This window comes from Enterococcus sp. AZ128 (assembly GCF_051714485.1).
In the GTDB taxonomy this organism is placed as follows: domain Bacteria; phylum Bacillota; class Bacilli; order Lactobacillales; family Enterococcaceae; genus Enterococcus_A.
Genome location: NZ_JBIORZ010000004.1, coordinates 210,515 through 268,185, shown reverse-complemented (window position 1 = coordinate 268,185; position 57,671 = coordinate 210,515). Strand labels below are relative to the sequence as shown.

60 protein-coding genes (2 of these 60 running past the window's edge) are annotated in these 57,671 nt (G+C 37.8%); 36 read left to right on the top strand and 24 right to left on the bottom strand.

Annotated elements, in window-relative coordinates; all coding sequences use genetic code 11:
• A protein-coding gene (locus tag IGI38_RS22535) for a hypothetical protein (RefSeq protein ID WP_438734389.1) crosses the window boundary here: on the bottom strand, positions 1-587 show its 5' portion. It extends 130 nt beyond the left edge of the window; 587 of the gene's 717 nt are visible here — the first part of the coding sequence; its start codon is at positions 585-587; its stop codon lies beyond the left edge, outside the window.
• A gap of 551 nt (positions 588-1,138) precedes the next feature.
• Between IGI38_RS22535 and IGI38_RS22530 the strand changes: the two genes are divergently transcribed.
• The 13 genes from IGI38_RS22530 (at position 1,139) to IGI38_RS22470 (ending at position 13,603) form a co-directional block, all read left to right on the top strand.
• On the top strand, positions 1,139-2,254 hold the full coding sequence (locus tag IGI38_RS22530; protein WP_438734155.1) for a tyrosine-type recombinase/integrase: 1,116 nt from the start codon (positions 1,139-1,141) through the stop codon (positions 2,252-2,254).
• Positions 2,255-2,619: 365 nt separating this feature from the next.
• Entirely contained in the window at positions 2,620-3,324 is a 705-nt protein-coding gene (locus IGI38_RS22525; protein WP_438734153.1) for a WxL domain-containing protein, read from the top strand.
• Between the two features lie 123 nt (positions 3,325-3,447).
• Positions 3,448-4,518, top strand: coding sequence for a DUF916 and DUF3324 domain-containing protein (locus tag IGI38_RS22520; RefSeq protein WP_438734151.1), 1,071 nt, complete (start codon positions 3,448-3,450; stop codon positions 4,516-4,518).
• Positions 4,515-4,946, top strand: a complete 432-nt coding sequence (locus IGI38_RS22515) for an LPXTG cell wall anchor domain-containing protein (RefSeq protein WP_438734150.1) — start codon at positions 4,515-4,517, stop codon at positions 4,944-4,946. The genes IGI38_RS22520 and IGI38_RS22515 overlap by 4 nt, the downstream gene beginning before the upstream one ends.
• The gene (locus IGI38_RS22510) at positions 4,943-7,165 is read left to right on the top strand and encodes a WxL domain-containing protein (protein WP_438734149.1); all 2,223 of its coding nucleotides are present in this window, start codon (positions 4,943-4,945) and stop codon (positions 7,163-7,165) included. The genes IGI38_RS22515 and IGI38_RS22510 overlap by 4 nt, the downstream gene beginning before the upstream one ends.
• A 77-nt stretch (positions 7,166-7,242) precedes the next feature.
• On the top strand, positions 7,243-7,458 hold the full coding sequence (locus IGI38_RS22505) for a hypothetical protein (RefSeq protein ID WP_438734148.1): 216 nt from the start codon (positions 7,243-7,245) through the stop codon (positions 7,456-7,458).
• A gap of 65 nt (positions 7,459-7,523) precedes the next feature.
• Positions 7,524-8,276: a winged helix-turn-helix domain-containing protein gene (locus IGI38_RS22500; protein WP_438734146.1), complete on the top strand. Its 753-nt coding sequence runs from the start codon at positions 7,524-7,526 to the stop codon at positions 8,274-8,276.
• 22 nt (positions 8,277-8,298) lie between these two features.
• Positions 8,299-9,018: a helix-turn-helix domain-containing protein gene (locus IGI38_RS22495; RefSeq protein ID WP_438734145.1), complete on the top strand. Its 720-nt coding sequence runs from the start codon at positions 8,299-8,301 to the stop codon at positions 9,016-9,018.
• Positions 9,019-9,386: 368 nt separating this feature from the next.
• Positions 9,387-10,352 (top strand): DUF6731 family protein, encoded by a 966-nt coding sequence (locus IGI38_RS22490; RefSeq protein ID WP_438734144.1) that lies wholly within the window; start codon positions 9,387-9,389, stop codon positions 10,350-10,352.
• A gap of 19 nt (positions 10,353-10,371) precedes the next feature.
• Positions 10,372-10,893: a hypothetical protein gene (locus IGI38_RS22485; RefSeq protein ID WP_438734143.1), complete on the top strand. Its 522-nt coding sequence runs from the start codon at positions 10,372-10,374 to the stop codon at positions 10,891-10,893.
• Positions 10,894-11,341: 448 nt separating this feature from the next.
• Positions 11,342-12,277 (top strand): PLP-dependent cysteine synthase family protein, encoded by a 936-nt coding sequence (locus IGI38_RS22480; RefSeq protein WP_438734141.1) that lies wholly within the window; start codon positions 11,342-11,344, stop codon positions 12,275-12,277.
• Positions 12,278-12,479: 202 nt separating this feature from the next.
• Entirely contained in the window at positions 12,480-13,136 is a 657-nt protein-coding gene (locus IGI38_RS22475; RefSeq protein WP_438734139.1) for a class I SAM-dependent methyltransferase, read from the top strand.
• 2 nt (positions 13,137-13,138) lie between these two features.
• The gene (locus tag IGI38_RS22470) at positions 13,139-13,603 is read left to right on the top strand and encodes an S-ribosylhomocysteine lyase (protein WP_438734137.1); all 465 of its coding nucleotides are present in this window, start codon (positions 13,139-13,141) and stop codon (positions 13,601-13,603) included.
• Between the two features lie 77 nt (positions 13,604-13,680).
• Here IGI38_RS22470 and IGI38_RS22465 read toward each other — a convergent pair whose 3' ends face one another.
• Both IGI38_RS22465 and IGI38_RS22460 read right to left on the bottom strand, forming a co-directional pair.
• Entirely contained in the window at positions 13,681-14,058 is a 378-nt protein-coding gene (locus IGI38_RS22465; protein WP_438734135.1) for a hypothetical protein, read from the bottom strand.
• Positions 14,042-14,494 (bottom strand): MarR family winged helix-turn-helix transcriptional regulator, encoded by a 453-nt coding sequence (locus tag IGI38_RS22460; RefSeq protein WP_438734133.1) that lies wholly within the window; start codon positions 14,492-14,494, stop codon positions 14,042-14,044. The genes IGI38_RS22465 and IGI38_RS22460 overlap by 17 nt, the downstream gene beginning before the upstream one ends.
• Before the next feature lie 246 nt (positions 14,495-14,740).
• Between IGI38_RS22460 and IGI38_RS22455 the strand changes: the two genes are divergently transcribed.
• Complete coding sequence (locus IGI38_RS22455) at positions 14,741-14,905, top strand: IS3 family transposase (protein WP_438734388.1); 165 nt, start codon at positions 14,741-14,743, stop codon at positions 14,903-14,905.
• A 121-nt stretch (positions 14,906-15,026) separates the two neighbouring features.
• Here IGI38_RS22455 and IGI38_RS22450 read toward each other — a convergent pair whose 3' ends face one another.
• From IGI38_RS22450 to IGI38_RS22440, 3 genes are all read right to left on the bottom strand, one after another.
• Positions 15,027-16,094 (bottom strand): pyridoxal-phosphate-dependent aminotransferase family protein, encoded by a 1,068-nt coding sequence (locus IGI38_RS22450; protein ID WP_438734132.1) that lies wholly within the window; start codon positions 16,092-16,094, stop codon positions 15,027-15,029.
• Between the two features lie 56 nt (positions 16,095-16,150).
• The gene (locus tag IGI38_RS22445; RefSeq protein WP_070621335.1) at positions 16,151-16,906 is read right to left on the bottom strand and encodes a GntR family transcriptional regulator; all 756 of its coding nucleotides are present in this window, start codon (positions 16,904-16,906) and stop codon (positions 16,151-16,153) included.
• Between the two features lie 344 nt (positions 16,907-17,250).
• A complete protein-coding gene (locus IGI38_RS22440) occupies positions 17,251-17,883 on the bottom strand; it encodes a bifunctional 4-hydroxy-2-oxoglutarate aldolase/2-dehydro-3-deoxy-phosphogluconate aldolase (RefSeq protein WP_438734130.1) in 633 nt (210 codons plus the stop codon).
• 521 nt (positions 17,884-18,404) lie between these two features.
• Here IGI38_RS22440 and IGI38_RS22435 point away from each other — a divergent pair.
• The 7 genes from IGI38_RS22435 (at position 18,405) to IGI38_RS22405 (ending at position 23,970) form a co-directional block, all read left to right on the top strand.
• Complete coding sequence (locus IGI38_RS22435; protein ID WP_438734128.1) at positions 18,405-19,184, top strand: PTS mannose/fructose/sorbose/N-acetylgalactosamine transporter subunit IIC; 780 nt, start codon at positions 18,405-18,407, stop codon at positions 19,182-19,184.
• A gap of 22 nt (positions 19,185-19,206) precedes the next feature.
• Positions 19,207-20,085 (top strand): PTS system mannose/fructose/sorbose family transporter subunit IID, encoded by an 879-nt coding sequence (locus IGI38_RS22430; protein ID WP_438734127.1) that lies wholly within the window; start codon positions 19,207-19,209, stop codon positions 20,083-20,085.
• Between the two features lie 33 nt (positions 20,086-20,118).
• Positions 20,119-20,616, top strand: a complete 498-nt coding sequence (locus IGI38_RS22425) for a PTS system mannose/fructose/N-acetylgalactosamine-transporter subunit IIB (protein WP_438734125.1) — start codon at positions 20,119-20,121, stop codon at positions 20,614-20,616.
• Between the two features lie 20 nt (positions 20,617-20,636).
• A complete protein-coding gene (locus tag IGI38_RS22420; RefSeq protein ID WP_438734123.1) occupies positions 20,637-21,041 on the top strand; it encodes a PTS sugar transporter subunit IIA in 405 nt (134 codons plus the stop codon).
• A 4-nt stretch (positions 21,042-21,045) separates the two neighbouring features.
• Complete coding sequence (locus IGI38_RS22415) at positions 21,046-21,921, top strand: hypothetical protein (protein ID WP_438734121.1); 876 nt, start codon at positions 21,046-21,048, stop codon at positions 21,919-21,921.
• 598 nt (positions 21,922-22,519) lie between these two features.
• Positions 22,520-23,086 carry a helix-turn-helix domain-containing protein gene (locus IGI38_RS22410; protein WP_438734120.1) on the top strand — a complete coding sequence of 189 codons (567 nt, stop codon included), beginning with the start codon at positions 22,520-22,522 and terminating at the stop codon, positions 23,084-23,086.
• 260 nt (positions 23,087-23,346) lie between these two features.
• Positions 23,347-23,970, top strand: a complete 624-nt coding sequence (locus tag IGI38_RS22405) for a DUF975 family protein (RefSeq protein WP_438734118.1) — start codon at positions 23,347-23,349, stop codon at positions 23,968-23,970.
• 261 nt (positions 23,971-24,231) lie between these two features.
• Here IGI38_RS22405 and IGI38_RS22400 read toward each other — a convergent pair whose 3' ends face one another.
• A complete protein-coding gene (locus IGI38_RS22400; protein WP_438734116.1) occupies positions 24,232-25,677 on the bottom strand; it encodes a helix-turn-helix domain-containing protein in 1,446 nt (481 codons plus the stop codon).
• Positions 25,678-26,075: 398 nt separating this feature from the next.
• Here IGI38_RS22400 and IGI38_RS22395 point away from each other — a divergent pair, with 398 nt between their 5' ends.
• Positions 26,076-26,783, top strand: a complete 708-nt coding sequence (locus IGI38_RS22395) for a WxL domain-containing protein (RefSeq protein WP_438734115.1) — start codon at positions 26,076-26,078, stop codon at positions 26,781-26,783.
• 30 nt (positions 26,784-26,813) lie between these two features.
• Here the strand turns inward: IGI38_RS22395 and IGI38_RS22390 are convergent, their stop codons facing one another.
• The gene (locus IGI38_RS22390; protein ID WP_438725454.1) at positions 26,814-27,761 is read right to left on the bottom strand and encodes an IS30 family transposase; all 948 of its coding nucleotides are present in this window, start codon (positions 27,759-27,761) and stop codon (positions 26,814-26,816) included.
• A gap of 92 nt (positions 27,762-27,853) precedes the next feature.
• On the opposite strand from IGI38_RS22390, the gene IGI38_RS22385 reads away from it, so the two are divergent.
• The 8 genes from IGI38_RS22385 to IGI38_RS22350 all read left to right on the top strand — a co-directional run bounded on the left by IGI38_RS22385 (position 27,854) and on the right by IGI38_RS22350 (position 38,384).
• Positions 27,854-28,543 carry a WxL domain-containing protein gene (locus IGI38_RS22385; RefSeq protein ID WP_438734113.1) on the top strand — a complete coding sequence of 230 codons (690 nt, stop codon included), beginning with the start codon at positions 27,854-27,856 and terminating at the stop codon, positions 28,541-28,543.
• A 50-nt stretch (positions 28,544-28,593) separates the two neighbouring features.
• Positions 28,594-29,670, top strand: coding sequence for a DUF916 and DUF3324 domain-containing protein (locus tag IGI38_RS22380; RefSeq protein ID WP_438734111.1), 1,077 nt, complete (start codon positions 28,594-28,596; stop codon positions 29,668-29,670).
• 15 nt (positions 29,671-29,685) lie between these two features.
• Positions 29,686-30,039, top strand: a complete 354-nt coding sequence (locus IGI38_RS22375; RefSeq protein WP_438734109.1) for an LPXTG cell wall anchor domain-containing protein — start codon at positions 29,686-29,688, stop codon at positions 30,037-30,039.
• Positions 30,029-33,631 carry a WxL domain-containing protein gene (locus tag IGI38_RS22370; protein ID WP_438734107.1) on the top strand — a complete coding sequence of 1,201 codons (3,603 nt, stop codon included), beginning with the start codon at positions 30,029-30,031 and terminating at the stop codon, positions 33,629-33,631. The genes IGI38_RS22375 and IGI38_RS22370 overlap by 11 nt, the downstream gene beginning before the upstream one ends.
• Positions 33,632-33,869: 238 nt before the next feature.
• The gene (locus IGI38_RS22365) at positions 33,870-34,577 is read left to right on the top strand and encodes a winged helix-turn-helix domain-containing protein (protein ID WP_438734105.1); all 708 of its coding nucleotides are present in this window, start codon (positions 33,870-33,872) and stop codon (positions 34,575-34,577) included.
• Positions 34,578-34,801: 224 nt separating this feature from the next.
• Positions 34,802-35,104: a hypothetical protein gene (locus IGI38_RS22360; RefSeq protein ID WP_438734103.1), complete on the top strand. Its 303-nt coding sequence runs from the start codon at positions 34,802-34,804 to the stop codon at positions 35,102-35,104.
• 468 nt (positions 35,105-35,572) lie between these two features.
• On the top strand, positions 35,573-36,337 hold the full coding sequence (locus IGI38_RS22355; protein WP_438734102.1) for a winged helix-turn-helix domain-containing protein: 765 nt from the start codon (positions 35,573-35,575) through the stop codon (positions 36,335-36,337).
• A 19-nt stretch (positions 36,338-36,356) separates the two neighbouring features.
• Positions 36,357-38,384 carry a MucBP domain-containing protein gene (locus IGI38_RS22350; RefSeq protein ID WP_438734101.1) on the top strand — a complete coding sequence of 676 codons (2,028 nt, stop codon included), beginning with the start codon at positions 36,357-36,359 and terminating at the stop codon, positions 38,382-38,384.
• Positions 38,385-38,477: 93 nt separating this feature from the next.
• Here the strand turns inward: IGI38_RS22350 and IGI38_RS22345 are convergent, their stop codons facing one another.
• Both IGI38_RS22345 and IGI38_RS22340 read right to left on the bottom strand, forming a co-directional pair.
• Entirely contained in the window at positions 38,478-39,101 is a 624-nt protein-coding gene (locus tag IGI38_RS22345; RefSeq protein WP_438734100.1) for a TetR/AcrR family transcriptional regulator, read from the bottom strand.
• 308 nt (positions 39,102-39,409) lie between these two features.
• Positions 39,410-40,297 carry a VOC family protein gene (locus IGI38_RS22340; protein ID WP_438734098.1) on the bottom strand — a complete coding sequence of 296 codons (888 nt, stop codon included), beginning with the start codon at positions 40,295-40,297 and terminating at the stop codon, positions 39,410-39,412.
• 230 nt (positions 40,298-40,527) lie between these two features.
• On the opposite strand from IGI38_RS22340, the gene IGI38_RS22335 reads away from it, so the two are divergent.
• The gene (locus IGI38_RS22335) at positions 40,528-41,388 is read left to right on the top strand and encodes a VOC family protein (protein ID WP_438734096.1); all 861 of its coding nucleotides are present in this window, start codon (positions 40,528-40,530) and stop codon (positions 41,386-41,388) included.
• A gap of 187 nt (positions 41,389-41,575) precedes the next feature.
• Here IGI38_RS22335 and IGI38_RS22330 read toward each other — a convergent pair whose 3' ends face one another.
• The 9 genes from IGI38_RS22330 to IGI38_RS22290 form a co-directional block, all read right to left on the bottom strand.
• Positions 41,576-41,728, bottom strand: a complete 153-nt coding sequence (locus IGI38_RS22330; protein WP_438734094.1) for a hypothetical protein — start codon at positions 41,726-41,728, stop codon at positions 41,576-41,578.
• A gap of 163 nt (positions 41,729-41,891) precedes the next feature.
• Positions 41,892-42,167, bottom strand: coding sequence for a CD3324 family protein (locus IGI38_RS22325; protein ID WP_438734093.1), 276 nt, complete (start codon positions 42,165-42,167; stop codon positions 41,892-41,894).
• A 444-nt stretch (positions 42,168-42,611) separates the two neighbouring features.
• On the bottom strand, positions 42,612-43,736 hold the full coding sequence (locus IGI38_RS22320) for a YecA family protein (protein ID WP_438734092.1): 1,125 nt from the start codon (positions 43,734-43,736) through the stop codon (positions 42,612-42,614).
• 63 nt (positions 43,737-43,799) lie between these two features.
• Entirely contained in the window at positions 43,800-44,363 is a 564-nt protein-coding gene (locus tag IGI38_RS22315; RefSeq protein WP_438734091.1) for a hypothetical protein, read from the bottom strand.
• Positions 44,364-44,586: 223 nt separating this feature from the next.
• The gene (locus tag IGI38_RS22310; protein ID WP_438734090.1) at positions 44,587-45,840 is read right to left on the bottom strand and encodes a tyrosine-type recombinase/integrase; all 1,254 of its coding nucleotides are present in this window, start codon (positions 45,838-45,840) and stop codon (positions 44,587-44,589) included.
• Positions 45,841-45,933: 93 nt separating this feature from the next.
• Positions 45,934-46,506 (bottom strand): hypothetical protein, encoded by a 573-nt coding sequence (locus IGI38_RS22305; RefSeq protein ID WP_438734089.1) that lies wholly within the window; start codon positions 46,504-46,506, stop codon positions 45,934-45,936.
• A gap of 112 nt (positions 46,507-46,618) precedes the next feature.
• Positions 46,619-47,518 (bottom strand): relaxase/mobilization nuclease domain-containing protein, encoded by a 900-nt coding sequence (locus IGI38_RS22300; RefSeq protein WP_438734088.1) that lies wholly within the window; start codon positions 47,516-47,518, stop codon positions 46,619-46,621.
• Complete coding sequence (locus IGI38_RS22295; RefSeq protein WP_438734087.1) at positions 47,466-47,924, bottom strand: hypothetical protein; 459 nt, start codon at positions 47,922-47,924, stop codon at positions 47,466-47,468. The genes IGI38_RS22300 and IGI38_RS22295 overlap by 53 nt, the downstream gene beginning before the upstream one ends.
• Positions 47,925-48,041: 117 nt before the next feature.
• Complete coding sequence (locus IGI38_RS22290; protein WP_438734086.1) at positions 48,042-48,227, bottom strand: DUF3173 family protein; 186 nt, start codon at positions 48,225-48,227, stop codon at positions 48,042-48,044.
• 301 nt (positions 48,228-48,528) lie between these two features.
• Here IGI38_RS22290 and IGI38_RS22285 point away from each other — a divergent pair, with 301 nt between their 5' ends.
• Positions 48,529-48,696 carry a hypothetical protein gene (locus IGI38_RS22285; RefSeq protein ID WP_438734085.1) on the top strand — a complete coding sequence of 56 codons (168 nt, stop codon included), beginning with the start codon at positions 48,529-48,531 and terminating at the stop codon, positions 48,694-48,696.
• A 109-nt stretch (positions 48,697-48,805) separates the two neighbouring features.
• On the opposite strand, the gene IGI38_RS22280 is transcribed toward IGI38_RS22285, so the two are convergent.
• The gene (locus tag IGI38_RS22280) at positions 48,806-49,117 is read right to left on the bottom strand and encodes a helix-turn-helix domain-containing protein (RefSeq protein ID WP_438734084.1); all 312 of its coding nucleotides are present in this window, start codon (positions 49,115-49,117) and stop codon (positions 48,806-48,808) included.
• 195 nt (positions 49,118-49,312) lie between these two features.
• Here IGI38_RS22280 and IGI38_RS22275 point away from each other — a divergent pair, with 195 nt between their 5' ends.
• The 3 genes from IGI38_RS22275 to IGI38_RS22265 are packed head-to-tail and all read left to right on the top strand — an operon-like array spanning position 49,313 to position 51,204.
• Positions 49,313-50,047 carry a hypothetical protein gene (locus IGI38_RS22275; protein ID WP_438734083.1) on the top strand — a complete coding sequence of 245 codons (735 nt, stop codon included), beginning with the start codon at positions 49,313-49,315 and terminating at the stop codon, positions 50,045-50,047.
• A 9-nt stretch (positions 50,048-50,056) separates the two neighbouring features.
• On the top strand, positions 50,057-50,410 hold the full coding sequence (locus tag IGI38_RS22270) for a hypothetical protein (protein WP_438734082.1): 354 nt from the start codon (positions 50,057-50,059) through the stop codon (positions 50,408-50,410).
• Positions 50,410-51,204, top strand: coding sequence for a hypothetical protein (locus tag IGI38_RS22265; protein WP_438734081.1), 795 nt, complete (start codon positions 50,410-50,412; stop codon positions 51,202-51,204). Before IGI38_RS22270 ends, IGI38_RS22265 begins: the two co-directional genes overlap by 1 nt.
• A gap of 262 nt (positions 51,205-51,466) precedes the next feature.
• Here IGI38_RS22265 and IGI38_RS22260 read toward each other — a convergent pair whose 3' ends face one another.
• The 4 genes from IGI38_RS22260 to coaA form a co-directional block, all read right to left on the bottom strand.
• Positions 51,467-52,384 (bottom strand): BsuBI/PstI family type II restriction endonuclease, encoded by a 918-nt coding sequence (locus IGI38_RS22260; RefSeq protein WP_282800492.1) that lies wholly within the window; start codon positions 52,382-52,384, stop codon positions 51,467-51,469.
• Positions 52,381-53,865, bottom strand: a complete 1,485-nt coding sequence (locus tag IGI38_RS22255; RefSeq protein WP_438734080.1) for an Eco57I restriction-modification methylase domain-containing protein — start codon at positions 53,863-53,865, stop codon at positions 52,381-52,383. Before IGI38_RS22255 ends, IGI38_RS22260 begins: the two co-directional genes overlap by 4 nt.
• Positions 53,866-54,268: 403 nt before the next feature.
• Positions 54,269-55,837, bottom strand: a complete 1,569-nt coding sequence (guaA, locus tag IGI38_RS22250; protein WP_438734079.1) for a glutamine-hydrolyzing GMP synthase — start codon at positions 55,835-55,837, stop codon at positions 54,269-54,271.
• A 55-nt stretch (positions 55,838-55,892) separates the two neighbouring features.
• Complete coding sequence (gene coaA, locus IGI38_RS22245; protein WP_438734078.1) at positions 55,893-56,816, bottom strand: type I pantothenate kinase; 924 nt, start codon at positions 56,814-56,816, stop codon at positions 55,893-55,895.
• Positions 56,817-57,258: 442 nt separating this feature from the next.
• Between coaA and IGI38_RS22240 the strand changes: the two genes are divergently transcribed.
• Positions 57,259-57,671, top strand: the 5' portion of a protein-coding gene (locus tag IGI38_RS22240; RefSeq protein WP_438734077.1) for a GrpB family protein. Its footprint extends 166 nt past the window's final position; only the first 413 of its 579 coding nucleotides appear in the window; the start codon lies at positions 57,259-57,261; its stop codon lies off the right edge, out of view.

The window sequence follows — 57,671 nt, the reverse complement described above, 5'->3', positions numbered from 1 at the left end:
CGCTTGGATAAGCTGCGGGCAAAAGGGGTCCTTGGCAGAACGAGGTAATCGGATGGCCGATCGCCATACATCGCAAAGAGTGAGGTATCTTGGCGAATCGCGGCTAGAATACCACAGGCGATCTCTGCTCGCAGCAGCGCATAATAGCGCTGAACAGGGATCACCAGCTGCATTCCATTTAGCAGTTGGGCATAATGAAGCCCATCCTGTGTATAGATAGTATCGATTTCGAGCGGATTGATCCAGATACTATTCTTTCCGCCTTCCATAGGACATAAGGTGAAAAGAGGGCAGGCCCACGGGAATTTATACTTGCCAAAACGACCGATATCCTTGAGAACAGACGTAAGAATCGTGTAATCAGGAAAACAGTGGGCGAAGGAATAAGTCTGCAAGGTGCCTAAGGCCGTCTGAGGATGGGTGAAAACCTTGCTGCCGGCGAGGATCACTACTCCTTTCTTATCTGGTCTAGGAACGATGCACGTAATCTCACGAATCTCCAGTGGTTTAAACTCTTCGGCTGTCGAACAAATCTCCTCCCAAGTATCTGTCCAACATTCGCCATCTAAAATAACTTCATAATCCATCTTTTCCACAAAAAATCTCCCCTTTAAGTAAAGCGCTTTATTTTTGTTTCCATTAGCATTGTAAATTAAAATACAAAAAAATAGTTTCTTTCCTTTTTTGTCTGAGGTAACAAAGACGATAAAAAGCCCAATCTAAGAATAATTAGAAAAAAAGAAAAACTCAATTTTTGTATTATTTTTATAAAAAATGAGCACTATTTTATCCGCAAATAAAGGCATCTTCTCTAGGGTTATGAGAAGATGCCTTTATTTATTTAGTGAATTTTTAGTTGATATAGATGTTATTTACGACTAGATTATTACATGGTTTGGTTAAAACTAAGAATAGAATTATTTCGAAAAAACAATTATCTTATAAAAAAGTGAATTGATTTGATTTAATTATAGAATACCCCACAAGAATAATCAATATATAATTTTTAATTATTAAAAAAAGATATTTGTAATATTCTATTAATATTGAATCGCATAATAAAAGAAGGGGATATCAAGAGTTTCATCAAAAAGTAACCTACTATTTACCGTCAATTAAGCCGTCAGGAGGAAGATCTATGCGCAAGGGAGAAAACATCTACAAACGAAAAGATGGCCGTTGGGAAGGAAGATACAAAAAAGGCTATAAATCCAACGGACAAATCAAATATGGCTATATCTATGGAAGAGCCTTTCAAGAGGTTCGCATAAAACTCTATTCATTAAAAGCACACTATTTCACTCATCAGGAAATTTATGGGGATGCTTGTATTCCTTTAGAGGAATGGGGAAAGATTTGGTTATCAGAAATTCAACATGAGGTAAAGCCTTCTACTTATAGCTCTTATCACTATAAGCTGACAAACTATGTGTTCCCCTTTATCGGTCAATTCTATTTAAATGAACTAACCATCGATGTTGGGAAACAGTTGCTTTCAGAGTGGCTGGCAAAGGGATTAAACCCCTCAACCATGCAGGTGATACTCAGAATTATCAACAAATGTCTGAACTATGCCAAGGAGAAAGAGAAGTTAAAGGAGAATGCTTTCTTAGCATTAAAACTACCGAAAACAAAACCGCAAAAAATCCGCTCTCTCACAAAAAAAGAACAGAAAGCGTTGGAAAAAGCTTCATTAAAAGAAAAAAATGATACAGGTTTGCCAACGTATCTGGCGTTGTATACAGGCTTGCGGATTGGGGAGATTTCCGCTTTGCGTTGGAGTGATATTGATTTTGAGCGGAACCTGATTCAAGTTAACCATACCTACCAACGAATCTCACTCAATCTGAAAGAACAAAAAACGCAGCTGATGATTGGGTCAACAAAGACGGACTCTGGTATTCGCACGATCCCAATAGGAAGAACACTACGAAAGGAACTGTTAAAACATCGACGAAAATCAACAGGCAGTTTTGTTTTCTCTACGAATAACCATCCGATGGAACCACGATTATTAACCTATCATTTCCATCGTATTCGAAAAAAATGCGGATTAGAAGAGATTCACTTCCATCAATTACGCCATACCTTTGCGACTCGTTGTCTGGAAGCCCAAAGTGACATCTTATCCGTCAGCGCATTATTAGGACATGCGTCAACTAAACTAACCTTGGACACTTATGCAGACTCGATGATCGAGCAGCGAATCGAAGTCATTTATCGGATGGAAGCCGCCAATAAAAAAGTCGCCTGACGATCAACCGTTTTCAAAAAAAGAAAGATTAAAATTTAAGGGAATCCCTTTTGTCATAACTAAGTAAGCGCTTACTTTTATTGGAGGTAATTTCCAATTCATTTTCTTAATAAAAAAAGTGCAAAAAAGAATTTTCGGAGAATTCACAAACTTTTCTGTCCGCCGTCAGTTTCCGTCAAAAACTCTCAAAATCATTGTCATATCAACGTTTTTAGGAGAAATCTTAGTTTTAACCAAACTTAGAAAGAGAATCCTCGAATTATCCTTAAAAAAAGGGATTTGATACCCACTTATCTTAATATCAACTGTACCATGTGTACTTTTTTGATATACAAAAAATTAAATTATTTTAAGGAGAGAAAGAGATGAATAAGAAAAAGTTAGTAACAGGCTTGTTAAGTGCAGCATTCATCGGTGGTGTATTAGCTACCACAGCTTTGCCGGCAGAAGCGGCAACAGATTATTTTGGATATTCGAATGGGTCAATTAAATTTAAATCGGGGGGACTAGAACTTCCACCCATTGATCCACCAATCATTGATCCGCCTATTCCGGTAACAGGTGATATCGGCCTATTGTATGTGCCAAAAGAGTTTAACTTCGCAGAAACGGCGGTACCTACATCTGTGGTTACCACAACAACTGTGGTTCCAATCGATACAAACTGGGAAGGTAACCCGGCTTTAGATACAGGTGGATCAGCTGGGAGCAATACGGCAACTAAACATTTTGCGGTGGGAGATGTTCGAGGATTGCGTGCATCTGGTTGGAAGCTGGAAGCTAAATTAACAGATGATTTAGCAGTTAGTGCAACTAAGAAATTAGATGGTGCAACAATTACAATGAGTCAAGGAATCAATGCGTTAACGCCAACACTATCACCAAATCCATGGATTTCAACGCCCACAGTTCAAAGCGCAACCGTGCATACTCCTGATAATGTAACCGCTGCGGTTACGTTGAGTACGACAAGCTCATTGATTATGAGTGCGGCTGCGGAAACGAATGCTGGAGATGCGGATGGTCGTGGTGAAGGCTACTGCACCGATGAACGCTGTAGTCGCAGATGAACAATACAAAGGTACCATCGACTGGACATTGACAGACGCAGTTTAAAAATAGAGTAGACAGATAGGAAATAGGTTGAAGATGACTCAATTATTTTCAACCTATTTTTATTAAGAGGAGTCCTGATGAAACAGACAAAAGTAATCTTAAGTCTCTTGATAGGCGTGCTTGGTTTAATCGGAGGCACCGTTTTTGCCGATGAAACTGAGAGTACCCAAGGAATGACTGAAAATGAAAAACGTGCAGGGTTTACGGTACAGGCCGTATTACCTGAGAACCAACTCAATGATCGGATCAGCTTCTATCATTTATTGGTCCAACCGGGTGACACGCAAACGGTTGAAGTGAAGATTTTCAATAGTTCTGAGGAGAAACAAACCTATCGAGTAGAAGTCATTCGAGCAGCCACCAATAAAAATGGATTGATCACCTACGATGAGCGGGACAAGCCAGCGGATAAAAGCATGGCGATGCCGATCACGAACATCGCCAAGCCTAAGAATAAGGAAGTCAGTGTCGAAGGCTATTCAGAAGGAAAAGCCGAGATCGATATAGCTGTTCCCGCCGAAGCCTTTTCTGGCATTAGCTTAGGCGGCATCCGTATTTCATTGAAATCTGATGATGAGGATGAATCTGAACAAGGCATGTCGGTGAAAAACACTTATGGGTATGCGATCGGTATGGTGTTGACAGAAAAGGCCGATCAGCCGATTTACGGTGAGACGGAATTGAAATTAGCATCGCTGAATCCTGAGATCGACTATGGAAGTAAGGTGCTTGAAGCTTCGATCCAAAATCCTTATCCAGAAGCGATGGAGAAGTTAGCAGCGGAAGGGAAAATTACGAAAAAGGGCAGCGATAAGGTGATTGCGAAGCATTCCCTTAAGGATGTCAAGATCGCACCGAATTCAGTCTTTCCATTTCAAATTGATTGGGGAATGTTGGAAGTCGCAGCTGGAGAGTATACCTTCACAGGGAAAGTCAAAGGGAAAACGAAAAGTTGGGATTTCAAAGAGGACTTTACCATTACACGAGAGATGGCGAAGAAGATGAACAAGCAAACCGCCTTTCGTGTGTTCATTCCTGAATGGTGGACTACGGCATTCTACGGCATGATTCTAGCGACTGTGATTCTGGCACTGTTCTTAATTCTACGTCTCATGAAGCGAAAGAAAGCGAAGGAGGGAGACGAGTGAAGAAAAAAATCGGGTTGTATCTAGTCACGGGGCTATTTTGTTTAAGTGTCAGCTGTGCCTCTGTCTATGCTGCAACGTATGAAGGGCAAACACCTGCGGGTATCGGATTTTATGATCCTAATAGTACCAGCAGTTCGACAGATCCAACAGATTCTACCACCACATCATCGACGGTTTCCAGTAGTTCAAGCAGTTCTACAGAACCGAGTTCCACGGTTGATTCTAGCAGTAAGGGTCAAATCTTACCGATCACAAATGATCGAGGGAGCAGCAGCGGAAGAAGCTATTGGGATACGGTAACGAATGCCGCCAGCAAAGTCTTACCGCAAACAGGAGAATTTATCAGTAAGAATCTTGCTTGGCTTGGTATGGGAATGGTTGGTATTGTTTTCTTCTATTTGAGAAGGAATAGGAGGAAGAAGGTATGAAGAAGATAAGGATAAGAGTTTTATCAGGATTAGTTGCCTTCGGAATATTGTTAGGTGCGATCTGCTCTCCTGAAAAAGCTTTAGCAAAGAAGAATGCTAGTTTCAGAGCAGAAATCAATCTCAATGTTTTAAGGGATGATGGAAGTGTTATACCTTTGGGGCAAGAACCTACGGTATTAGTAGATTATGCGTTAAGACAATACACTTATCATGATTCTCCTCCTGTTGTTACAGTAGATGATTATATCAATCAAAAACCAAATATCATACTAACAAATAATGGAGCTGGAAATTATTCTCATGCAGAAACAGAGCCCACAATGATGTTTGGAATGGAGTTAATAGGCCCTCAACATGGTCGTTCACATAGCAAATATCTTACGTATTCGAATTTGAGAATTACGAATGTCCCTGAACATATTCGATCAGTGTCTAGTATCTCATCAAAATTAGGGAATTACTCTTTTTATACTCAGAAGACGAGTTTTTATCAAGGAAGTGATAGTAATGATAATACAATATTTAAAGGAACTACAACTGATGGAATGGCTGTTATTCCGAATACAAGTCTGACTAAAACTGGGCCGGGAACATATAAATACACTGGAGGTAAAGTAGTTAGCGGTGCGGAAGACCCAGATTCTGTACAATTTTCAATAACTGGGGGGTCAGGAGTAGGATGGTCTGATTATCAATATAATTTTTCAAGTTTAGCTAGTAATGGAAAAAGAATCACTTTCTTTATGAAAGCATTCGAGATGAGAGAGCTTTTCGAAGATCAGGATGGCGCATCTTTGAATCCTCCAGTGGGTTTTACTCAAAATAAAAAATCAGATGTTGATAAAGATGTGTATACACATACAATGGATAAATTACCAACATCATATATTGCGAGTAATGGATATAATTACGAATTACAAGGATGGTATCAAGGTACTACAAGGCCTGCAACTTTAGAAACCTCAAACCCGCCATCAGTTACTGTGGATTATACTCAGCCAAAGTCTATTTCTGACTTTGATGCTGAAGGTCAAATTCATGTAGTTTATGCCAAAACCTTTCTAATCAATGAGAAATATACAGATGCAAGTAACAACTCTATTAATAGTGGCGCATGGGATAAATCTGTTCCGGTGGCTCCAAATGGAACATTTAATGGAGCACCTGCAGCTATTAAAACAGATAGTTCTAATACAGATTGGGAATATGTCGGATGGAAAGTAGGGGCAAGCGGGACTGTGAGTAATTCATCTGTAGTAAAAACTAATATTAATGGGAACTATTATATTTATTACATTTATCAAAGAGCTAGCACAACAGCAACACTGGACTTGACACCTACTCCTCAAATTGTTAAAAACTTAGATCCAGTTTCGTGGAGTTCTCGACTCACTAACACTGGGGCGACTGCATTGAAGAATCTAGTCTTGAAGAAGACTAGTAACTGGTCTACAGGTTTGGAAGATCCTGATAAAGTCACCATAACGCCAGCGGGCGGTTCGCCTCAGGATTTCAATTTGAATCCAGGAGATTTGGCTACGGGTGTCAATTTAACGGGGATCACGATTCCAAATGCAGGACCGAACAACTATGCGGACATTACCTTTACAACAAAAGCTTCTGGTGCAGTGAATCAAGTATTGCCAGCGGAGATTGAAGTGTCTGGGAATATTCCTACTCCTGTCACGGCAGAGAATTTTGTTCGAATCGATGATCTTGATGAACCGAACTTGGAGCCTGTAGGGAATGCGGGATTAATCAATATTCCTGATTTTCGTTTTGGAGAAGTCGAGGTTAAGCCATTCGCACACACGAAAGGACTAGACACATCACTGTATCAATCTGGCTACCATCCGTACATTCGTTTCATGGATATGGAAAGTACGGGCGGCTGGAGCTTAACGGCGAAGCTTGGTCAGTTTACTAGCGGTTCGAAGACGTTACCGACGACCACGACAATCAAATTAAAAAATGGAATGTTAATGGAAGTACAAAATTACAATAAGCATAATGAAACTTTAGCCAATCTTACTTTAGCAGGAACGGTAAGCATTCCATCTGATAGTAACGCTGTCGCATTTACGAATGGGACGAATCAAGGCGTTTATCACCTAGAATATGATATCAATGGAGTTGAGCTGGAATTAATGGCCCATTCCGGTATCGCGGGCTTGTCTTATACAGCCGATATGGATTGGACATTGACCACAGCACCTTAATTGGAGCTGTCCAATGTAAGAATCAAACGGATTTTTGAAAAAACGTCCTTATTACGAACAAGGAGCGAGAGAGTTCTATGTACAATTACGTTTGGCTGTCTGCGGGAATGGGTGTGTTGGCATTAGTGCTGGCGATCTTCTTCCTAGTCAAAGACTTAAGCTATTGCGAGCAGACAAATCAAAGAAAAATCACGTATCTTATTGCCAACTGGGGGATGTTTCTTCCGGCGATTATCTGGATCGGACTCAGTATCAGCTTGTACGTATTGATCCAGAATCAGCTGACGAGTTAGGCAAATGACCCGCTCGAATGATTGAGCGGGTCCATACATAAAAGCAGTAAAGAATGAGGTGGAAAATGAATCGGGTGTTGATCTTAACCAAGAATATTTCTGTAGATACCTATCTACAGGAGCAGCTTCAAAAACTGAATTACGAGGTCTTGATTTCAGTTTCTATCTGGGAAAATTGGGAGAATTCTGGCAGAATAGATCCGTTTATAAACTCCTTTCAGTGGGTTTTCTTAAGTGAAACGATTTCTGATGAAGAGGCTAGGCATTTTGGCGAGCAGTTTAGCGCAAATTGTTTGATCCGAATCGTCGGGGAGGAACCATCTGAAGCTGTTGTGTTGGAATGGAACAGCTGGCACATTCCAGATTGGGTGCTGGCGACGGCTTCTTTAGAAAGGCTGCGTGAAAAAATCATTCACAAAACCTTACTGCATCAGATAGAGAGCAGGGATTCAATGACAAGCCCATTCTATAGCAACCAGTCAGTAGCGAGTCATAAGAAAAAGGCGTTTCCGCTCTATTTTTCAGATATTCATTTTACAAAACTTGAAAAGGAAATTATTAATCGATTAATGGCAGCGAAGGATTTGTCTTTAACCAGAGATAATCTTTGCGAAGGCTGGCGATCGAAAAATCAAAACTCCAAGCTGAGCCAATTATCCACCGCGATCACGAAGATTAGAAGAAAAGTGATGGAAGCCTATGGGATAGAAGATGCGGTTCTCACGATGTGGGGTGAAGGCTACCAGTTGAACACCTATTTTTATCAATGCCTTATGAAAGGTGAATACCAAAACTATCAGCAAAGTGTCCGCACGTAAATCCGAAGTGCAGAAAGAAGGAATGGCAGTGAGTCAAATATTACTATTAACCAAAAATACATTAAATGAACAGTCGTTTGAGAAAAGATTGCGTCAGTTAGGGCATGAAGTCTTCACCTCAACTATGATGATCGATGCCTGTCTCTTAAAAACACCGAGCAGTGAGATGATCAAAGCATTCCAGTATGTCGTTCTAAGCGAAACAATCGCAAATGCAGAAGTAAAAGAACTCATAAAAAGAATGAAGGAACACACACTCTCCATCCTAAGAAAATCAGATGAACGCTTAGAGGATGCCCAACTAGACGAATGGAAAACACAAGGCGTAACCGACTGGATCGAAAGCGAACCAGAACTCGAAGCGCTGCGGGAAAAACTAAGCGGCGATCAACTCATAGCCAATCAGAAAATCGTCCGCTTACCCAAATCATCAGAGAAACGCCCATTATCAAGCCTATCTCTAAGCGGAGGAGAATTAAAACTGTTTCAAATTCTCTATGAACAACAAACACAAACCGTGTCACGAGAAGAAATCTGTCTACGCATGTGGAATAGGCCGAAGAGCAATTCCAGCATGTCGCAACTCTCCGTGATGGTGAAGCATCTGAAGAACAAGTTGGCAAGCCAACACGTCGAAGGTCCGATCATCGAGACCTGTTGGGGGCAAGGGTATAAGCTACATGGGACGGTTTATGAGCAGGTGTATGTTGAAGGGGAAGATGAAGTTTTGTTTGGGCAGTAGGAGAGAGGTCTTTTAGGCCTCTTTTTGTGTTATTAAAACGCCTAATTAGAGCAAGTTAAATGATTTTCTAATTATTAATATTATTTTAAGTAAACCAATCAAGGTTGAAAATCTACCGTATACGGTATTTTAGTTGTTTTAAATAATTCATTGTGATAATTTATTATTTTAATAAATGATTTTTTGGAATTAAGATATTATTGTATTTGATTTTGTTGCAACTGAAGGTACAGTAAAAAAAACTACACACATGTAAAGTTAAGGTCTAGACGCGCCTCTAATTTTTCGAAAAAGACATTAAGATTCGGATTAATAAAGTTATATTTGAAAAATATTACTAATGGATATTAACAAAAGGAGTTAATGAAATGGCAAAACAAAAAATTAGATTCAATTATTTTCAACCGCAACTAGTAATTGAGGGAAATGAATTAGTTTCATGGGATATGAAAAAATTTTTAGATACAATATTAAACAACAAAAGAGCATTTGATGCTTCAATTTTTTTAGGCGATGAGGTCTCTGATTTGGAGTGGAATAGTTGTGATTATGACTATGCAAATAATTTGTATTATATTCAGTTATCGAAACTTAGATCAAAAAATATACCTTCACGAAAAAGAATAAACCAAGATAAAGAAGATATAAATTTGGCCGATGATGAATACTTAGGAGAGTTTAACTTACTGATATATGACCCTCGAACAAAAGTATTGATAACTCAAGGAAATTTTTATGGCCTAAATATTAAGCAAATTGCATCAACATTGAGCGGCTTAAGGATGAAGGTAAATGATTTGAATGAAGAGCCTGATGGGGATCTGCCGTATATTGTAAATTTAGCACCAGTAATTGACAGTAATGCTATAGACAAGGTGATGAACAATGAGATATATCGAAAAATTACAATTAAAGGAGCAGATTTTAATGAAATAGCTGATGAAGATTTAAATTCAGATGTTTTAAGTAGATCAGTTGAAGCACTATCGAAAGTTCATGGAATGAATTTTGAAATTACTCTTTCAATGGCAAAAGCGGGAAAAAATGAATCCTTGGATTCTGAAGAAATACGTCGAATGATTAAAGATGTTCTAACATTAACTAATGATAAGGATTTAGATGTAGGCATGCATGTAGCATCTAGAAGAGATATGGAAAGTTCTATGGATTATATTGATTTATTGACACCAAAGTTAAGTTCGGAGATAGTATTAGAAGTACAAAATCGATCTACTATTGGTGCTGATTATATTTTCAATGGGTTTAAGGAGCAAAATTACTTTGCTGAAGGAAATGCTATGCAAAATAAATTAATTCGTCTGTTACCAAAGTAGAGTAAAACAAGGTGATAATATGAAATTGGAAAAGGCAAAAAAAATTCTAAAAAAGGGTGACTTGATTGATAAGATAGATTATTTCAGATATTTTATCACAATCATTATTTGTCTTAGTCTGGTTTGTATCTATAAAAAAGGATACATGTTGAGTATTCGTGGGGCAATAAGTGACACGATAGCTTTTTCATCAATAATTCTGGGTATTCTCGGATTGTTAATTGGGTTGCTAATGAGTCTGAGAGAAGATTCTATTTTTTTTAAGAAGGCTAGGAAATATGACTTAGATTTGGAAATTTACGATAAGTTACTTAAAAGAATAAGAGATGCTTTTCTATATAATATTGTTTTAGTTTTACTTTCTATTTTTTATTGTTTTGTTATTCCTAATATGCCGCCATTTATTAAAGGTATGGGCTTATTTCTCTGGTTCTTTCTGTTTATTGTTGTTTCATGGGATGTATTTTATCTTATTTGGATAATTGTAAAAATCTGTACCTTTAAGGATAATGATACTACGGGTAGAAGAAGCGTGAGTTAATATATGTTTTGCCTTATAATCAATAAAAAATATTGGGGTTTTGATTATATACTATTTTAAATTATTTTATATCTTATAATATTGATTTACAATCTGTTTTTTTATTAAATAGAATATTTTCATCTGAGTCTTTCCTTTGACACCAACTCCAATCTATGATAATTTTTTTAAAACATTGTAAATGGTCTAAAATTTATTTGGAGGTATAGTCATGACATTCAGCAAACAGTTTTCAACTGAATCTTGCTGTTGTTGTATGGTGCTAAAAAGCAGCATACCGTTTTGTCATGCCTATTAACTGCCCAATTTTCGATTTGTATAGCTGCTGGTATACCCGTTGATCGGGATACTCTGGTGTTAACATAGCGGAATCTCAAGGTGCTGATTAATAGTCAGCGCCTTTTTTTGTTTTTCAAAAAATAAATTCTTTAGTGCGAGGAGTGCGACGATGATTATTGATTCGATACAGGCAGCGATCGGGGGAACCCCGCTGCAGCGTTTTACCCATCACCATTTTGAGGAGATTCCTGAGGGTTCGGCGATTTATGCAAAGCTGGAGTATATGAATCCGGGAGGGAGTATCAAGGATCGATTGGGTGTTTATCTGATCGAGGAGGGTCTGGCGAAGGGGAAGATCACAGAGAGAACGACCATTATTGAGCCGACAGCTGGAAATACTGGGATCGGTGTTGCGCTTGCGGCATTGGGTGCGGGCCTGCCGACGATTTTTGTAGTTCCGGAAAAGTTCAGCTTGGAGAAGCAAGCGTTAATGATGGCTTTAGGTGCGAAGCTCGTCCATACACCGACGGCTGAAGGGATCAGCGGAGCGATCGAAGAAGCGAAGCGGCTTCATGAGGAGATCGCCGACAGTTATTTGCCGTTGCAGTTTGAAAATCCTGCGAATCCTGCGGCCTATTATCATTCTTTAGCCCCTGAACTAGTTGAAGATTTGGGGACTGAAGCGATCACCAGCTTTGTAGCGGGGATCGGCAGCGGCGGGACCTTTAGCGGTGTTGCGCAGTATCTGCTGGAACGGAATTCTGCGGTACGCTTGATCGGTGTGGAACCGGAGGGCTCGATTCTTAATGGCGGTGAGAGTCATGGTCATGAGATCGAAGGGATCGGTGTGGAATTTATTCCGTCCTTTCTTGAAGGCTTGCCGATCAACAGGTTTGCGACGATCAGCGATGCGAATGGATTTGCGATGACACGTAAATTGGCGATGGCGCACGGGCTTCTGATCGGCAGCTCATCGGGTGCTGCGATGGTGGCGGCATTATCGGAGGTTGCCAAACTGCCGGCTGGCAGTCAGGTCGTGACGATTTTTCCTGATGCAGGCGATCGTTACTTATCAAAGGATATTTATTTTCGGAAGGCGTATTGAGGAACTAACTATGAATGGCATTTGCCAAGCTATGGTCATTATAGGTTGGCGAAACGCAGGGACGTTGCAGTAGTTCCTGCAGGTAAAGGCAGAGGTCTATTTGGCAGAAGACTTGGGAGGTGTAGCTCGTCGGATGTGCTGAGTGTTAGAGCTAGCGAATTTTTTGAAAGACAAATAAGCAGTAGAGAGGGAGTTGTCTCCTATGGGATTGGAATTCATGCCGATTTTTGAAGAGTGGGCGCTGGATTATGATGCTGAGGTCAATGGCGGAAATCCAGAGTATCAGGAAGTGTTTACGAATTATTGGCAGGTACTTGCGGAGATCACAGCTGCTTCGGGAGAGACGGTGTTAGAGTTTGGCAGCGGAACAGGAAACCTAACGGAGACGTTGGTTGCCGCTGGTAAGACTGTTTACCCGATCGAGCCATCGCCGGAGATGCGGAACCTTGCAGCTGAAAAAGCGGCGTTGCGAGAAGTCGCTTTCTTGGCTGGCGATATGGAGCATTTCCCTGTACCGCCAGAACCAATAGATACGATCGTCTCAAATCTAGTCTTTCACCATTTGACTACAGAAGAAAAAAAGCAGGCGATCAAGCGTTATCGCCAGTTATTGCCTGTTGGCGGAAAGATCATCTTCGGCGATACGATGTTCTTATCACAAAAGGCTTATGCGGACATACTTGCGACGGAAAAGGCGGCAGGCAGCGTGCGTTTAGCGGCTGATCTTGAACGGGAGTATTATCCTTTAATGAGTGAATTAGAAGAAATCTTTCGAGCGAACGGCTTTCAAACAAGGTATCGGCAAATGAACCGCTTTGTTTGGCTAGTCGTCGCGGAAAAAATAATGGAGGCAGAATAAAGATGAAAATGAATGTGGAGAGTTTTAACCTGGATCATACAAAAGTGAAGGCGCCGTATATTCGTGTGGCGGATAAGAAGACTGGAGCGAATGGCGATCTGATCGTGAAGTACGATGTTCGCTTCAAGCAACCGAATCAAGCACATATGGAAATGGCGGCACTGCATTCTTTGGAACATTTGACCGCTGAATTGATTCGGAATCATGCGGATTATGTGGTGGACTGGTCACCGATGGGCTGCCAAACAGGTTTCTATCTAACGGTGTTAAATCACGACAACATCGATGAGATCATGGATGTCGTCGAGCGGACTATGAAAGATGTGCTGACGGCTACCGAAGTTCCTGCCAGCAATCCAGTTCAATGCGGCTGGGCAGCGAGTCATACGTTAGAAGGCGCGCAGGCGTTAGCGGAAGAATTTTTAGCGGACCGTGATGAATGGCGCGTTGTTTTCGCCGACGAATAAAGGTGGAAGTGAACGGATACTAAAGAAGCTGGCCTGACCGAAATCAGGTTCGCTTCTTTGCTTGTCTTCGGATTATTTTAGTTTGAGAAAATGAGGATCGAAAAAAGAATGATCGAAATCAAAGCAAACCCAATCGTTTTCCAGTATTTATAGTAAAGGGCTTCTGATAGTGCATACAGAGCAAATAGACCTAATAATAGTAGGGACAGCTGTAATGGGAAGAGTCGATTGATGTAGGAATACAATCCGACGCTGATGAATAAGATGCCGAAGCTCAACATCAGCCAAATTTTAACCCTCATTTGTTTAGCGGAAATCGTCGGCGGCACTTCTTGATGCTGTTTTCGAGCTAATTGATCTCCATTGCTTTTCAAAAGAAAACCAAGATTAGTTAGTAGTTGCATTGCGCCGAAAGCGACAAAGAGTCCTCGATAGATTTCATTCACCCAGCTCATCGTTTTTCACCTCGGTATTTTCCAAATTGGAAATGATTTTATTTAGATAGTCTTCCAAATTTTTTCTTTGATCTTGATCCAATCCCTCCAAGGCGCGTTTGTTTACACTTTCTGCTGAGCCGACTAAGTTATCGACTAATGTTTTTCCTTCGTTTGTCAAGATAACCTCATACGCCCGCCTATCGAGTGAACTTTTTTCTTTTCTTACTAGCCCCCTTTTTTCGATTCTTTCGATGACGGCTCCGACTGTCGCCTTATCGGATTTTAGATTCAAAGCGATATCAACTTGAGTCGATGTTCCCTTCTCTGATAAAAGCTTTAGAATGGCCCATTGAGACGTGGTGATACCCGCGCTTTTCAATTCATTGTTTAGGTGTGATTTAATATTTCTGGCACTTGTATTTAAAAGATAGCCTAAAGATTGATTAATGATCATGCTGCCGCCTCCTGAAATATAGTGTGTACACATACTATATATTGGATAGACGTCCTTTGTCAACGCACTTATTGAAGAAATAGTGAACGACGCGATCGAAAGTTGCGTTGCATTTCATTGAGTGTCATTTTTGGATTTAAACGGCACATTACTTTCTAACTAATTGACGTTTGAGTTAGTTCTAGATTAGCAAAGAATTTTAGACAACTTTTAGGAGAGGAAAACTAGTCTCAAAAGAAGGAGTCTATCTATGTTCAAATGTTACACGAAATGATAAAGAGTATCTATCAACGGTCAACGTATCAAAATTTTAAAGAGGCAAAACTTGAAATTTTTAACTATGTCCAAGTTTTTTATAACAATCGTAGAATTCACAATGCATTAGCATATTTATCCTCCTGTGAAATTTGAGTAAAAGGTATTGGCTGATTAACATAAAAAGAGATCTCACAAAAATGTCTCATCTATCGACTTTGATTCAAGTGTATAAAAAAAAGCTATGATCAAACTCTGATCACAGCTAGTTAATGTTCTATTGATTCACAATTTCTGCTAGAGCAGTCAAAACGGCGATAACGTCATTTTTTGAAACAAATCCCATTGTTCCAATTCGGAAAGTATCCTTGTTTAATGGGCTTTTTCCACCACCTACGATAATTTTTCGCTTAGCCAATTCTTTCACGTAATAATCTGCATTTTCTGGTGCTGATACAGCGGTCAATGTAGGTGAAGCGTAAGAATCATCTTCTACAAGAAGATCCAAACCTAATTTTCTTACACCATCACGAACAACGTGCATATTTTCATTATGTCTAGCTAAAACATTATCTAATCCCTCTTCGAAAATCATATTTAATCCTTCTTGAATAGCAAGCAATGTATGAGTTGCTGGAGTATGAACTGTTAAATCTCTATGAACATAATCACGATCTTTTGAAAAGTTGAATAGGTATCTTGGATTTTTAATCCGCTCTACTGCATCCCAAGCTTTATCGTTTAAGGCGACAAAAGACAAACCTGGAGGTGCCATAAGAGCTTTTTGAGAAGCGGTAAAAATGATATCTATATTCCAGTTGTCCATTTCAATATTGATACCTCCAGCTCCGCTAACGCTGTCTACTACAAGAAGAGCATTTGTATTTTTGAGTGCTTCGCCGTATTTTTCAATATTATTAACAACTCCAGTTGAGCTTTCATTATGAATGACAAAGACACCCTTTGTATTATCAGTAACTAACTGCATGACTTCTTCAACATTCTGCTCCATTCCGTATTCAAAATCGACGCGAATGATATTCAAATCATAGCCTTTTGCAACATTATAAAAAAGCTCTCCAAAGGCACCATTAATAGGAATAATTACTTCATCTCCCGGTGAGAAGCAATTTTGAATAGTTGCTTCCATAGCCCCTGTACCTGAGGTGGTTAACATTAAGACATCATTCTTTGTTCCGAAAATTTTTTTCATACCTTCTGTAACTGAATGTTGTGTTTCTTTGTAATATTCACTTCGATGCGAGTAGGCCTCTTGATCCATTGCTAACATTACTCGATGTGGGAGAGCAGTTGGTCCCACTAACATTTGAATTGTTTTTTCCATTTTTTATTTTCCTTTCTTATCTTCAAAATGAAACTGATAAAAAAGGATGGAGAATCTTACAATAATTTGTTCTTTACGAAGTATTTTGTATATTTTGAATTATAGTAACTCTCAACATATTCAAGTGGTAAGTCTTTATCGTTAAAAGTAACCCGATTACGGTAGAAGACAGCGCTATTACTCGGTAAATCGAGTAGTTCGCAAGTTTTATCATCAGCATTTACAGCCTCGATTGTCTCCTCACAATACGTAGGATTTTCGCCTAAATTGCGTAATAATTTTGTTATGGAATTATCTTTTTCAAAACCAACATTATTTAAATCAATTGGTAAAGAAGATGGAAGGTAAGAAATTGACCTTGCCATTTTGTATCCCTTAACATTACGAATTCGTTCGATCCTAAAAACGGTCTTTGTATCGTAAGGGAGCATTAAGTTGTCTAGAACCTTATCTGACGGTTTCACTAGGGAAATTGATTTGAGTTCTGTTTTTAGATCATCAAATTTCATTAAATCGCCTGTAATTTCATATAAATTCCACATGAATTGGTTTTGGTTTACAACAATCGAGGCATTCCCTTGTGATTTTTTTAAGTATCCATCACTTTCTAACATCTGAAGAGTTGACCTTACAGTAATTCTGCTAACATCAAAAAGCTTCATTAAATCGTTTTCAGAATAGAATTCTTCTCCATCCTTTATGATTTCATCCACGATTTGGCTTTTCAAAATGTAATAGAGCTGTTTGTAAAGAGGTACTTTTGACCCTTTGTCTAATACAGTAGTTTGTGGGGCGACTTTCCAATCTTTCATTTCCGTAATTTCTCCTTATCATAAGTCATCATTCAATTTAATTAATTATTTCGTTGAGATAACAACCTTTTATATACTTTGGGTGGAATCAACGATAGAAGAATATTGACAAGAATTTATCTAAAAATCTCAACATCGCATTTTTATCAAAAGTATTCTAAAAAGGTCTTAACAAGAAGAATATACCAAAGTTTAAGCCTGGATTGCGAGTCAAAATGAATTTTTCATGGATAAAAAAGGATTTATCATAAGATTCCCATTTCGATGCCCGATTGAAAGACCAAAATCATTTTGCTTAACTAGCAAATTTTAGGATGTTATCAATAAAGCGGTAACATTTCAAATTACTTTCGTACTGCTTTAGCCTTACTGACTAAACCATTAATTTTTTCAATTTCGTTCGTAATTTCTGATTCGTTAATTGAATCATTGATAATAAATGATCCACCAACACAGATAATCTGTGGTTCTTGAAGAAATTCAATGAAGTTATCCTCATTAACTCCCCCTGTTGGAAGAAAATCGACATCATAAAATGGGCCACTTAGGGCTTTAATAGCAGATAAACCTCCAATAATGTTCGCTGGAAAAATTTTAAATATTGAAATATCAGCTTCGTTCATTCCTTTCAGAATCTCAGTAGGGGTTAAAACACCAGGTGTGATAGGAATGTTCTTTTCAGATGCATATTTAACAACTTCTGGATTGTATCCAGGAGATACTAAAAATTTCGATCCAGCTTCAATTGCAATTTTAGCTTGTTCCAAAGACTTAACAGTACCTGCACCTATTGATACGTTCTCAAGTGTAGAAAATTCTTCAATAGCTTTAGCAGCTAACTCACTTCTAAAGGCTACTTCGACCATTTCAATGTTGCTGTTCTCAATAACTTTTCTAATAATCGAAATTTGGTTCTCCGATTTTAATGTGATGATTGGCAGTAATCTTGCTGACTGCAATTGACTTTTAAAGTCCATAGTAATTGTTCCCTCCTCTAAAAATTCAATAATAATTATTTGAGATACTTGTCATTACATGTTGTGCTTTTTCTATTTTCATCCTCCTTTCTTATTATGAAAAGCACTGTTGAAACTCAAATTTTACCTTAATAAAAATAAAAAAATCCTACTGAAAACTTTTTTTAATCGAAATAAAGCGAACGATATATACCACTAAAACGCTACATAAAAGCATTTTGTGAAATGGTTTTCAGTATCTTGCTGTGACACCATCATACATAACTTGTCATAACAAGTCAAACCTTATTATGACAAGTTGACTTGTTATGACATGTTTGGTATATTGGTTTTACTGATAGCGCATACAAGGGAGTTTTAGTATTTTAAAGTCAGATGTGAAAAGGAAGTTTAGAAGAAGAAAAAGGAGGTTGTAGGTATTGATGGTATGTGTGAGCTAAACTAACTTTTTATATAAGTTCATTTAAAGATAAGAAAGGAGACGTAGGATTTAATTATTGGGAATCCTATACATTTAATCTATGAGTTATAATATTGAAATTTGGCAATCATTATTAATTGCAATTTGGGTAGGATTAGTAATGACTCGATCTCTAGGAACAATGACGCTAAATTTGCGGTCAAGTCCTTTAGTAACAAGTTTGGTTGTTGGTATCATTTTAGGAGAAGTCAGCCAATCTGTGATGATTGGTGCTGCAATTCAATTGGTTTACATGGGTGTTGTTGGGCCTGGTGGGATTAATGCTTCTGAGCCAACCGTTGCAGCGGCAGTAGCAATTCCAACAGCAATCTACGGTGGTATCAGTGCTGAAGCTGCGTTGGCGATCGCCGTACCAGTTGGATTAGCAGGAACATATCTCTATCAAGCACGTTTCTTTATAAATACGATTCTCATGAATAGAGTAGACAAAGCAGCAGAAAAAATGAATGATAGCATGATGACACGATACACACTTCTATATCCTTTCATAGGAGGAATGCTATTGTTTGTACCTACAGTATTTATTGCTATTCAGTACGGAGCACCTTTTATTGCGGATTTACTTCAATCAGCCACTTCGAAAACTTTACTACACGTTTTGGAAGTTGTAGGTGGAGGGTTAGCTGCTGTAGGTATTGCGGCAGCGGTATATATTATTGCAAAACCTAAGTATATGCCGTTCTTTATTATTGCTTATTTCCTAGCAGTAATGCTTCAAAGTTTAGAAGTCAATATGACAATTTACGCTCTTTTAGGGGCATTGGTTGCAGTAGTTTATGTGACCATTCGAAAAGAAGCCGCAGATATGGCTAATAGTTAGGAAAGGAACGGGAGGCGAAAAAATGTCTGAAATGATTGATACAAATTCAGTAGGATCTACAGAATCAAAACCAGAGAAAGTAACGCTTAAGGATATTAACAAAGCATGGGTAAGATTTCATTATGCGGTTGAAATGCCCCATTCTTTTGATCGTTATATCGCAGCCTCATTTTTGTGGGCACTGCGTCCAATTTTACAAAAGATATATAAAAATGAGGAGCAATTGCGACAAGCTTATGAACGTCATTTAGTTTTCTATAACACTCAAGTTGTTTGGGGTGGCGGTACAATTTTGGGAATTGTCGCTTCTATGGAAGAAGAACGTGCGAAGGAAGAACATGAAACTGGTGAATCGGTAATTACAGATGAGTCTATCAATAACTTAAAAGCTGGACTGATGGGTGCTCTGGCAGGTATTGGAGATTCGATTGATGAAGGCGTTGTTCAATATATTTTTATAGCTATTGGATTACCATGGGCTCAAAGAGGATCAGCTTTTGGAGCATTCTTCCCATTCTTATGTTTTGCCTTATACCAGTTTGGTTTTGGATGGTATTTGACACGTTTAGGTTATAAGTTAGGTCGACAAGCAGCAGCAAACCTAGTTGGAAGTAGTAAGACACAACAAATTCTTGATGGTTTGGCGATTCTTGGTTTGTTCATGATGGGGATTTTGGCTGGTAGCTATGTTAAGATTAGTTCAAGTTTGAAAATAAACTTGGGGAATAAAAACTTTTTTGTTCTGCAGGATGCTTTAGACCAGCTTTTACCAGGGGTTTTACCAATTGCAGCAGTCTTTCTCTTATACTTCTATTTCAAGAAGAAAGAGTTCAATATCACTAGAGCAATAGTATATATGACTATCATTTTAGGAATACTTGCTTTCATTGGTATTCTTTAAAGATAAAAAAGCATTAATGCTGGAGGGATTAAGATGGGAAAAGTAAGTTTTGCGAGAGTAGATGAACGATTGATTCATGGACAAGTAGTTGTTAGTGTTGCCGCAAGTTCAGGAGCGAATACAATTTATATCGTTGACGATGAATTAGCAAAAGATGATTTCATGCAGACAATTTTAGCAGGTTCAGCAAGAAAAGCGAATATGACTTTCAAAGCATTTTCTGTTGATGGAATTATTGAACAATGGGAAAAGGATCAGTTTGGTGATGATAAGGTGCTGCTGATTTCAAAAACTGTTCCTCCGATGCTTGAAGTTGCGCAACGTGGTGTTGAAATGGAATCAATCAATTTAGGAAATGTTATGAAGAAAAAAGATAGTGTTCAAATCATAAATACTGCGGCTATTACTAAAGAAGAAGCAGAAGATTTTAAAAAATTGAATGAAGATAAAAATATCAATGTTTATTTTCAAACAATTCCTGGTTCAACAGGAAGCGTTAGTTTGAAGGAAGCACTTAAAAAATTTAACTAAGTTAAAATGAGAGGTTAATTATGATTGGAATAGCAGTAATTACACATGGGAATTTTGCTGATGGTATCAAAGATTCTTTAAGAATGATTGTTGGCGAACAGGAAAACTTTGAAAGTTTAGGACTTAGAGAAGGCCAAGGACTTGAAGAGTTCAAAAGTGAAGTGAAGGAAGTCATTATAAAAGTGAATTCTGATTCAGGAGTATTGGTTTTCGTAGATATGTTTGGAGCTACTCCTTTCAATTCTGTCTCTATGCTTCGAAATGAATTAAAAGCTGATGGAATAGATGTTCTTATGATAACTGGTGTAAACCTTCCAGTACTGCTTGAAGCTTCTACTTTAAGAAGTGGAACTACATTGGAAGAGTTAGCAAATCAATTAACAGAATCCTGTCGAGAAAGTATCGAATTGCTAGATTTACGTTAATCATATGGATAAGACAACGATAAAAGAACTTTTTATGACTTTCGGGATAGTCAACAATGTGAGAATCACCAAAAACCAGAAACTACGCTATTTAACGATTATCAAGCAGTATTTTGAAAATATCGGTTTTGAAAAAATTGATATTTTGAAATATAAAGTGATTAAAAAAAAGAGTTACTTTTCAGTTATTGGGGACATTGAGAAAGCAGACTATATTGTTTCGACATATTACGATACACCTGTTTTTAACCTTTTACGTCAAACATATGAACCATTCAATGAGGATAGAAGAAAAAGCCAAAATAGTATGAACTATATTCTTTCAATGATATTGATAACGACAATAATGCTTTTGGTAACAATCTTTATTGTATTGCCGATATTTCAGGATGGCGTTTTTGGATTTAAAGACATACTCGCTAGCCTTATATCAATCTCGTTACTAGCATTGATTATCAAGTTTTCACGTGTCGGAGGATTTCCAACTTTTGGAAATTTGATAAGAAATACTTCTAGTGTTGTTGCTATATTAAAGTTTGCTAGTTTGCTTGGTCCAAAGGAGCAAAAGAAAATTGCTTTTGCGTTTGTTGATTATGGATGTGAGGATTACTTGGGCTATTATGCATTGAGTAAGGAATTAGTAAAAAAAAGAAATCAGAAGGTCATTTTTTTGGATTGTGTTGGGGCGGGGAATCTATGTCAGTCAAATACGAAAAGTGAAATTTTGACTTCCTATTTTGAGAACTCTCTATTCGTATACGGTAATTTTAAAAATGAAAGAAAAAAGGATTACGAAGAAGGAATAGAGGCGAGTCTAAAAATTTTAAACAATGAAACTTTTAAAAATAAAAAGTTTGACTCAACAGATGCAACAATATGAGAGACAATTTAAAGATAGCAAAAATCCGAAAAGAATCCTCTTCTTTTCGGATTTTTTGACGAGTACTTGATTTGTTCTGAAGGACGATTTAATTTTCCTAGATATAATCAGGTTCATAAAATTATTAAGGCACTTCCTTCATCTATTTAAACATTGACTCATGAAGGTGATAAGGGATTATTCAAAGGAGAGTAATTTAATTAAAGTCAGAGAATCAAAGCGGTCAAATGAAGTTTTCCAAGCTGACCATTCTTTATTAGATTTGATACTAAAAGAGTTTCTAAACGTCCGTGGTTAGCAAATTACAGTCGAACAATTGCCAGCTATTCCTTATCCTTAACTGAAGACGTTGTAGAAGCAGGGAGAGATGATCTGATGATTGGACTATAGTAACGCCATTCATAATAGAGGAAATCCGCTATTCCAATCCCAAAGTGATACATTGTGAAATTCGAGCAGCGGTACGGATGCTTATGTTCCAAGATCGTTGGTATACCAACGATGCTTGTAATTCGAGCTTGTCTTTTTTGCGATGCTTTGGTACCTTGCTTGTATCAGATTGTTTCAACGAGTAGTTTGGATTTAGGGGGACGGGCAATTGCTAGGAGAAAAATTAAAAGCGCGACGACTATCATTGGGATGGACACAACAGGAGGTGGCCGATCACCTGCATGTATCACGGCAGACGGTCTCGAACTGGGAGGTTGGACGGAATTTTCCAGACATTCCGATGATTCTTTCGATTAGTGATTATTACCAGATCTCTTTAGACGAATTGTTGAAGGGTGATGAACGGTTAATGGATAAAATGAAAAAAGATGCAGAGATGGTAAAACGAGCCAAGCGGAGAAAACTGTTTGATGGTGTGTTTGTCGTGATGTTGCTGCTGACGGTTCTTATTGCTTTTATGGCGAGCCGGATACCTGAATTGGCGAATCAGCGATTATTGCCGATGGTGATCGTAGGGATCGTTTTTCTCTTTTCGATTCTGCGCTACTTTTTTGTCATACCGAAAGAGGATACGATCAAAGGGCTGCAGGCGCCTCTAGTGATCCCGAAATCCTTTGGTGTCGGCTGGGCGATCAATCCGTATAATCCATTAGGAGTTGTACTATTGATTCTAGTATTCGTTGCGATCGAATTGATGATCTTTTTTGGCAATTAAAAATAGAAAGGCATTGCGAGTTTGTTTACAGGAAACTCGTGATGTCTTTTTTAATTATTGAACAATAGTAATAAGAATGATTTCTAAAGCGTAATATTTTCATGAAAATGAATAAAAACAACAGAATGAACAAATTAAATAATATTATAAAACGTAATTTTAAACAATGTTAAATAGCTCGGCAACGATGTTTTGTTTATTGTGATTTGTTATTGAAAAATATCACCTGAATAGTTATAATAAATCACGGAGGTGAAAAAATGAAAACATCACAAGAGTTGAAACAAGAAGCTAGAATGATTTTGCGAGGAAGATGGGGAAAAGCAGTACTATTAAATGTCATACCGACCCTGATCATTGTTGGGTTTGCTTTGGTATTTACTGTACCGATCGTTGTCTCTCAAGTCATTGCAGCGATGAATAGTGGTTATTATGTGACTGGTGGAAGCAATTATAGTTCATTCAGCAGTTTATTTTCTATTATAGCGAGTGCTCTATTTACGAGTGGAATATCATGGACTTATCTTGATTTAATCAGAGGAACTCGGGATGACATCCAGCCATTGAAGGATGCGTTGCGGGCGTTTAATGGGAAAACGTTGGTCACTGTTGCGATCTTAGCTGTGCTTGTCAATTTATTTAGCGGGTTGTGGGCAATTCTGCTAATTATTCCGGGTATCGTAAAAGCGTACTCTTATTCTCAAAGCTACTATATTTATTATGATAGTATCTTGGATGAGAAGGAAGGGCGCAATGCCTTAGAGACGATTACTGCTAGTCGGAAGATGATGAACGGCTATAAAGGAAAATTGTTCTTATTAGATCTTTCCTTTATTGGATGGCATATCCTTGCTATCGTGACGTTAGGTTTAGGGTATTTATGATTAACACCGTATATTCAAGTAACAAGATCAGCATTTTATGAAGAGTTAACAAAAAATGATTAAGTGATATAATTATATGTATTAAGTGTGAAAAAGTTTGGGAAATGGAAGGAGCTAGCTAGACGATTGGGTCTAACTAGCTTCTTTTTCTATGCCAACCTAAAAGAATGCGAACGGAATAGAGTGCAAAAATAAGCGAATCGTAGGCGTAAGCGGTTCGCTTATTTTTACATTTTATCCTTATGCAGATGGCTAGTTATATTAGGAGGTTCTTTCCATATAGAGTTTATATATAGAAGCGAACAGTTCGTTTTTTGATTCCAGTGAGATCTCATTCGTATCGACCAAAAAGAAATTCGAAGTATTGTCTGGAATTAAAGATTCGAAGGTACTAATGTATAGATCGACTTCTGGATCGGATTGATCCCTAAAGCAACTATCGACGAATGAAAACATGGCTAAGAAATCACATAATTCGGATACGATTCGATGATTCGGGATGGGAACGATCGCGACTTTGATTTTTAGTGCTCGCTGTGCCATGTAAGGTTCGAAAATATAATAAATATAATTTAGAAAATCATAGGGATACTTGGAAAGCCAACCCAATTCCTTTTTAGTGGCGACCCTTGAGAAAAAAGCTTCTACTGGAGCGATTTTCTGCGGCGTGATCGTTGGAAACAGCACTTCATAATTTGAGAATTCATTCATCCAAGGCAATGGCCTGTGGTTGAGGGAAAAACTCAAAAAAAGCGAGAGCGTATTCACTAAAGGAAGCAGCGTATTCGAACCAATCGTCAAATCGACTCTACCGAATAATTTATCGATGGTAGGAATAAATTTGATGACTTTCTTTTTTTCGAGATAGTGCTGATAGATATCCTTTACTCGAATATCATCGTTGTGAAAATAAAGGTTTGAAAAATAAATCTGAAAGACTAAACTCTTCACCTCCGCATCTAGCGAGCAAGTCGAAGGAATGAAATCAGCCAAATAATCCGTTAATGCGCTCGTGACTTCAGCAGGAACGAAATCATTTATCGCAGGCGGACTCTTTACAGAAAAGTTGTTCTGGATTCTGAGTTTCGCGACTAACAGGATCGTCAATATATCGTCATTATTAATATAAGGGCAATCGAAGAAGCCTATTTTCTTCAATAGTTCCTCTTCCTTCTGCCGCTCCTCTTGAACCTCCAGGATTCCTTGTCCTAACGAGCATGACCAAAGGATAGTGTGAAAGAGCATCCGGACCTCATACTCATTTCCTTCTAGTTTCATAGAAGATAAATTTATTTTTATATCAAATTTTTTTAGAAAAGTTAAAAAAGGCTGCAGCGTTCTTCGAATGGTAGATGTACTGGTAAAGGAGGTCGTGCAAAAATCGACTAATGTTTTATCAGGGTTCAGCAGGACAAATAAAATGAAATTGTACGGGAGTGATTGACGTAATAGAAATTGATTATACCGATTCGTATCGTAGGCTTTTTTGCTCCAAATAATTTTTCCGTTTTCATCAAATAATTTGTAGCCAAAAAGCGTATCTAAATCTACGGAGATGTTTTCCAACAAATGATAAACAGTATTTTTAGAAAAGCGCAGCAGCTTAATAATACTGCTTATGGAATATATGCCATCGTCTAACTTGTTCAATTCTAAAAAAATTTCCAATTTTTTCTTTGATTCATCACTTAATAGTATTGATTCCATTTATTTCTCCTTCATAAATTAATTATTTTCCAGCTTAATTCATACTAACAAATCACTTTATTATTTAAAATAATATTTCCGTTTTTTAACTATAAAAAGGTTAAAAAATAATAAAATATTTTTTCAAAATGAGTATTTTTGCGGGAAAACACGATTAAATCAATGTTTTGTAGTTAATCCTATTGTTAAGTTTTAGTGAAAATGCACTTAAATTAATTCAAAAACAAATATTTACAAAAATATCTCTTTGTTGTTACACTAATTCCGTAACTAATATATTAAAAAAACAAGCAAAATAATTCTTTTATAATTTAATTAATCTTTAAATGATTAAACCAAGAGAATACGTAGCTTTTCTCTAATAGAAGAATTATGAGCGGATTAAGGAGGTGAAGTGAATGAAAAAGAGGATGTTCAGAAAGATTTTCTTTGTAGGGCTTGTTGGAATGAGTGTCAGTTTTAATGCTTTGGGATATGCGGCTGTGAACTCGGATGGGGAGATCAATCTAGTAGAAAATGGTTCACCTACAGATCCCAAGAATCCTTTAGATCCATCGAAACCGCAGGAGCCTGAAGATCCTAATAATCCACCTACTAATGAGAAAGGTCCCTTATCCTTGGATGTAGCGCCGAAAGGCTTCTATTTTGGGACACAAAAGATGTATCACGCGGCTCATGAGTATAAAGCGGAGGGTGTCGCTGATCACGCGCAGTATTTGCAGGTGACGGATAATCGGGATGCGGATACGTATGGGTGGACATTGAAGGTTCGGCAAGATGGTTATTTGCGAGATGAAAAAACGAAGTATGAATTAAAGGGTGCGACCTTGACTCTTCCAGTAGGAGAAGCGAGGAATCGGAACAACAGTGCCGGCTCGACTGAGCTCGCGGCTGATTTGACCACTTACGGTGTCGAAGTAAGTAACGAAGAAAAGGTCATTTTCAGTGCGCCGAGCGACACGACGAAAAAGGCGGGGAAATCAACATCAACAAATTCTTGGCAGTCTCAAAGTGTATCTCTCAACATCCCAAAAGATACAGCTAGAGAGGGCGAATATTCAAACAAAATCTATTGGATCCTAACAGATGGCGGTCCAACTAACTAAAAAGGAGAATTATTTTATTATGCTGAATTGTCAAATTAATTGCAACATTTCTTCTTGAAAGACTTCCCAACAATTTTTCCAGTTCAATGTTTTTTTAGGACGCATATTTATCTTGCGTAATGCTTCCTGTTTCTCCGTAGGGGGTACCTTTGAAAAATCAGTTCCCTTAGGGAAGAATTCTCTAAATAAACCATTCCCATTTTCGTTAGATCCGCGTTGCCATGGGGAGTATGGATCACAAAAATACATAGGTACGTCTAAATCTTTCTCAATTTCTTTCCAGCAAGAAAACTCTTTCCCACGGTCGACCGTAAAGCTTAAAAATGCCTTGTGACTCCCTAGGTCTTGCACAAAAGCTTTAATCGCTTGTGCCATTGACTTCGCGGTACGATCCCTCATTGAGATCGCCCAATAAAAGCGTGTTTTCCGTTCAATAAACGTTGCTTCGCAGGCTTTGCTTTCCCCTCTGCTAGAAACAACTGTGTCCAACTCCCAATGTCCAAATTCTTCTCGAGTTGACACAGAAGCTGGGCGTTCATCAATGGTATGCCCTACAGTCATTTTGCCTCGTGCCTCTTCTTGTTTTTCTTGTCTTCTGCCTTTATGTCTCAGACACTGTTTAGACACATTAAGAATACCGGCATAGAGCCAATTGTAAATGGTTTTGAATGAAACTATTTGACGATCATTCGCAATTTGTTCAGGGGACCAGCTGTCTTCAAGATCACATTCAATCTGATAAGCGAATTCAGAAGTCCATTTGGACTTCGCACCACAGGCACTGCGCTTCATTTCCGCATCTAATTGCGCATTGTCGGCATTATAGATCAAATCTTCGGGTACTCGTTTCAACTCACGATCAATCGTTGTTCGGCTAACACCAATTCTGTCCGCTATTTCTTGAATACTCTTGGCATCATAAATCATCGTCTCTATACATTTTCGATTATCTCGTGTAAGCTTTTTGTGTGAACCCATCAAAATCACTCCTAGTAGTTTGTTATCCTAAACTCATTTTACTAGAAATTTTTGATGGGTTCTTTGTTGCGATTAATATTACAATTCAGCTTATGAAAAAGACAAAATTAATGGTTGCAGGTTTAATGATGGGCACAATGCTTTTAGGAGGCGTTTCATCAGCATACGCGGCAGATTCAACAGGTACAGTTGACTTCACTCAAAACACAGGTGGCGGCGATCCGAGTGATCCAACAGATCCAATTAAAGAAAATCCAGATCCAGTAAATCCAACTCCAGAAGTAGGTCCACTGATCTTGAAAGTTGTTCCAGAATTCAACTTTGGTTCGCATGAAGTAAACCAAGCAGGCGGAACTTACAATGATACAGAAATCGTAACGAACTATCTTGAAGTTCGTGATAATCGTGACGCTGGAACAAACGGCTGGTCTGTTATTGCAAGCCGTACTGAATTCACAAACGGTTCAAAACAATTAACAGGTTCATCTTTGGCATTGCCAAAAGGTGTCGTTCGTAACAGTATTGCGAATACAACACAAGGAAATACTGCGACTGCAGATGCAATCGCTGACGATACAATCTTAGCAACTGCTGCAAATATCCCTGTTGGATCAGCTACTACTGTATTAGAAACAGTGAAAAAAGATGATCTAGTTGGTAAAGCAAATACAACAAGCAACGTTGCAGAAGCAAACCCTGCATCATTGACTGTAGCTCCAGGAACAGCGGCTGTTGGAACATTCACTTCAACAATCACTTGGACTGTTACAGCTGCGCCATAAAAAGTTAGGAAAGCAATCGTTATTATAGTAGTTGGAAAGGAAGAGCATTTGTGAAACGTTTGAGACAACTTTTTTTTACTTTAGCGCTTATTCTTGCGGTGAGCCCATCTCTTGCAGTGCATGCGGAAGAGGAAGGCGAAAGTGCTGGCTATAGTGTCGCTAAAGTAGCACCGACAAGTCCCCAAGTGGATGAGTCTAGTTCATTTTATGATTTGAAGGCAACTCCTGGGGAGGAGATTAAGATTCAAGCAGAAGTGACCAATCATGGTTCTTCTGATATGAAGATTAAGATGGGTGATTATACGACCTATACGAATGCCAATGGTGAGATCAATTACTCTTCGCCTTTAGCGAAGGAAAAAACGGACAAAAGCCTGAAGATTCCTTTTTCTGATATTGCGGAAATTGAAGGGGAAGGCACAGAGACACTTTCACCAGGAGAGAAAAAAGTTGTCACGATGACTATAAATGTTCCGCAGGATGCGCCAGAGGGTGTCATTTTAGGGTCTTGGTATTTTGAAAAAGAGGACGAGGCTTCGTCTGATACAAAAAAAGAGGAAAAGAAAAAGACAGGCATTAATATTGAGAATCGTTTTGCTTATGCGATGGCTGTAAAATTAACCGTTCATAATGAAATTGCTACCCCAAACATGAATCTGTTAAAGGTCTTTCCTGATTTGAATAACTATCAGAAGGTTATCAATGCCACTGTCCAAAACGACCAGCCGGCGATTATTTCAAACTTGAATTTCACTGGTGAAGTCACGAAAAAGGGCAGCAGCAATGCTGTGCTTACTGGACAGTTAAAAGACCGTAAAATGGCTCCTAATTCCAATTTCAACGTTCCCTTTTTCTTAGGGAAGGAACCATTAAAAGCGGGAGATTACACCCTTCACTTGAAAGCGACGACCACTGATTCGAAGTGGGAGAAGAAGACTTGGGAATGGACAAAGGATTTCACGATTACAAGAGAAGAAGCCAATAAATTAAATGAAGAAGCCATCAATGATCCAGAACCTGAGCCGAATTATCTGCTCTATGTCTTGATCGCGGTCATCGCATTATTGGTAATTTTATTACTTGTGGTTCTCTTTCGTAAGAAGAAGGAAAAAACGACGAAACAATAGGAGGAAGATAAAGCGATGAAACGTTTTTCAGTAATCGTATGTTTAGCTTTACTGGGGTTTCTTTTAGCAGCTTCTCCTGTTCCGGCACACGCTTCAGCATCTAATGCGGAATCAGAAACGACGATCCAGCTGTCTGGTTGGGGAGACGAAGCTGAGGAACCAAAAGACGACGAAGCGGGTGGCTCGAACACTACTAGTATTCCTAGAACCGGTGGCGGCTCTAGCTCCACTGTTTTAGGAAAAGTATTGCCGAAAACAGGTGAGCTGTTAAGCAGCAAACTATTTCTTTCGGGAATCGTTCTTGTATTAGGGATACTATTTTTCGTATTAAAAAGACGGAGAGAGGGGGAAGAAACGAATGAAGCATAAAATTTCTAGCTTGGTTGCTAGTTTGGTATTGGTGCTGAATGTTGTCCTTCCTTCTGGTAGTGTAGCGGCAGTCGAGAATGATCTAGACGCTGTCGATCCGCAGGTACAGTTAACGGTAGACGGCAAGTCTAATGTATCGATCGACACCAATACTGACCATCTTTCGTTAAAGATTGACTATGCACCAGTTGAGTTGGAGGGGCAGGCTATCCAGAAGGACCGCTTGCAGATCGAACTTCCAGCAGGTGTTACGTATTCGGAAGAGAAGAATCAGCAAGGATCAGATTTGATTTCGTTTGATCAACAGGCGAATGTGTTAGAGGTTGATTTGCAAAAGGGTCTGAGCCAAACATTGGCGCTTGATGTTGCGTTTGATAAGCTATCAGAGCAAACGGAAATGGAAGGCGTTCACGTGGTGAATGATCAAGCAGTTGGTAAAACAGCCGCTTTGCAAATTGATAAAGGGGCTGAAGCGGAAACTGCCGAAGCAGAAGAAACAGAAAGTACAAAAGAAACAGAAGAATCATCCGCAGCAGAAAAAGAAGCGGATGAAGAAAAAACAACAGACAGCTCTGAAGAGAAAGAAACTTCAGAAAAACGTGCGACAAGAGCAGCATTAAACCTTGGCGCTCCAACAACGAGAACGCTGCCTGTTCCTCAAGTAACAGATGGTCAATTTGATAATGTCAGCTACTTCGATGTAGGCTCCCGTGCAGAATGGGATGATGCATTATCGATTGGTACTGCGGTAGGAAATGCTGGCAACAATAACAACAAAACAGAAATTACCTATATCAATATTACAGATAGTTTCAAAATGTCAGACAATACAAGCGGAAGTGGTGTTATACAGGCTCGGACGAATCGCAGCGATAAAAAGCTGGTCATTAACGGAAACAATAAAACGATTGATTTCCGCGAGCTAACGGTTTATTTCAATAATAATGATTGGGATGTCGTATTTCAGAATGTGACTGTTTACAACGGGAATGAATGGGGCGTTGCGGATTTATACAATGCCAATTCAGGAAACGTGATAACCGCTCATAATTATACGCAATATGGTGCTCAAGCATTTGAAGGTTCTAGAGGACGACTGATCATTTCAGGGGCTACATCGATGGAAAGTTCTCCGACAGAGTCTTATGTTTCTCCAATCGATGGAGCCAATATTACCATAGACAAACGCTATACTGGCGGAAGTGCCAATGTCGCTGTTGGTGAAATCTATGTTAAAGCCGGCTCTACGATTGCGATGGATAATGGTCGTCTAGGTGCCAATTTTGTTTTTTACCCTCGTGGAAATTTCTACACAGAGGATGGCGCGGCTACCAAAATCACAATGAGCAATTTAAAGACGCCATCAAAAAGCGGTGCGTGGTCTGTAAATGATTATGCTCCCGGAAGTATCTCACTGGTTTCGAATCTTGCAAGTGACGCGAATACATGGCCCGATAGTCAGCGGCCTGCATCACTGTTAGGTCGAAGCAATAGTATTTATTTTGGCGATAATACTGAAGTAGAGATTCATAATGGGGCGCCGAGAAAAGATCATGCGACAGTTCTTCAAATGGAAGTAGCTGGAAGCTCGATCGAATTAGGTGAAAACGCCAGCTTCACTGGAATGGTCGATGAAACCACTGCGGTCAGCGGTCAAGATGAGACGCCGATCTATTTCGATAAGACTGGTTCGATCAAGCTTGGCAAAAATGCCAGCTTTGACTTAACCGTGGGTGCAACCAACGATCCAGCGAAGGCTGTAGGCGACGCGATTTCTTTTGGCGGTCAATCCAGCTTAGATCTTGCTGAAAGCGCAAGCTTCAAATTACAAAGTGCCAGCGGTAATACAAACGGGCTCTTAAAAATGAATACTGCGGGATCTTCAATCAATATTGCGGATCAAGCAACCTTTGATATCGGGTTTACTCGTTCAACAGAGGATCAACTGTTTTCATTGAACGGCACGATGAATATTCCTGCGGCTAATGGCTACGTCCATCGGATTCGTCTATGGGATAATGGCAACTTTGACGATGCGAAACCAGACAATAGTTTCCACCCATTAGACAAAACGAAGATTACCTACAACAATACATCGATTAGTTCGAAATCAACGAATTTAGCAGATGGTTTTGTAGATAATGGGACAGTTAGCAAATTTAATTCAGAGTATACGTCAAAAGCGCAACGGTTAGTCGTTGACCCGATCGTCTTCAACGTGAAGTCAATTGATGAATTGACCAATGAAACGAAGACAGAGTATAAGGTTACTGGAACGGCTGAGCCGCCAGGCGGAATGGTCGAATTATCCGGTGGACCGTTGGATTCACTGCCAGCTGACCAAAGACAGGTGACTGTCCAAGCAGATGGGAGTTTCGAATGGAAAGGTGCGTTATCACGTCCGTTCCATTGGGGAGAGACGATCAAAGTAAGCTATGTCGGTCATCCAGACAAGTATTTAGAAACAATCGTAAAAGATGTGACGAAACCGACAGGGAAAGGTCGGACGATCCATGTAGTAGAGGGCGATGCAGTTCCTTCTATTAAAGACTTTATTGCGAGTGTTGAAGATACGAACGCGTTGGAGACAGACAAAGACAAATTTGGTTACGCGTATAGCGGCAATGGTATCGTTTCAGGCGGACCAGCGACGATCACGAATGGTCAGGATATTCAAGAATACACGGAACAAGTGATTATTGATGATACCCGCGGAAATAATTCTGATCCTGTAGATGTGAAGCTGGTCGTCCATAAAGCGAACAGTATCAATGCGATTCAAGCGAATGATCTAACGGTTCGTTGGAGCGACGTTTCAGGCTTTACTGTCGGTTCAACCAGCTATGAAGATTATTTGAAAAACGCGATGGATGCCCGTGCGCAAACAATCATTAATGGTGACCTGACAGATCTGACTATTGAAGTAGAAAACATTGCGTCTATTCCGAATAAAGTCGGCGGACCGTATGTTGTCACTTTCATTGTGCGAGCAACTGCTAGCAATCAATTAGCAGCTGACTTGAAGCTGGATGTGAATTTGACTGTACTATCCAATTTAGTTGAACCAAGAGATCCTTCTACAACGGACCCGAACGACAAGGAAAATGAGGGTACAGGAGAACACGGCGAACTTCGACTAGACTACGTTCCATCAACATTCGATATCGGAACGAAGGAAGTTCAATGGAAAGATATGGAATACCAAGCACAAGGTACAAGCGATCAATGGGTGCAGGTAGCGGATGAACGACCAGCGACAACTGGGTGGACATTAAAAGCTTCTGCGACAGCCTTCGCTTCAGGTGCTGACCAGTTAACTGGTGCGGCTCTGGTCTTGCCAAGTGGCGATATGTACAACAAGAAAACGGCTTCTGCGATGAATCCAAATGGTCTAGCTTCAAATGGTGACGTGGCGTTGACTTCAACACCTTCTTCTATTTTCAAGGGTGATGGCGAAAACTCTAAGAATGAGTCCACCTACGTTTGGAAGAAAAACCAAGTGAAATTACAAGTACCAAAAGGACAAGGTAAAGCAGGGAAAACGTATCAGTCTACGATTACGTGGACTGTCGAAGCCGGCGTTACGAAGTAATCAACAAGGCTTCAGCCCTCTAGAATTCGTTCTAATTCTAGAGGGCTACATATAAAACTGAATAGTAGTTTGCTTTTTTAAGAATTGAAGAAGTGAGCGGAGCATTCCCTTTTCAGTGTATTACCGGAAAGGACGCTTCGCTAAAGAATAAGTTGTGGCGTTAAACATAGATGCCCACGTGATACTCATTCGCTGTTTGAATTTTATATTATATTAACTAAACAAGGAGAGCACCTAAGTGAAAAAAATTCTATTCTTAACCAAAAATATCCTTGTTGATCAGAAATTTCAAAATGAACTTCAACATTTGAACTTTGAAGTCTTCTGTTCAAGCAACCTATTGGAAAGGTTATTAGAGGACACCACTCAGCCTGGGATTCTAGGCATTATTGATTGTACTGAAATCGTCCTTTTAAGTGATACGATTTCAGATAAAGAAGCGTTCTTTCTATTAAAGAGTCTTCATCCGTATTCTTTGCCGGTGATCAGAAAGGACATTCTCGCTCCAACAGAAGAAATAATCGAAGAATGGTCCGCCTATGGCTTGAAGGGGTGGATTCATTCAGAGACAACCAAAAGTGAGGTTCGAGAGCTGCTTACGAACTTTGAGGATGTCGAAAATAATGGACGCAGAAATCAGCAAAGAAAGCTGATAACGATGCATGATGTTCCGAACTTTTCTAGATTGGAACGTCTGCTGATCGATATTTTGTGCCAAGATCCGCAACGGACTGTTTCAAGAAGCGAAATATGTGAAAAGCTGTGGGAAAGCGATGCGACAAACTCGAATCTGTCCCACCTGTCTTTCCTGATTAGTAAATTAAAGGGCAAATTTGAGCAAATCGGCTTTGAGAGAGAATGTATCGGAACGATCTGGGGAAAAGGCTATCGGGTCAATCAAGAGGTTTCTGATTGGTGGGTTAGTAGAATAGAATCAAAATTCTAATCAGGGGCGTTGATATCGCGCTAAAAAAATGAGCATACAGTGGGGTTGGGCATTGACGGTTGGTTTTATCGATCGTTTATGTTCAATTTTTTTATCTAGATAGATGGTTTGAATAGGCATGTAGGATTTGTGCTCTTGGCATATCGCTTTTCTTTTTTTAGGTTGCGTGGGATAATCGCTGAAATAATGAGGCGTTTTTCTCAAGAGGAAGCGGGAAATTAATCATGATCAAAGTAGTATTCACCTATAAAACCAAAAAAGCGGATTTGCCTGAATTAATGGCTAAGTTCGCACAGTCAGCGAAGGAACCGGAGTTTCAATCAGCCGTCAGCAATAGTAAAATTGAGATGTTCCAAAGAACAGAGGGCGAAAATGTCTATGTCGTTTTAGATATCTATTACCATTCACGAGAGGACTATGAAGCGAGAACAGCGTTTGAGCGGAGTCTGCCCAAGTGGAACGCTATTTGGTTTTCGCCAGAGAAGAAACATGAAGAAGTAAGTGTTGAAGTTTTTGATGTGCTTTAAGAGGGCATAGGATTGGAAAAAGGCTAACCTGATAATTGTCAGGTTAGCCTTTTTTGGCTGCGCAAAGAAACGGCAGGCAGCGATATAACAGTTAAATGAGGATTCTTCGTTATGTTTCTTTAATAATCAAGTTAAAAAAACAAAATTATAAAAACAGGGCTATTTTTAAGCGTATCATTATATAATAAAGTGATTTTCAAGTGGAAATAACCTTGACAAAACAATTATTAACTAGTATATATAAATAAACTAGTGGTCGCTAGTTTGTTTATTAGTTAAAATTTAATTTGAATATAAAAAGAAAATAAAACTTGATTGAAATACGAATGAACAAATGAGTGAGGCGAAAAACTTCACATGGATTAGAAAGAATCACTCCAACAGAGAGTCTGTAATCATCGAAAGGGGAAAGACTTCTTTGGTACTGATATATTAGCGTTTTTGAAAAAATAAAGGGGGAGTCAAGAAATGACAAAAGTATTGTTATTAAGTAAAAACCATACTATTGAGCCTAAGTTGGAGAATATTTTGCAGCGAGTGAATGCGGAGTTTTATTGTTCCTCAAGCTTGTTCTACGAAGCAAAAGAATCTGCGCATGTGATCCAATATTTTTCATTGGTGATCATCTGCGACACTATTTCAAATGTTGAATTGACTCAATATATAAAAGAAATAGAAGGCTGCGGTATTCCGATCTTCAGAATGGGAAATAAACGGCAGATCGCGGACACTGAATTTGCTTGGTTAGATCAATTGATTGATTATTGGATCGGCTCGGGGGATAGCGACGCTGAAATTATCGATAAGATCGCGAGAGCTAGTTTCCATACTGCGAAATCAGCGCAACAGGTAAAAACGGAGAGTATCACTTCTCAGAATTATTCGAACCTTATCAATCAATTATCCAAACGAGAATTGCAGCTATTAGTTTTCCTATATGAAGCTGGCGGCAATACTATTTCAAGAGACATTCTTTGCCGGAAGATGTGGAAAACCGAGACATCACATGCTAGATTTTCGAACCTATCGGCTATTGCGAAACGGTTGAAGCTCAAGATGTCAGCTGCGGGTATTGATACGGATGGCCTGGGATCTAGCTGGGGACAAGGTTATTTCCTTAAAGCACCATTTCTAGCTTTTTTAAGAAACAATGATTTTGATAAAAATTTTGTAGTTATCGCAAGTCGTGCTATTGAAAATCAGTATGAAGAAAAAGAGATGGAAAAATTGTAGAAATTGAAGGAGCGAAACGATGAAAAAGTTAGGTATGAAGTTGGTTGTATTTGTATTTTGCTGCAATGTTGCTTTAGGAGGATTGGTTCTGCCGCTAAGTGCATACGCTGAAGAGACGAACGGTACGGCACGAAGCGAGTCGGTAGAGACATGGATGCCGGACCCTAATCTTAGAAAAGCCGTAGCATACTATCTAGGCGAGATCAGTCCAGAAGAGATAACGAAAGAAAAAATGGCGGATCTAGACATGCTTACGTTTGATCAATATACGCTGGATATTCCTGAAAATACGGTAGTAGATTTTACTGGGCTTGAGTATGCGGGTGAGTTGTTAACCTTTGACAGCACCTATGTCATTGCTACAAATGTTCCAACGATCAAGGTCGCAAGCGCGTCACTTGTTTACGTGATGCCTAATGTGTTAAAGAAACTGGTAAATTCAGGTGATGTCAGTCAGCTGGTTATTGGCAGCAGATATGGCGCGGGTGTTCCGGCTAGTGAACTTGTTGGTCTGGGAGAATATATCCATCGTTTAAATCCGACAGACTCCCTGCGAATCTTTTCTAAAGATATGGCTGATTTCTCTTCGATTGGCATCCAAGGGGAAGCCATGAACGATATTTGGTATGCGGAATTTACGACGGAAGAACAATTGTTGCTGCCAGATTTAATGCTGGAGCAGGGGCATACGGGAGAAGTTCTGTATACACAGGACACGCTCATGGATTTTGCAGGAAATTCATTGCTATCGGCGGCTACTCATTCGTCACCTGGCATGGTACGTTTCCTAAACGAAGCGAAGGAAGAAATCGATTATCCATATGTGGATTATACGGATGAAGGCATGGTCTTTGAAGAAATTCCCGAAGAAGCTGCGTATGTTTTTGTTGAATTTGCGAGACTTCCTACATTAGCGGCTAATAAGGATGCACGCAATACAAGAGCCTTAACCTATGGAATGTATAGCTTAAGTGCGTTGATTCCAATAGTCAGATACCAACCAGCAGCGGATGTAACAGTCAGATACCATGATGAAGCTGGTGAAAGCATCGATGATGATGTGGTATTGACAGGAAACATTGGCGATGATTATATTTCCGAACAAAAGATTATTGACGGTTATACATTTAAAGAGGTTCAAGGAGAGCCAACCGGCCCATTTACCGACCAGCCTCAAACAGTTACTTATGTATACGAAAAAACGCCAGTACCAGCGGCGGATGTGACGGTGAAATATCAAGATGAAGCTGGCGAAAGCATCGCTGACGATGAGCTATTAACCGGAATTATCGGACAAGATTACGTTTCTGAACAAAAAGCCATTGACGGCTATACGTTTAAAGAAGTTCAAGGAGAGCCAACCGGCCCATTTACCGATCAACCGCAAACAGTTATTTATGTATATACTAAAAATGCGGCTAAAATGTCGAGTGTGACGGTAAACTATCAGGATGAAACCGGACAAAAGATTGCTGACACAGTAACGCTGTCAGGAAAAATCGGAGAAAAATACACCTCCGAACAAAAGAAAATCGCTGGCTACACATTTAAAGAAGTTCAGGGAAATGCAGCGGGAACATACACTGCTCAAGCTCAGACTGTTACGTATGTCTACACCAAATCGACAGCCACAGCAGCTACAGTGACGGCGAAATATCAAGATGAAAAAGGCAAGAGCCTTTCCGATGATGTCGTAGTAACAGGCAACGCGGGAGAAGACTACAAAACTGAACAAAAAGAGATCGACGGCTATACCTTCAAAGAAGTGAAGGGAAATCCAACTGGGAAGTTCACCGCTCAAGCTCAAGAAGTAGTCTACATTTATACGAAGAAGCTCGCAGCTGGTGATACGACTACTAACAATAGCAACACAGTCGTACAATCGATCCATACGGTCAACGGCGTAACGACCTCTAGTAAGACGCTTCCTAATACTGGTGAGGAGACAAAACTTTCTCACGCATTGACGCTTGCGGGGATTACGTTGACGTTCAGTTTAGGTGCCTATCTAGTTGTTTCAAAAAAGAAAAAAGCAAACCATAGATAAGTTGCTTTCGGTTTTAAAGTAGTTGAGATCAGAAGAAGATTCGATGAACCTGTCGACGCTTCTTCTGATTTTTTTTGTTTTGTATTTTTCTATTTATTTTGCAGGGATTCGATAAATTTGATTAAATTGTTTGATATGGTTTTCTAAATAGGTGATATTTTCTTGTTCTAAATCGGGTCGGATATCGCAGCGCCGAATAAGAAAATTTAACGGAGCATAAAAATGCATGGCAGTGGTGTAAGGATCTGTTTGGATGAAGGTTCCTTGTTGAATTAATTTAGTAAATAAGTCTGTTAGGTATTTCATGGGAACATCGAAGAATATTTCGTTGTATAAATGGCCAACATACTGATGTGCATATTGCTCAGAAATAAGCAGTTTTCTAAACTTAGAGGCCGTTTCATCATATAAATAGAATCGAAAGGCATCCACGTACATATTAGTTAATTCTTCTATGGGCGTCTCTGTATACAAGTCTCCTGTGTTCACGGTTAACGGAAAAGCATAAGAATCATTCGCCTTTTTTAAAATTTTAGAGACTTCAATCAAAATAGTATCAAAGATTTCTTGTTTACTCGCATAATGATTGTACAGCGAACTATCTTTGATCCCTACAGCATGCGCAATCTCTTTTACTGAGACACCATCAAAACCATGTTCAGAAAAGAGCGTTAAGGCCTCTTGCCAGATCCGTTCTTTTGTATTCTTTATAGTCATGCCCTCCTTGGAAATTTTTCGCGGGAATTTTTTATTATAAAAATGTTTAGTTAAACAATAAAATGCTGTCTTTTCAATATCGATCTAGCATTTGATGTTGCATATACAAGGTTCTAAATGTATTTATTACCATATATACTAATAAACTTTTGCATTGTCAATGATTGTTAAATGACGATGACAGTCATTTATGCGAAGCTCACTTGGGAGAGTGGCAGCATTGATCAAACAACTGTGTCAATCAAAAAAAGGAGCAAGAAATGAACGAAATCACGTCATTTCTTGCTCCTTGTATGGCTATTTTTTCATCAATTTTCAGGATATAAATTCGCTTCAATCGCTGCTCGCTGGTCAGCTAAAAACGGCGGCAGTACAAAATGTTCACCCAAATTTTCTAACGATTCATCGATCGTAAAACCAGGGGAAGGAGTAGCAAATTCTAGTCGATTTCCGCCAGGCTCGCGAATATAGAGGCTCTTAAAATAACCGCGAGAAATCATTTTTTCAATCTCCCAACCTTGCAGCTTCGCTCTGCGATAAAGCTCAGTAAGTTCCGCCTCATCAGCCACCGCAAAAGCAATATGATCGACACTGCCTCGCCCCATGCGACTCGGCTCAGTAGAATCTGTAGGCAGAATCTCGAGAAAGTCATGATCATTCAATTGGATGCGCTGATCAATCGTTGACCAGCCAAGAAAAGACTCAAAAAATTCGCTCGTCGCTTGCGGATCACTGACATGTATCTGACTAGAATTTAAACCTAAAATCTGCTTTTTAACAGGAATCTCATTTTGAACTTGATGCGTCAAGCCTAATGGCGGCAAATCCGTCTCAGTCAACACAACCGCCACCTGATCTGCATCAAAGAACCGCAGCTGCCGTTTATTAACGGAATAGGCAACACCATATTGCTCCAAACGTTCTCGCCAAAAAGCCAAACTATTTTGTGGCAGCTTCAGGCCGATCGTAGAAATAAACTGCTGGTTGTCATACCGATGCCCCAAATGAGGAACGATAAAAAAAGTCACGACACTGCCTGGAGCTCCTCGATAATCACCATAGTAATAATGAAGCATCCGATGATTTTCCTGATTGACGGTGTTTTTAACAAAACGCAAACCCAAAACCTCTGTATAAAATCGGACATTTTCATGCCGATCTTTGGTTAGTAATGAAATATGATGAAACGCTGACATAGGTGCACCTTCTTTTTTTCGCTTACTTTTTATAAGTATAAAAGGAGTGAGGGGGTTAGGCAAGTTAAGTGACTTAGAAAAGCAGAGACTGACGTTGGTATTAAATGAAATCTGAAATCTAGTAATAACTGAGCAGAGAATTTTACTTACAAATAGTAAGATGATAAAGTAATCTCAAGTAATCGAATAAAGACAATTCAGTTGAATTATTCATTCAGGAGGTTTTTACCATGACAGTTATCATTCCAACATTTCAATTAAACGCTGCCGCTCACATTGGACGCGTAGCTTTGAAAGTAGCGAATTTAGAAAAAATGACCAAATTTTATCAAGAAGTAATCGGGCTGCAAGTTTTAGAGCAAAATGTATCTCATAGCACTCTAGGAGTTGGAGATACTGTATTGCTAGAATTGCATAAGGTGCAGAATCCTTTGCCGCTGGCACCTAGAACGGGCTTGTATCATGTAGCTTTCTTACTGCCAAGTCGGAAAGCTTTAGGAAATACACTGCTGCATTATTTAACGGTTAACGCTCCATTGATCGGTGCCAGTGATCACGGCTATAGCGAGGCACTCTATTTGAATGATCCAGAAGGCAATGGCATCGAAGTGTATGCTGATAAGCCGCAAAGCGAATGGGATATTCGTTCCGATGGTGAAATCGTTGGTGTGACTCTTGAGATGGATGCGGAAGCGGTGATTGCTGCTGGTGATAATACCTGGACAGGATTTCCGATAGGGACGACTGTCGGCCACGTTCATTTAAAAGTGGCGGATCTAACAGCAACAGAAAAGTATTTTACCGAAGTTTTAGGATTGTCCTTGAAAAATAATTTTGGAAACCAAGCCAAATTCTTTGCCACTGGTGATTACCATCATCATATCGGGTCCAATGTCTGGTTGGGAAAGAATATTCCAGCGATGATGGAAAACGATTTGGGGCTAGATTATTTTAGTTTCTCTGTGCCAAACCAAGCAGAGTTGGACCGCTTGGAAAATCATTGGAGAAACCAGATAGAGTATACAAAGAATGAGGATGGTAGTTTGACGGTAGTTGATCCCAATGGAATCACGATGAAGTTTGAGAGATAGAAACGCTATTGCGATTTTTTTGCGATGACTAATAAGAAGACACTATTCATAAACCAATGCAAAACAAACAATAAGAACCTAGACACTGTGATAAAACAGTTTCTAAGTTCTTATTTTTCGTATGCTGTGTACTTTCAATAGGCCTATCAGAATTTTTCTGACTAGCTCCCTGACAAATTTAAGCCAATTATTTCGATAATGGCCGTCCGCGTCTGTTTTGTACAGGATGGGCGTTTTGTTTGCCCTTCATTTTGTTTTTGGATTGTTGCTGTGAGTGTTCGAACGCTTTCTTTTTCTTCTGATGAAGAAAATCTTCCAGCTTCGCCTTAGGCTGTGTCATGAATGCTCCTCCTTTCAGCAAAAAAAATGCAGTTAGCAGTCAGCAATTAATTTCATGTGAATCAAATCCTTTCATCGTTCTATCATTAGTATAAAGGAGCGATTCATAGATGGAGGAGCGACTTTTTGTACAAAAAAAGAAAGAGCCTGAAAAAAACTCTTTCTTAACATTGTTTTTTAATTGTGCGAATGATACGTTGGATACTTTTGATATCCATGTAATAACTGCCTGCGAGTTCACGAGTAGTTTTCCCCGACTGATACTCCTGATAGATTTGCTGGTTCCTTTGTCGAAGCATCTCTTTACTAGCAGTCTTGCTGCCCCAAGGCAAGCGTTCCTTTGATTTCTTTGGAATATAAAGGATTGTACCATTAACATATTTTTGGATCTCTTTTACGATCTCCTCTGGTAGAAGTTCGAATGCGTTTTGATAAGCCATCTTTTAGCCTCCTAATAAAATAAAATTTAGGATTCAGCAAAAGCTCTTCAAGCATTCCTGCCAAGCTTTTGCTAGGCTTTAATAATAATTACCCCCATCATAATGCTCCTTTCTGGTACTAGGATTAGTATAGCATATTGGTTTTGAGTGTAATTGCCGAGTTCAATCAGTTTCTATTCCTCGTCTAATCATTTCAGTCTAAAATCAGTAGCTATTTAAAAAAAGACTTAGTTTAAAATGATGTGGTAGGTTTCCTTTAATAGTACATTTCCCGGCTAAGGAAATTTCTTAGCGAGGTTAGTAATGAAATATTCAATTTTATCTATTTTTACAATAAAAGGAAATCTATATATAAAGTAATAGCAGCAAAGTGTGTTATAAGAATTAATGTATAATCCTTTTTCCGACACTACAAATGAAACGTTACTTTATAAAAATGGCTTATTATAGTTTGTATTTAAACAAATCTAATGCAAATGCGTTGACCATACTTTTAAACCTCAATTCTTGATTTGGACTGATAGCTCCTAAAAAAGCTGTTGTAATCATATTTTTTTCGCCTAAAGTCAACATATTATCAATCAGTAAAGGAGAGAAATAGACGTTTTCACTATATTCCGCTAAACAATAAGTTAAGAAAGAAAAAAGCATTTTATCCTCTTTACAAGAGTTCAAGGATTTGATGAAATTCTCATAGCATTCATCCTCTTTAAATCTTGAAACTAATATAATAGTTTCAGTTTCTTTTGGAATTATAGATAAGTAGATGCTTGGAACAAAAACGGATTCATCATAATTATAAATATCTGCGGCGGCTTTCCCCTCAATATCAACACATACAGCAATAGCTGTTGTAGCTGTAAATGCAGTCTTAAAAGGTAGAACTTTAACAAAGCTTTCTAATTTATCAAATTCACCAGAATCAAAAATACTTTTAAATCGATCATAATCAATTTCCATATCTCTTATAGTTAATTCATTTCCCCTGTAATTATTCGATATTTGCTTGTTTCTGGTAGCTTCAGGTGATTTTTTGAAAAAAGAAGAATAACTTTTTCTAAGTCTATATTTTCTGTGGGCTTCAAAACAATGGGCTCTAAAAGCGAACCAATAGTTTTGTTCAGGAGTTCCTTCAAAAGGGATATCTTCTATTATTTTGAAATATTCTTCGTCATGATATTTACAAAAACCGTTAAAGACGCTTGCTTGTTTTTTTCCAATCTTTCTAAATTCTAGTTTTGGAGTTAAAGAATTTTCTTGATAGTTCATATCTAGCATATAGACATGATTTTCATCGGCAATTAGATTTAAAACGCCATTATTTTGCAAAGAATGAGCACCTATATAGCCATGGTTGCAATTAGTATCAAATCCAAAGCATGTTCTGAAATCGGTATCTCTAAAATGTTTATGGGCTTCTGAATTGAGTCTTTTTGAATTATAGTTCTGATTATTATTAGAAATATTTTTACTTTTGGCAAAACAACAAAACTTGTATTTTTTTCCGCTTTCGCAAGGACATGGTTCATAGGGAGCAAATACAAAAGGTGTAGTCGTATATGGATTCATGATTAACCTCTTCTCATACTAATGATATGTACTTTTATTATACATTGAAGATTTTCTTATTATTTATATAACAGGAATCCAAAAATTTGAATGACTATGTTCCTTAACATATTCCTTGCCACTTCTTTCTTCAAGTAAATCAATCATAATTCGAAGAATGATGTAGTGTGCTGCCAGTGAGAGTGCAGAATTTTGAAGATTTCCAAAAGTAGCATTTTTATGTCTATCATGCTTGATTTTTTGATAATCACTCCACCAAGATAATCCAGCGTATTCTTTATTTGAATTTAAATCCTTGAAAGGAAATACTACAATACCATTTTCTTTATTACTGGTTGTTGGAAGAGTTGAAAATGCTATTTTTTTAATAGATGATATTTTCAGTAAAGCTTTTGCATATGAAGACATATTGAAATATTTTCGATCTTTTGGAATATTTAAGTGTATACATACTATCTTTAATAATGAATCAATTTCGGAACAAGAAAGCAGTATAATTTTTGCGAATTCATTTGAATAAGCTTTTTGATTTGCTACAGAGTGGGATATGTATTGTTCGGTTTTTGCAAACATATTTTCTAAATTCAAATAGTAACTCCAGTAGTTTTCAAATTGATTTCTGTCCATTGAAAGTTTTCCTTTTTGTCTTTTTTATTATATGAAAAGCCAGCCATTTCTGACTGACTTCGTAGTTTCAAACGTGGTCACACGAGCTACCAAATTTGCTTAAATCTATTCTAATGGAACAATTCAATGGTATAGAACCACTTATACATCATTGAGTTTGTGAGTTTTTTTATTCCCACTCTACTGTTGCATTGCAGGATAGAATGGCTCAGTAGTGGGCTTTCTAGCCAACCAATCGTATTTTAGTACTTTTTTTGGTACTTTCTTCAATTTTTGATTCTTCTTCAAAAAGCTGTAAACCCGCTTGGTTAAGCTGTTTTTCCATGTTCTTGCGTTTTTCATTACGAGCATCAATATTAGAATCAAATTCTGCATAGTAATCAAGAGTTGTTTGAATCTTTTCATGCCCCATTCTTTGTTGAACATATTTAACATTTGTTTCCTTCAACTCATTAATGAGATACGAAGCATGTGATTTTCTCAAACTCTTCCCTGTAACATGACTTACACCTGTTTTTTTGCTGATTGATTTTAGCAAACGTGATACAGTTGATTTGCTTACTGCGACATTGCCACTCTCTCCAATAACATAACCCTTCTTTGAGCTATTCGGTTGAACTCTCTCCCAACGTTTTAAAACTTTAACGGTTTGTTTATCAAGGTCAATCGTTCGCATACCTGCTGTTGTTTTTGTATGCTCATGTAGAACTTTACGTCCTTTACTATCCTGAGAAAATGTTTGATGTACTTTAATTTCAGCTTTTTCAAAATCAACATCTTCCCATTTTAATGCTGTTCCTTCATTAACCCTAAGACCTGTAAAATAATAGAGCCAAATTATTGTGGTGTGCCATTGCTCATGAAAGTCTGATAGGTTAAAAGCCTCTATTGCCTTTTTAAATTCTGAAAAAGTCCAGTAAGGGGTCTTTATATTTTCTTTTGATGGTGTCCTTATTCCGGCAGCTGGGTGGGTTTTCATGATATTCATTTCATAAGCATACGTGAGAGCAGCTTTAAATCGAGTCCATACGGCACCTGCATAGTTTGAAGCTGTTGGGCGAGGGTCTTTACCAGGGAACTTATCCAAAAGGTACATTCGGAAATCAGAACAATCAAGGCGTGTCAATTTATTCAAGGGTTTATTCTCGAAATAATCAGTCATTAGTCGAAAATGTGCCTTAGCTGTGTATGCAGTGCTATCCTGTACTGAACGTGAAAAATAAGGCGCATAAACATTCTCTATAAAGTTAGAAAATGTTTGGCTTTCATCTTCACGCAAACCGTGATTTTTGATATAGTCAGCTTTAACGGCAAGCATAGTAGCATAAGCTTCTTTAGTCGTTTTGAATGATTTTCCAAACTCATTTTTATAAGATTTTACCTGAATTGATTTACGTGTGACTTCGTCTTTTCCAAGTGTTATTTTATAATAAATCCGTTCTTTTTTATCGATGTAAACACATTTGTATTTTTTCATGAGTATTATCCTTTCATAATGAAAGGCGCTAAATTATCAAAGAACTATCATAAAACAATTTTAGCACCTTTTTATTTGTTTGTCAGTGTTTCATTACCAAATATTACTCTCCTTAGATTTGATTAACTGAGAGAATCCTTCCTGGATACTTTTATTAATCTCACCTAATTGGTCAACACTCGAAAAGTCATTAATCATTTTTGTATAATATACATGTCGTTGTGTTAGTTCTGAAAATAACTCTGGGCGTTCATTTAAAATATAAGTATTCAACTTTTTTAAAGTATCAAATTTAAATTCTAAAATAATTCGGGCAATTTCTACACTTGGAAAGTATTCAGAAGTAATTCGGCGCCATGTTACACCAAATCCATATGATAAATTGTTCCAAAATTCGGCAATTTCTGTTGCATCATTCATTTCTTTACCCTGTGTTAGATACGAAAATATTGCATTTTTTGACCTAATAGGTCTTGGCGTAGTATTCCCTTGAAAAATTTTAATGACAGTTGAAGAACGTCGACGACCATCAAATAATACTATCGCTCGTTGAGTTTCTGGATTATAGCAATAGGGAATACAAGCTTCTTGTAGTTTATCCAATTCTGCTTGTTCAATTCCCCATATAGTAGAGCGTTCTCCATCAGTAAATTCTCGTTTATCCATTTTTTTTCATTCCTATTCTAATTTAATTTTAATAAATTGACCATTGACCAAAGGGCATATAAAGAATTATCTTTATTTTAAAGCTCGGGCATACGCCCTCGCTTTAAAAAGGTTATAGTACTAGGTCTTGTCCGTTATTATTTCCCCCAATCAATTGCGTTACCAATTCTTGTGGTTTTGATTGAGTTGTTACTGGTTTCTCTTTGACTAATTGAGTTTGAGATTTCAATTGATTTAACTTTGCTACATCAAAATAATCATCAGGAAGATTAAGTTGACTTGCAAGCTGTCGCCCTCGAATATTTCGTTGTTTTCCGTCCTTATCAGTGAATTTATATGACGTGACTGAAGGAGGATATTTTTTGGATTTTCTTTTTCTCATTGTAATTCCCAAATCTGCTAAAGCTTTGGAATTGCCACAAGTTTCTCTAACTTTAAATGCTAGGTCTCGACGCCAGTCATAATGAGTACTAGGTTCTCGTTCATGAGTTAACGGAGTTAGACCATATTTTTTCGCAATGCTATCTGTTGCTCTTTTTAAATGCTTCCAGCCGTTTTGTCTCAATGCTTTGCCACGATTGTCAACATTGTTCAAAAGCACGTGAGCATGCAGTAATCCGCTTTTACCGTCCCGTTGAACAGCAATCATAGCGGAGCGATTAGAATAGGCTGTTTTAACAATGTCTTTAGTGATATTTCCAGCTCTTTTCCAGTCATTTGAGTTATTCGGGTCTAGTTCATCACTAAATGCAATGACAAGCGTGTAAGCATCATTTTTACGTGATTTAGAAGGGAATGCCTCTCGTTCACACTTCAGCACTTCGCCCATATCGTGAGGATTAATGTTTTCACAATTACCTACTCCAATTATCGCTAAATTGCGTTCTTTTCTTTCATTGTGCGCTTCACCAAAAATATAATTTTCATAGGCTTTAACTGATTTTCTGATTGGTTTAATACTACTTACTACCATTTCTCCACCACTCCATTTTTCTCTTGTTTGTTTTTTCATCAATCGACCATCGCAATCCGTTAACATCTGGTGGTTCAACAAAATCTTGATTCTGTTTCTGCCATTGGCCAATTATGCGCTCGTATTCGATAGAGCTCTTTTTGATATAACCACTTGTCTGCTGATTTGCAGATAGCGCCTTGCCGATTTGACGGACTTTCGGTTGCACGTGTGCAACCTCAGCCACTGAACTATTAGATTTTTTTTTCAAGTCTTTCAACTTAGCAACCGCTTTTTGTGATTTTTTGGTTTGCTTGTAAAACTCATTAACGTTATCCATTAATAAGAATTTTCCTGCTTCTGCTATGCTAGAGAAACCTAGTCCTAACCATAAACTTTCAACTTTCTGATATTGTTCTTCAGGAATTGAAATTTGTACTTTTTTGACTTGTTTTTTCTTTCCCATTTCTTCACCTCATATATTGTATTCTTGGCAAGCAGGTGCAAGTGGTGGACTTTGTCCACCTCTGCACGCTTGGTCAGGGGGACGACTTCGTCTCTCCCCCGACACCCCCAATAACACTCATTCTTCGTCAACACACAAATATTCCATTACTCTCTTTCGTGGAACTAGATTCGTTCGCTGACCGTAAATTGTATGACCTTCACTCTGTAAAATTTTTTTTACATCACGCCAAATTATATCTGTTTGCTTATCTTCAAATCCTAATTCTCTAATTTCATCTTTTGTAATAAATTTTGATTCCATGTTGATGTTCCCCTTTGATTTTGAATACATAAAAAGCCCCTATCTTATAAGATGGGGGCTTTGAAAATATAAAAACACCGCACCATCTAACTTAATAGGTGCGGTGCGGTGTCCGAATTTACGGCTCTTGTGCTTCTAATTGTGCTTTCCTATGTTTTTATTATAGCAACTCCTATATACAAAAACAACCCCCTCTGACAGAGTTAGAAGACTGCATACAAACCAATAAGTACGACAGCGCGTTTGAATTGTAAAAATGCAAGATGTAAAATAGAGTTACATAGTAAAAGGAGGATTTTTTATGATTGAAGGATTGAATAGTAAAAAGTTTGAAATGGCGTTATTGGAACTATCAGAAATAGGCACTACTAGTTCTGGGGGTGAAAAACAAGAGATAGAGTTAGAGAAGGAATTTGATTTAGCCGGTGGACTTGAAGAATTGTCAAACTCTCCTGAATTTGAACTATAGAAGAATTACGACTCATTTGAACATAAGATAGGTAGACAAAAATAGAACAGAAATCAATATAAGAACTGTAGACAAAATCATTTTTAAAATGGTTTATCTGCAGTTCTTGCTATTTATTAGATGTTCTGTTGCGCTCAATTAAATTAAGAAATTCTAGAAGTAAACGCACTTCTTCGTCAGAAAGACCTACTGAATTCAATTGAATTGGGAGGTTGTCAGAAATTCCTAACAGATAATCAGATGAAACATCTAAAATATCACAAAGTTTTATTAGAATTTCCACACTAGGGGAAGTACGTCCTTGTTCGTAAGAGGTAATCGCCCACTTAGATACTCCAACTCTATTTCCTAAGTCTAGTTGAGTCATCTTTTTCGCTTTTCTCAATGCTTTAAGTTTATCACCAAAATATTCCATACTCATAATACCACCATTTTATCCCTTTGAAAGTTATTTTTAATCCATATATTGTATTTTAACTACCATTTATCTCGAAAAAATGATAAGATAAATACTATGAAAGTATTTAGAATCACCTGATTGGAAAGAATGTAATTATATGAATGACATCAACAATGTATTCATGCATATTAAAGGTAAACGAGGAGAGTATAAAAAATGGAATTACCAAAGAAATTGAATTTATTTGAATTTACAGGAATACCAGACTTTGAACATTGGGATAAAGGTGTTATGGGATTAAAAGAGTGGAAATCCATAAAAGAGGAGGTAGAAAAAAAACAACAACGCAATAACTTAATCAAAATTATTTTGATTATAATCGGAGTACTGTCTTTTGCTGAACTTATTGGAATAATATTTTTAATAGGAGCTTATTTTTTTAGAAAAAATAGTAAAAAGAATATTAAATTAGAGGAATCACTCAATAAAGCATATAGAAATTATGAGAGCATTTTGTGGGAACATACAGATAGCTTCATTACTCCGTTAGCCAATAAAATTATGACTAATGAGCAATGGAGAAGTTTTAGAACAAAAAAAATCGGTTTTATATATAGTAATAATAGATTCATCTACTTTGATTCGGGCAATGGATTACTAGTTGCTTATAATAAATCTAATATCAAAGAAGTAAGTCGGGAAAGATTACATGTTGGTGCGAATACAACAGGTAGTTCAGGAACAGCAGGCGTAGGGTATACGTTTCAAGACTCAGGTATTACTGTAGGTAGTGCAGAAACACATTCACAATCAAATACGACCAATTATTATGAATGGCATTTCGATATTTTAACGGATTATATTACTTATCCAAAAGTATCATTAATTTTAGAAGACTCACGGCAAGTTGAGGACTTTATCGGACAAGCATACGCAATTTTAAAACCTTAGGAGGAAATCATGAAGAAAAATCTATTTTTAATCGCAACCATGTTATTTATATTAGTCGGGCTTACAGCATGTGGAAAAAATACTTTAAAGGGAGATTATACAACTAAAATCAATGTATTATTTTCTGAGACAACTAACACATTGACGTTTGAAGGGAATAAGGTTACAGAAAAACAAGATGGACGAATTACAAATGAAGGGAAATATAAGCTTTCTGATAATCAGCTCGAAATAACTTTAGGAGATTATCATATGACTGCTGAACTCGCAGAAGATAAACAATCTTTTACTATCAAATCATCTGATGTTTTAGGTGGAGTAGGGAACGGATTAAAATATACCAAGGAGGATAACAATAAGTAATGACTAAAAAGAAAATCATTTTAGCTATCCTTATTTTGATTATCTGTGTTGGTGGAATCACAACTTACTCTATCTCTCAACACAACGAAAAGGTTTGTGCTCAAGAGGTGGCACAACAAAAACTTGAAGTTCAAGAGAAAAAAGCTCTAAAAACAGCCGAAACAGCAGTTGAAACTGCTTATCAATCTAGAGATACAAAAGATATTGAACTTGCGAATCAAGCGATTGAAAAATTGAGTGATAATCAAAGCAAAGATAAAGAAATACTTACTACCAAAATAAATGAACTTAACGGCTTTATCAAGCAAATAGATGAATTGAAAACTGCTCTAACTAAAGCTGAAAAATCAAAGACAGACACTGACATTAAAACTGTACAAAAATTGTTAGATAGTATGACTAATGACTATCTGAAAGAAGATAAAGAAACAGCTATCAAGAATCTTGATAAACTAAAAGCTTCTATTAAAGAAGAACAGGCAAAGGTTGAAGCGGATAAAAAAGCGGTGGCTGAAACATCAGCTCAACAACAAGTAGAAAATGAAACCCAATTGCAGGGTGAACAAGAAACATCTAATCAGCAATCATACAATGAAGCTCCACAACAAAATTATCAAGAACCTATCCAACAAGCGCCTGCTCAACAAGCGCCGTCTGGTGGTGGGGCCTCACAAAATACTGCGGCACAACAAGCTGCACAAAATGCACAAAACAATACTAACAATAATAATGGTATTATGGGTAATGAAGCACCAAATGGTGGTCAAATGGAAACTCCCGGTTGGGGATTTTGAGAACATTGTTGTAAGTCGGTCTTAGACTGGCTTTTCTTTTTGAAGAAGTGAATGAAAAAAGTACTAAGAATCATAAAATTATGACCTTAGTACTTTTTAGTACTAAATTTTCGGATATAACACAGTATGACTTGTTCGGTACCTTTTGTTTATTTTGGTAAGATTTATTTCGTTCTTATTCTAAACATGGATATCTTTAGATATTGCAGTGCTTGATATTCACTAAACCAAAATAAAAAACTTTTACAAATAAAACTTAAACTTATCTTGGTCCTAAAAATCTATCACCGTTCAAATGTATCATATGATCTGGCATTGCCGATATCCATACTTCTGTTTCCCACGCAATTGCTGTAGAAAATTTTTTGTAAGTTGCAAAATCGAGAAATGCAGTGACAAATACTTTTCCAGCTTTTACATTTCTAGTCATCTGAGTAATCTCTAAAATTCTCTTAGGGTCCATTGGTCCCACACTAGTAACTGATTCAATAAAGTATATCCAATTTTTTTCTTCACTGTATAGTACAACGTCAGGCATTTTGTCATGTTTAGTAATTGCAAATCCAAGTTTTTTTAATGTTTCAATATTATTTACTAAATCTTTCTTTATAGTATCCCCGACATATAGACATTCAGAGCCTGGAGCAAATCTAGGTGCAAATTCCTCAATAATATATTTTTGGAGTTCATTATGCCTACCCGGAGAAAAAAGAAAATTCTCACCATTAATTTTAACGGGCATCTTTTCCATTCTTTTCTTAGATGCGTATTTATCAATTAAAGTTCCGTGCTCATTTTTAAATTCAATTAAAGAACTATCCCAGGAATCCTTTTTAAATGATTTTATCAGAGCTAGGGATTCCTCAGTTAGTCTATATCTATAATTTGGTGAATTAGTTGCTTTACCATTATCTTCAATTATTGCAGCATTTCTAAAATGATGAATAGCCTGTTTTCTGAAAGTTTCCCTAGAATTTTCTGCATATATTATGTCATATTTATCATTTAGGAATTGAATAATATCGTGAATTCTGATCCAATCATTCTTGCTTGAATTCCAATTATCCTCTTCACTAACAGAGCTCATAGCAATAAGAGTATAGCCACATAAATCAGTTTGTTGTTTCTTTGGCATACCTATTTCTTGTAATATCAACTTTGCTTCTTCAATTTTTTTCATTTCATAACCTCTCCTAATATAATATCGCACATTTCTACAGAAAAAATATTAGACAATTTCAACTTTTCTCCTAAATATTTTAAAATATTAATTTTGGGCATAGGTATGTTATTTATTTCCGTACTATTGACCTGAGTTGATCCATTTAAGATTCTGTAGTATCTATCGTAAATAGTAGAGTTAAATACCACGTACAGCCCAAAAACCAAAGATTCATCAATAATCAAGTTATTAACTGAGTCAATAAAATTTAATTTGTTTTGTGTACTAATATGGCTATACTCTGGAAAATTTTTAGATAAATATATCCCACATTGGAGTCTTCTTTTTTCCTCTTTAGAAGTAAATCTTTTAACAAACAGATAGTTTTTATTTTCCTGAATTAACCCTGGCTTACCATCCACTACATATTCATAATCTTTACCTATAGGAAATTGAACTAGACCTTCTTTAATATGTTGTGAGTAGAATAATGGAATAATGCCATCTCCAGATTCTTTTCTCAACAGTTCTCTATTTCTAAAATCAACTGTAATACCTGTTTTCATCTTTAAGTTCAAATCAAGAAGAGTGCAGTCAAATTTGTCTATTTTACTTAATACCTCCAGTTCTTCGTTATCAGTAACTAAATAAACATACTTTTCATCTCCAGAAACAGCTGTTTTATAAGGAACTTCGATATTTTGAATAGTATCAAATTCAGTGCTGTCTTTTGAGGTAGTTATTGATATGAATGGATAATCTGTGTTTGTCTTTTCAACTCTAATAATTATAGTTTCTTGAAGGACGGTTTCATTATCAAATACTTTATCTCTACTAGTAAAAAGATGTATGTTCCGCAATTTTCCATTTGATAAGAAATAATCTCTAAATTTCTTAAAATAGGCGCCAGAAGTCCATGATCTAGGCATAATATAAACCATCTGACCATTTGTTTTTAGATTAAACAAACTCATACTTGCAAATAGAAAGTATAGATTTGGAGCCCCGTAGCATACACTAGGCATTGATACCGCTTCTGGTGAATTTTTAGAAATTTTTAAATAGGGAGGGTTTCCAATAACTAGATCATACTTTTTAAAGGGGGTGCCAGCTTCAAAGGCGAGTCCTTGGCTAATCAAATAATTATCTCTAAAAATCGTATAATCTATTTCAATCTTAGATTTATTTTTTATGAATTCTAAATTTTCGACCAATATATTAATAATGTCAAGATTATTTTCGTAACAAGTTATATAAACTTTGTTAATTACACATTCGCTTTCTAATCTTTCAATCAATGCAGCAGTTAGAATACCAGAACCGGCACCTGGATCTAAAATACTTATGGAAGATTTATTACCGAAATTAGTAATATCAAACAAACTAGCCATATATTCTGCTGTTTCTTTTGAAGTAAAAAATTGTCCAATTTTTTTTCTTTCTGTTTTACTTTGCTTCTCAATATATTTGAGCGTATTATTAATAATATGTTCTAACATTTTTCACGAACCTCTCAATAAAAATAATATCAATTATGCCATCTTATCAAATGTTCAGTAACAATATTTGGTGAAACGTTAGATAGACAAAACTTAAAAGCGATTTTAAAAACCAATATATGGGAAGAGGCATAGTAATGTTCTAGGATTTTTTCAATTCTCATGTAGTTTTTAGTATTATAATAGGAGTAATGGTAAACATGGATTTTAGATCTGCATGTTTACGACGACCATTTTGAAGAATCAAATTAAAAAAGTACTAAGAATCATAAAAATATGACCTTAGTACTTTTTTTAGTACTCAATTTCTCGGTTCAACTTAGAAAAAGTGAGGTCTGTAATTGATAACTCAGTGCAACTTAGCGCCTTTCGGTTCAATAGTTTTTGTTAATTTTGGTGGATTTTATTCCCACTCCACCGTAGCTGGCGGCTTAGACGTAATATCATACACGATCCGGTTAACATGAGCGACTTCATTCACGATCCGAACGGAGATCTTTTGCAAGACTTCCCAAGGGATACGAGCAAAGTCTGCAGTCATCCCGTCGATTGAAGTAACCGCGCGGATACCGACTGTATAGTCATACGTGCGGCCGTCTCCCATAACACCGACTGAGCGGATGCCAGGTAGGACAGTGAAATATTGCCAGATGTCGCGGTCAAGACCGGCGTTGGCGATTTCTTCACGTAGAATCGCATCTGATTCACGGACGATTTCTAGTTTTTCTTCAGTAAGTTCACCAAGGACACGGATACCTAGACCTGGTCCTGGGAATGGTTGGCGCCAAACGATTGAGTCAGGCATGCCAAGCTGTGTTCCTAATTCGCGGACTTCGTCTTTGAATAGGGTATTTAATGGTTCGATCAATTCGAACTGCATGTCTTCTGGTAATCCACCTACGTTATGGTGTGATTTGATTGTTTGAGCTGTTTCGGTACCAGATTCGATCACATCGGTATAAAGCGTGCCTTGAGCTAAGAAGGAGATGCCTTCTTGACCAGCAAGTTTGGTTGCTTCATCGTCGAATAGGTAAACAAACTCGTTTCCGATGATTTTGCGTTTTTGTTCTGGATCAGAAACACCGGCTAATTTGTTTAGGAAACGATCTTTGGCATCGACTTTGATGATGTTCAAGCCGAATTTTCCGCCTAGTGCTTCCATGACTTGTTCGCCTTCATTTTTACGTAATAGACCGTGGTCTACGAAGATCGACGTTAATTGATCACCGATTGCTTTTTGTAAAAGCACCCCAACGACAGACGAGTCCACACCGCCTGATAGGCCTAGCAAGACTTTTTTGTCACCAACTTGTTCGCGGATTTTTGCAACTTGCATATCGATAAAGTTATCCATACTCCAGTCGCCTTTACATTGACAGACATCAAGGGCAAAGTGACGTAATAAGTTGTTTCCGTATTCTGAATGGCGCACTTCTGCGTGGAATTGAATTCCGTAGAAGTTGCGGTTGGTATCTTGGATCGCTGCGATCGGGCAGTCTTTGCTGGTGCCGACTTTTTCGAATCCTTCAGGAACTTGTGTAACCAAGTCGCCGTGGCTCATCCAAACGGTTTGTTCTTTTGGTGTTCCGGCAAATAGGACGGCATCATCAGAAATGACTTCCAAAGTTGCTTGACCGTATTCACGGTTTTTAGCAGGTTCTACTTTTCCGCCTAAGTTATATGTGATCAACTGCATGCCGTAGCAGATTCCTAAGACTGGAATCCCTAATTCAAAGATTTTTGGATCAATGGAGAAGGCTCCTTCGTCATAAACACTGTTTGGGCCACCTGATAAGATGATCCCTTTTGGATTCATGGCTTTGACTTCTTCTGCAGTGATGCGGTGGCTCATAAGTTCTGAGAAAACACCGAATTCACGAATACGACGAGTGATTAATTGGTTATACTGACTACCATAATCAAGTACAATGATTTTTTCTACGTTTGTCATTTCGGTAGAAACATTTGTCACAATTATTACCCCTTTTCAAGTTTTATTATAAAAGAAAGCAAGCTTTCTTTATAAGCTAGTATTTACGCAAATAGATCTCATCAATGATATGATGCTTTGCCTTGTGCAAGATAATATCAGCTCGGCCTCTTGTTGGCAAGATATACTCTTCCAAATTCTTCAAATTGACATTTTTCCAAACATCTTGCGCCATGCTTAAGGCTTCTTTACGATCGCCGATGGCATAATCGTAATAGTAATTATCAGGGTCTTTAAAGGCTGTATCTAATAAGGATTCAAAGCGTTCCAGATACCATCTTTCAACCATTTTCGGATCTGCGTCTACATAGATCGACAGATCAAAAAAGTCGCTGACATAGATTTGCTGATTTGCGGGCAGCTGCAAGGTATTGATTCCTTCCACGATCAAAATATCAGGAGAATCGATCAGCTCGTATTCGCCATCAACGATATCGTAGACATCATGGGAATATTTTGGGATCGGAATATTTTCTTTTCCTGATTTCACTTCATTCAAGACATCGATCAACTTCTCCATGTCATAGCTTTCAGGAAATCCCTTGCGGTCCATGATCCCGCGGTCTTCTAAAACAGCATTTGGATATAGAAAACCGTCTGTAGTAATCAATTGTACCGTTTGATGTTTGAATAAACGGTCTAATAAGGTCTGGAGTAAACGAGCGGTGGTACTTTTTCCGACAGCCACACTTCCGGCGATCCCGATAATAAAAGGCGGCATCTTTACATAACGATGCAGAAACAACCCTTTACTTAAAGTTAGCGACTCAAAATCTTTCATATAAAGATGGATCAGGTGACATAAGGGCACATAGACATCGGCCACATCCTTCATCGAGATTTGGTCATTCAAACTTTTGATGCTATCAAGCTCTGCTTGTGTCAAAGGTGTGTTTCCCGGTGTGTAGAAATCCTGCCACTGGTCACGGGCGATCCGGAAATAGTTCCCTCTTTCGTTCATAATACCCTCCTTATTCATACTTAAGTATTCATTCTTCAAAAACGAAAAATGATTTCTAATTTCATACGATAAATCATTCAACAATGCTCTATCATTGAGCGAGCTCGGAAGAAATACATAAATTTTTAATGTAAAAATTCAAAACGATTTTCGTACGCATACCCGCCTATTAATCTTGCTACAGCAAGAAGTAGGACTGGCAACTGCGCTTATTCTACCACAAAAAACGTACTAGAAAGTGCTCCGCCTCTAAGAAATCCGAATAATTTCCTGACACAAAACGTTATTTCTCATTTTAGCCGAAAAAAACCCAAAAAAGCTATCGGAATGATAGGAGTTTCATTGTTTTTTTAGTTGCGGATACGAAAACTAGCGAGATGTTAAGAATCGCCTTTAAAAAGTGTATCATAGGAGTAACAGACTTATAGAAGCAGGTGATGAGATGAAGAAACTAGAAGACATGAGTTTGGAAGAGCTGTGGCAATTATTTCCCATAATATTGAAGGAACATCATTCATGCTATGCTTCGTGGTACGAAGAAGAAAAACAGCGTTTGAGTGATCGCTTGACTGATTTTGGAATGCTGCGAATCAATCATATCGGCAGTACATCGGTTGAAGGATTGATTGCGAAACCAATCGTGGATATTTTATTGGAGTTTTCCGACGGTTATGAACTGGATCGTGTCTCAGAGACGCTGCAAACTGCCGGCTGGATCTTAATGATCAAGGATGATGAAAAGCAGATGTTGGATCTGAATAAAGGATATACATCGGCTGGTTTTGCGGAGAAGGTGTTTCATTTGCATGTGCGGGTACTAGGTGATTGGGATGAACTTTATTTTAGAGATTATTT

Excerpts from the sequence above, each read along its gene's own strand:
- IGI38_RS22530 (WP_438734155.1), top strand. The coding sequence starts at position 1,139 with ATGCGCAAGGGAGAAAACATCTACAAACGAAAAGATGGCCGTTGGGAA.
- IGI38_RS22525 (WP_438734153.1), top strand. The coding sequence starts at position 2,620 with ATGAATAAGAAAAAGTTAGTAACAGGCTTGTTAAGTGCAGCATTCATC.
- IGI38_RS22520 (WP_438734151.1), top strand. The coding sequence starts at position 3,448 with ATGAAACAGACAAAAGTAATCTTAAGTCTCTTGATAGGCGTGCTTGGT.
- IGI38_RS22510 (WP_438734149.1), top strand. The coding sequence starts at position 4,943 with ATGAAGAAGATAAGGATAAGAGTTTTATCAGGATTAGTTGCCTTCGGA.
- IGI38_RS22505 (WP_438734148.1), top strand. The coding sequence starts at position 7,243 with ATGTACAATTACGTTTGGCTGTCTGCGGGAATGGGTGTGTTGGCATTA.
- IGI38_RS22500 (WP_438734146.1), top strand. The coding sequence starts at position 7,524 with ATGAATCGGGTGTTGATCTTAACCAAGAATATTTCTGTAGATACCTAT.
- IGI38_RS22495 (WP_438734145.1), top strand. The coding sequence starts at position 8,299 with ATGGCAGTGAGTCAAATATTACTATTAACCAAAAATACATTAAATGAA.
- IGI38_RS22490 (WP_438734144.1), top strand. The coding sequence starts at position 9,387 with ATGGCAAAACAAAAAATTAGATTCAATTATTTTCAACCGCAACTAGTA.
- IGI38_RS22485 (WP_438734143.1), top strand. The coding sequence starts at position 10,372 with ATGAAATTGGAAAAGGCAAAAAAAATTCTAAAAAAGGGTGACTTGATT.
- IGI38_RS22480 (WP_438734141.1), top strand. The coding sequence starts at position 11,342 with ATGATTATTGATTCGATACAGGCAGCGATCGGGGGAACCCCGCTGCAG.
- IGI38_RS22475 (WP_438734139.1), top strand. The coding sequence starts at position 12,480 with ATGGGATTGGAATTCATGCCGATTTTTGAAGAGTGGGCGCTGGATTAT.
- IGI38_RS22470 (WP_438734137.1), top strand. The coding sequence starts at position 13,139 with ATGAAAATGAATGTGGAGAGTTTTAACCTGGATCATACAAAAGTGAAG.
- IGI38_RS22465 (WP_438734135.1), bottom strand. The coding sequence starts at position 14,058 with ATGAGCTGGGTGAATGAAATCTATCGAGGACTCTTTGTCGCTTTCGGC.
- IGI38_RS22460 (WP_438734133.1), bottom strand. The coding sequence starts at position 14,494 with ATGATCATTAATCAATCTTTAGGCTATCTTTTAAATACAAGTGCCAGA.
- IGI38_RS22450 (WP_438734132.1), bottom strand. The coding sequence starts at position 16,094 with ATGGAAAAAACAATTCAAATGTTAGTGGGACCAACTGCTCTCCCACAT.
- IGI38_RS22445 (WP_070621335.1), bottom strand. The coding sequence starts at position 16,906 with ATGAAAGATTGGAAAGTCGCCCCACAAACTACTGTATTAGACAAAGGG.
- IGI38_RS22440 (WP_438734130.1), bottom strand. The coding sequence starts at position 17,883 with ATGGACTTTAAAAGTCAATTGCAGTCAGCAAGATTACTGCCAATCATC.
- IGI38_RS22435 (WP_438734128.1), top strand. The coding sequence starts at position 18,405 with ATGAGTTATAATATTGAAATTTGGCAATCATTATTAATTGCAATTTGG.
- IGI38_RS22430 (WP_438734127.1), top strand. The coding sequence starts at position 19,207 with ATGTCTGAAATGATTGATACAAATTCAGTAGGATCTACAGAATCAAAA.
- IGI38_RS22425 (WP_438734125.1), top strand. The coding sequence starts at position 20,119 with ATGGGAAAAGTAAGTTTTGCGAGAGTAGATGAACGATTGATTCATGGA.
- IGI38_RS22420 (WP_438734123.1), top strand. The coding sequence starts at position 20,637 with ATGATTGGAATAGCAGTAATTACACATGGGAATTTTGCTGATGGTATC.
- IGI38_RS22415 (WP_438734121.1), top strand. The coding sequence starts at position 21,046 with ATGGATAAGACAACGATAAAAGAACTTTTTATGACTTTCGGGATAGTC.
- IGI38_RS22405 (WP_438734118.1), top strand. The coding sequence starts at position 23,347 with ATGAAAACATCACAAGAGTTGAAACAAGAAGCTAGAATGATTTTGCGA.
- IGI38_RS22400 (WP_438734116.1), bottom strand. The coding sequence starts at position 25,677 with ATGGAATCAATACTATTAAGTGATGAATCAAAGAAAAAATTGGAAATT.
- IGI38_RS22395 (WP_438734115.1), top strand. The coding sequence starts at position 26,076 with ATGAAAAAGAGGATGTTCAGAAAGATTTTCTTTGTAGGGCTTGTTGGA.
- IGI38_RS22390 (WP_438725454.1), bottom strand. The coding sequence starts at position 27,761 with ATGGGTTCACACAAAAAGCTTACACGAGATAATCGAAAATGTATAGAG.
- IGI38_RS22385 (WP_438734113.1), top strand. The coding sequence starts at position 27,854 with ATGAAAAAGACAAAATTAATGGTTGCAGGTTTAATGATGGGCACAATG.
- IGI38_RS22375 (WP_438734109.1), top strand. The coding sequence starts at position 29,686 with ATGAAACGTTTTTCAGTAATCGTATGTTTAGCTTTACTGGGGTTTCTT.
- IGI38_RS22370 (WP_438734107.1), top strand. The coding sequence starts at position 30,029 with ATGAAGCATAAAATTTCTAGCTTGGTTGCTAGTTTGGTATTGGTGCTG.
- IGI38_RS22360 (WP_438734103.1), top strand. The coding sequence starts at position 34,802 with ATGATCAAAGTAGTATTCACCTATAAAACCAAAAAAGCGGATTTGCCT.
- IGI38_RS22355 (WP_438734102.1), top strand. The coding sequence starts at position 35,573 with ATGACAAAAGTATTGTTATTAAGTAAAAACCATACTATTGAGCCTAAG.
- IGI38_RS22350 (WP_438734101.1), top strand. The coding sequence starts at position 36,357 with ATGAAAAAGTTAGGTATGAAGTTGGTTGTATTTGTATTTTGCTGCAAT.
- IGI38_RS22345 (WP_438734100.1), bottom strand. The coding sequence starts at position 39,101 with ATGACTATAAAGAATACAAAAGAACGGATCTGGCAAGAGGCCTTAACG.
- IGI38_RS22340 (WP_438734098.1), bottom strand. The coding sequence starts at position 40,297 with ATGTCAGCGTTTCATCATATTTCATTACTAACCAAAGATCGGCATGAA.
- IGI38_RS22335 (WP_438734096.1), top strand. The coding sequence starts at position 40,528 with ATGACAGTTATCATTCCAACATTTCAATTAAACGCTGCCGCTCACATT.
- IGI38_RS22330 (WP_438734094.1), bottom strand. The coding sequence starts at position 41,728 with ATGACACAGCCTAAGGCGAAGCTGGAAGATTTTCTTCATCAGAAGAAA.
- IGI38_RS22325 (WP_438734093.1), bottom strand. The coding sequence starts at position 42,167 with ATGGCTTATCAAAACGCATTCGAACTTCTACCAGAGGAGATCGTAAAA.
- IGI38_RS22320 (WP_438734092.1), bottom strand. The coding sequence starts at position 43,736 with ATGAATCCATATACGACTACACCTTTTGTATTTGCTCCCTATGAACCA.
- IGI38_RS22315 (WP_438734091.1), bottom strand. The coding sequence starts at position 44,363 with ATGGACAGAAATCAATTTGAAAACTACTGGAGTTACTATTTGAATTTA.
- IGI38_RS22310 (WP_438734090.1), bottom strand. The coding sequence starts at position 45,840 with ATGAAAAAATACAAATGTGTTTACATCGATAAAAAAGAACGGATTTAT.
- IGI38_RS22305 (WP_438734089.1), bottom strand. The coding sequence starts at position 46,506 with ATGGATAAACGAGAATTTACTGATGGAGAACGCTCTACTATATGGGGA.
- IGI38_RS22300 (WP_438734088.1), bottom strand. The coding sequence starts at position 47,518 with ATGAAAAAACAAACAAGAGAAAAATGGAGTGGTGGAGAAATGGTAGTA.
- IGI38_RS22295 (WP_438734087.1), bottom strand. The coding sequence starts at position 47,924 with ATGGGAAAGAAAAAACAAGTCAAAAAAGTACAAATTTCAATTCCTGAA.
- IGI38_RS22290 (WP_438734086.1), bottom strand. The coding sequence starts at position 48,227 with ATGGAATCAAAATTTATTACAAAAGATGAAATTAGAGAATTAGGATTT.
- IGI38_RS22285 (WP_438734085.1), top strand. The coding sequence starts at position 48,529 with ATGATTGAAGGATTGAATAGTAAAAAGTTTGAAATGGCGTTATTGGAA.
- IGI38_RS22280 (WP_438734084.1), bottom strand. The coding sequence starts at position 49,117 with ATGAGTATGGAATATTTTGGTGATAAACTTAAAGCATTGAGAAAAGCG.
- IGI38_RS22275 (WP_438734083.1), top strand. The coding sequence starts at position 49,313 with ATGGAATTACCAAAGAAATTGAATTTATTTGAATTTACAGGAATACCA.
- IGI38_RS22270 (WP_438734082.1), top strand. The coding sequence starts at position 50,057 with ATGAAGAAAAATCTATTTTTAATCGCAACCATGTTATTTATATTAGTC.
- IGI38_RS22265 (WP_438734081.1), top strand. The coding sequence starts at position 50,410 with ATGACTAAAAAGAAAATCATTTTAGCTATCCTTATTTTGATTATCTGT.
- IGI38_RS22260 (WP_282800492.1), bottom strand. The coding sequence starts at position 52,384 with ATGAAAAAAATTGAAGAAGCAAAGTTGATATTACAAGAAATAGGTATG.
- IGI38_RS22255 (WP_438734080.1), bottom strand. The coding sequence starts at position 53,865 with ATGTTAGAACATATTATTAATAATACGCTCAAATATATTGAGAAGCAA.
- coaA (WP_438734078.1), bottom strand. The coding sequence starts at position 56,816 with ATGAACGAAAGAGGGAACTATTTCCGGATCGCCCGTGACCAGTGGCAG.